45 protein-coding genes and 3 pseudogenes (1 of these 48 cut by a window edge) are annotated in these 57,671 nt (G+C 67.2%); 21 read left to right on the top strand and 27 right to left on the bottom strand.

The annotated features are described in order from the left end of the window. Positions 1-640: the end of a TonB-dependent siderophore receptor gene (locus F624_RS32065; protein WP_245573535.1), read on the top strand. Its footprint begins 1,382 nt before the window's first position; 640 of the gene's 2,022 nt are visible here — the last part of the coding sequence; the start codon falls outside the window, past its left edge; the stop codon is at positions 638-640. 22 nt (positions 641-662) lie between these two features. After that, positions 663-1,901, top strand: coding sequence for a PepSY-associated TM helix domain-containing protein (locus F624_RS0102155; RefSeq protein WP_019572611.1), 1,239 nt, complete (start codon positions 663-665; stop codon positions 1,899-1,901). 12 nt (positions 1,902-1,913) lie between these two features. Here F624_RS0102155 and F624_RS0102150 read toward each other — a convergent pair whose 3' ends face one another. From F624_RS0102150 to F624_RS0102115, 7 genes are all read right to left on the bottom strand, one after another. Further along, positions 1,914-3,203: a DUF2325 domain-containing protein gene (locus F624_RS0102150; RefSeq protein WP_084679374.1), complete on the bottom strand. Its 1,290-nt coding sequence runs from the start codon at positions 3,201-3,203 to the stop codon at positions 1,914-1,916. Between the two features lie 143 nt (positions 3,204-3,346). Then, on the bottom strand, positions 3,347-3,730 hold the full coding sequence (locus tag F624_RS0102140; RefSeq protein WP_019572608.1) for a VOC family protein: 384 nt from the start codon (positions 3,728-3,730) through the stop codon (positions 3,347-3,349). A gap of 404 nt (positions 3,731-4,134) precedes the next feature. After that, positions 4,135-4,995: an isocitrate lyase/PEP mutase family protein gene (locus tag F624_RS0102135; protein WP_031253868.1), complete on the bottom strand. Its 861-nt coding sequence runs from the start codon at positions 4,993-4,995 to the stop codon at positions 4,135-4,137. A gap of 39 nt (positions 4,996-5,034) precedes the next feature. After that, on the bottom strand, positions 5,035-6,231 hold the full coding sequence (gene prpF, locus F624_RS0102130; protein ID WP_019572606.1) for a 2-methylaconitate cis-trans isomerase PrpF: 1,197 nt from the start codon (positions 6,229-6,231) through the stop codon (positions 5,035-5,037). Then, positions 6,228-8,861 carry a Fe/S-dependent 2-methylisocitrate dehydratase AcnD gene (gene acnD, locus F624_RS0102125; protein WP_019572605.1) on the bottom strand — a complete coding sequence of 878 codons (2,634 nt, stop codon included), beginning with the start codon at positions 8,859-8,861 and terminating at the stop codon, positions 6,228-6,230. The genes prpF and acnD overlap by 4 nt, the downstream gene beginning before the upstream one ends. Positions 8,862-8,926: 65 nt before the next feature. Further along, positions 8,927-10,096 carry a bifunctional 2-methylcitrate synthase/citrate synthase gene (gene prpC / locus F624_RS0102120; RefSeq protein ID WP_019572604.1) on the bottom strand — a complete coding sequence of 390 codons (1,170 nt, stop codon included), beginning with the start codon at positions 10,094-10,096 and terminating at the stop codon, positions 8,927-8,929. Further along, positions 10,093-10,491, bottom strand: a complete 399-nt coding sequence (locus tag F624_RS0102115) for an acyl-CoA thioesterase (protein WP_031253867.1) — start codon at positions 10,489-10,491, stop codon at positions 10,093-10,095. Before F624_RS0102115 ends, prpC begins: the two co-directional genes overlap by 4 nt. Before the next feature lie 126 nt (positions 10,492-10,617). Here F624_RS0102115 and F624_RS0102110 point away from each other — a divergent pair, with 126 nt between their 5' ends. Beyond that, positions 10,618-12,093: a short-chain fatty acyl-CoA regulator family protein gene (locus F624_RS0102110; protein ID WP_019572602.1), complete on the top strand. Its 1,476-nt coding sequence runs from the start codon at positions 10,618-10,620 to the stop codon at positions 12,091-12,093. A gap of 45 nt (positions 12,094-12,138) precedes the next feature. Here the strand turns inward: F624_RS0102110 and F624_RS0102105 are convergent, their stop codons facing one another. After that, positions 12,139-14,652 (bottom strand): cation-translocating P-type ATPase, encoded by a 2,514-nt coding sequence (locus tag F624_RS0102105; RefSeq protein WP_019572601.1) that lies wholly within the window; start codon positions 14,650-14,652, stop codon positions 12,139-12,141. 275 nt (positions 14,653-14,927) lie between these two features. Here F624_RS0102105 and F624_RS0102095 point away from each other — a divergent pair, with 275 nt between their 5' ends. From F624_RS0102095 to F624_RS0102085, 3 genes are all read left to right on the top strand, one after another. Then, positions 14,928-15,512 carry a TetR/AcrR family transcriptional regulator gene (locus tag F624_RS0102095; RefSeq protein ID WP_019572600.1) on the top strand — a complete coding sequence of 195 codons (585 nt, stop codon included), beginning with the start codon at positions 14,928-14,930 and terminating at the stop codon, positions 15,510-15,512. Positions 15,513-15,745: 233 nt separating this feature from the next. After that, complete coding sequence (locus F624_RS0102090; protein ID WP_019572599.1) at positions 15,746-16,843, top strand: alkene reductase; 1,098 nt, start codon at positions 15,746-15,748, stop codon at positions 16,841-16,843. A 114-nt stretch (positions 16,844-16,957) separates the two neighbouring features. Continuing rightward, complete coding sequence (locus tag F624_RS0102085; protein ID WP_019572598.1) at positions 16,958-18,163, top strand: DUF4172 domain-containing protein; 1,206 nt, start codon at positions 16,958-16,960, stop codon at positions 18,161-18,163. A 24-nt stretch (positions 18,164-18,187) separates the two neighbouring features. Here F624_RS0102085 and ctlX read toward each other — a convergent pair whose 3' ends face one another. After that, positions 18,188-19,123, bottom strand: a complete 936-nt coding sequence (gene ctlX / locus F624_RS0102080) for a citrulline utilization hydrolase CtlX (RefSeq protein WP_019572597.1) — start codon at positions 19,121-19,123, stop codon at positions 18,188-18,190. Between the two features lie 51 nt (positions 19,124-19,174). Continuing rightward, positions 19,175-20,224, bottom strand: coding sequence for an ornithine cyclodeaminase (locus F624_RS0102075; RefSeq protein ID WP_019572596.1), 1,050 nt, complete (start codon positions 20,222-20,224; stop codon positions 19,175-19,177). A 148-nt stretch (positions 20,225-20,372) separates the two neighbouring features. Here F624_RS0102075 and F624_RS0102070 point away from each other — a divergent pair, with 148 nt between their 5' ends. The 3 genes and pseudogenes from F624_RS0102070 (at position 20,373) to F624_RS36360 (ending at position 22,757) form a co-directional block, all read left to right on the top strand. Next, positions 20,373-20,798, top strand: coding sequence for an Lrp/AsnC family transcriptional regulator (locus tag F624_RS0102070; protein ID WP_019572595.1), 426 nt, complete (start codon positions 20,373-20,375; stop codon positions 20,796-20,798). A gap of 74 nt (positions 20,799-20,872) precedes the next feature. Continuing rightward, positions 20,873-21,865: pseudogene (locus tag F624_RS36365) on the top strand (AMP-binding protein); the annotation flags it as partial. A 175-nt stretch (positions 21,866-22,040) separates the two neighbouring features. Further along, a complete protein-coding gene (locus F624_RS36360; RefSeq protein ID WP_342663569.1) occupies positions 22,041-22,757 on the top strand; it encodes an AMP-binding protein in 717 nt (238 codons plus the stop codon). 34 nt (positions 22,758-22,791) lie between these two features. Here the strand turns inward: F624_RS36360 and F624_RS35615 are convergent. Both F624_RS35615 and F624_RS0102055 read right to left on the bottom strand, forming a co-directional pair. Then, a pseudogene (locus F624_RS35615) lies at positions 22,792-23,143 on the bottom strand (nitrilotriacetate monooxygenase); the annotation flags it as partial. Between the two features lie 255 nt (positions 23,144-23,398). Next, a pseudogene (locus F624_RS0102055) lies at positions 23,399-24,379 on the bottom strand (NtaA/DmoA family FMN-dependent monooxygenase); the annotation flags it as partial. A 211-nt stretch (positions 24,380-24,590) separates the two neighbouring features. On the opposite strand from F624_RS0102055, the gene F624_RS0102050 reads away from it, so the two are divergent. Next, on the top strand, positions 24,591-25,751 hold the full coding sequence (locus tag F624_RS0102050) for a GGDEF domain-containing protein (RefSeq protein WP_019572592.1): 1,161 nt from the start codon (positions 24,591-24,593) through the stop codon (positions 25,749-25,751). Positions 25,752-25,790: 39 nt separating this feature from the next. Here F624_RS0102050 and F624_RS0102045 read toward each other — a convergent pair whose 3' ends face one another. Beyond that, positions 25,791-26,813, bottom strand: a complete 1,023-nt coding sequence (locus F624_RS0102045) for an aldo/keto reductase (protein ID WP_019572591.1) — start codon at positions 26,811-26,813, stop codon at positions 25,791-25,793. A gap of 242 nt (positions 26,814-27,055) precedes the next feature. Between F624_RS0102045 and F624_RS0102040 the strand changes: the two genes are divergently transcribed. The 6 genes from F624_RS0102040 to F624_RS0102015 all read left to right on the top strand — a co-directional run bounded on the left by F624_RS0102040 (position 27,056) and on the right by F624_RS0102015 (position 35,204). After that, entirely contained in the window at positions 27,056-28,243 is a 1,188-nt protein-coding gene (locus F624_RS0102040; protein WP_019572590.1) for an LLM class flavin-dependent oxidoreductase, read from the top strand. 61 nt (positions 28,244-28,304) lie between these two features. Beyond that, positions 28,305-29,918 (top strand): ABC transporter substrate-binding protein, encoded by a 1,614-nt coding sequence (locus F624_RS0102035; RefSeq protein ID WP_019572589.1) that lies wholly within the window; start codon positions 28,305-28,307, stop codon positions 29,916-29,918. A gap of 55 nt (positions 29,919-29,973) precedes the next feature. Next, positions 29,974-31,509 carry an amidase gene (locus F624_RS0102030; protein ID WP_019572588.1) on the top strand — a complete coding sequence of 512 codons (1,536 nt, stop codon included), beginning with the start codon at positions 29,974-29,976 and terminating at the stop codon, positions 31,507-31,509. A gap of 11 nt (positions 31,510-31,520) precedes the next feature. Continuing rightward, positions 31,521-33,215, top strand: coding sequence for an ABC transporter substrate-binding protein (locus F624_RS0102025; protein ID WP_019572587.1), 1,695 nt, complete (start codon positions 31,521-31,523; stop codon positions 33,213-33,215). Positions 33,216-33,234: 19 nt separating this feature from the next. Continuing rightward, on the top strand, positions 33,235-34,323 hold the full coding sequence (locus F624_RS0102020) for an ABC transporter substrate-binding protein (protein WP_019572586.1): 1,089 nt from the start codon (positions 33,235-33,237) through the stop codon (positions 34,321-34,323). Then, positions 34,320-35,204, top strand: a complete 885-nt coding sequence (locus tag F624_RS0102015) for an NmrA family NAD(P)-binding protein (protein WP_019572585.1) — start codon at positions 34,320-34,322, stop codon at positions 35,202-35,204. Before F624_RS0102020 ends, F624_RS0102015 begins: the two co-directional genes overlap by 4 nt. Before the next feature lie 190 nt (positions 35,205-35,394). On the opposite strand, the gene F624_RS0102010 is transcribed toward F624_RS0102015, so the two are convergent. Beyond that, on the bottom strand, positions 35,395-36,021 hold the full coding sequence (locus F624_RS0102010; protein ID WP_019572584.1) for a TetR/AcrR family transcriptional regulator: 627 nt from the start codon (positions 36,019-36,021) through the stop codon (positions 35,395-35,397). A gap of 89 nt (positions 36,022-36,110) precedes the next feature. Here F624_RS0102010 and F624_RS0102005 point away from each other — a divergent pair, with 89 nt between their 5' ends. Next, positions 36,111-36,566, top strand: coding sequence for a DUF6130 family protein (locus tag F624_RS0102005; protein WP_031253864.1), 456 nt, complete (start codon positions 36,111-36,113; stop codon positions 36,564-36,566). Between the two features lie 143 nt (positions 36,567-36,709). Here F624_RS0102005 and F624_RS0102000 read toward each other — a convergent pair whose 3' ends face one another. After that, positions 36,710-37,597: a LysR family transcriptional regulator gene (locus F624_RS0102000; RefSeq protein ID WP_019572582.1), complete on the bottom strand. Its 888-nt coding sequence runs from the start codon at positions 37,595-37,597 to the stop codon at positions 36,710-36,712. A gap of 97 nt (positions 37,598-37,694) precedes the next feature. Here F624_RS0102000 and F624_RS0101995 point away from each other — a divergent pair, with 97 nt between their 5' ends. After that, entirely contained in the window at positions 37,695-38,891 is a 1,197-nt protein-coding gene (locus F624_RS0101995) for an MFS transporter (protein ID WP_019572581.1), read from the top strand. A gap of 65 nt (positions 38,892-38,956) precedes the next feature. Here the strand turns inward: F624_RS0101995 and F624_RS0101990 are convergent, their stop codons facing one another. From F624_RS0101990 to F624_RS0101955, 8 genes are all read right to left on the bottom strand, one after another. Beyond that, entirely contained in the window at positions 38,957-40,003 is a 1,047-nt protein-coding gene (locus F624_RS0101990; protein ID WP_051107274.1) for an ABC transporter permease, read from the bottom strand. Then, positions 40,000-41,517 (bottom strand): sugar ABC transporter ATP-binding protein, encoded by a 1,518-nt coding sequence (locus tag F624_RS0101985; RefSeq protein ID WP_019572579.1) that lies wholly within the window; start codon positions 41,515-41,517, stop codon positions 40,000-40,002. Before F624_RS0101985 ends, F624_RS0101990 begins: the two co-directional genes overlap by 4 nt. A gap of 18 nt (positions 41,518-41,535) precedes the next feature. Beyond that, positions 41,536-42,615, bottom strand: coding sequence for a TMAO reductase system periplasmic protein TorT (torT, locus tag F624_RS0101980; protein WP_084679404.1), 1,080 nt, complete (start codon positions 42,613-42,615; stop codon positions 41,536-41,538). Between the two features lie 66 nt (positions 42,616-42,681). Next, complete coding sequence (locus F624_RS0101975; RefSeq protein WP_019572577.1) at positions 42,682-43,659, bottom strand: 5-oxoprolinase subunit C family protein; 978 nt, start codon at positions 43,657-43,659, stop codon at positions 42,682-42,684. Next, positions 43,649-44,545 (bottom strand): 5-oxoprolinase subunit B family protein, encoded by an 897-nt coding sequence (locus F624_RS0101970; protein WP_019572576.1) that lies wholly within the window; start codon positions 44,543-44,545, stop codon positions 43,649-43,651. Before F624_RS0101970 ends, F624_RS0101975 begins: the two co-directional genes overlap by 11 nt. Further along, entirely contained in the window at positions 44,542-45,930 is a 1,389-nt protein-coding gene (locus F624_RS0101965; RefSeq protein WP_019572575.1) for an acetyl-CoA carboxylase biotin carboxylase subunit, read from the bottom strand. Before F624_RS0101965 ends, F624_RS0101970 begins: the two co-directional genes overlap by 4 nt. A gap of 18 nt (positions 45,931-45,948) precedes the next feature. Beyond that, positions 45,949-46,197, bottom strand: coding sequence for an acetyl-CoA carboxylase (locus F624_RS0101960; protein WP_031253861.1), 249 nt, complete (start codon positions 46,195-46,197; stop codon positions 45,949-45,951). Between the two features lie 45 nt (positions 46,198-46,242). Next, on the bottom strand, positions 46,243-47,028 hold the full coding sequence (locus tag F624_RS0101955; RefSeq protein ID WP_019572573.1) for a 5-oxoprolinase subunit PxpA: 786 nt from the start codon (positions 47,026-47,028) through the stop codon (positions 46,243-46,245). A gap of 228 nt (positions 47,029-47,256) precedes the next feature. Here F624_RS0101955 and F624_RS0101950 point away from each other — a divergent pair, with 228 nt between their 5' ends. Together F624_RS0101950 and F624_RS0101945 are read left to right on the top strand one after the other, a co-directional pair. Beyond that, on the top strand, positions 47,257-48,180 hold the full coding sequence (locus F624_RS0101950) for a LysR family transcriptional regulator (protein WP_019572572.1): 924 nt from the start codon (positions 47,257-47,259) through the stop codon (positions 48,178-48,180). A 495-nt stretch (positions 48,181-48,675) separates the two neighbouring features. Continuing rightward, on the top strand, positions 48,676-49,878 hold the full coding sequence (locus F624_RS0101945; protein WP_019572571.1) for a porin: 1,203 nt from the start codon (positions 48,676-48,678) through the stop codon (positions 49,876-49,878). Between the two features lie 355 nt (positions 49,879-50,233). Here F624_RS0101945 and F624_RS0101940 read toward each other — a convergent pair whose 3' ends face one another. Then, positions 50,234-51,076: an NADPH-dependent oxidoreductase gene (locus F624_RS0101940; protein ID WP_019572570.1), complete on the bottom strand. Its 843-nt coding sequence runs from the start codon at positions 51,074-51,076 to the stop codon at positions 50,234-50,236. Between the two features lie 29 nt (positions 51,077-51,105). Next, complete coding sequence (locus F624_RS0101935; RefSeq protein WP_019572569.1) at positions 51,106-53,319, bottom strand: rhodanese-like domain-containing protein; 2,214 nt, start codon at positions 53,317-53,319, stop codon at positions 51,106-51,108. 179 nt (positions 53,320-53,498) lie between these two features. On the opposite strand from F624_RS0101935, the gene F624_RS0101930 reads away from it, so the two are divergent. After that, the gene (locus tag F624_RS0101930; RefSeq protein ID WP_031253860.1) at positions 53,499-54,500 is read left to right on the top strand and encodes a tripartite tricarboxylate transporter substrate binding protein; all 1,002 of its coding nucleotides are present in this window, start codon (positions 53,499-53,501) and stop codon (positions 54,498-54,500) included. Between the two features lie 16 nt (positions 54,501-54,516). On the opposite strand, the gene F624_RS0101925 is transcribed toward F624_RS0101930, so the two are convergent. Next, complete coding sequence (locus tag F624_RS0101925) at positions 54,517-56,559, bottom strand: acetoacetate--CoA ligase (RefSeq protein WP_031253859.1); 2,043 nt, start codon at positions 56,557-56,559, stop codon at positions 54,517-54,519. A gap of 8 nt (positions 56,560-56,567) precedes the next feature. Beyond that, entirely contained in the window at positions 56,568-57,554 is a 987-nt protein-coding gene (locus tag F624_RS0101920) for a Bug family tripartite tricarboxylate transporter substrate binding protein (RefSeq protein WP_019572566.1), read from the bottom strand. Between the last annotated feature and the right edge of the window lie 117 nt (positions 57,555-57,671).

Genomic DNA, 57,671 nt, shown 5'->3' with positions numbered 1-57,671 from the left:
GGAGTCATTCACGCCTCAAATGGGCACGGATTACAGCGGCAGGCATTTCGATCCAAGCCGAGGCAAGCAATACGAGGTCGGTGTCAAGTACCACCCGGAGGGGCGCAAAATCCTGCTGACCGCAGCGCTGTTCAGCCTCGACAAGACCAACGTCCAGACCACCGACCCCGTCCACCAGGACTACTACGTGCTGACGGGTGCGATTCGCTCCCGTGGCGTGGAGTTGGAGGCCAAGACTGAGCTGGCTCGCGGGCTTGACTTGATCGCCGCCTACAGCCTTGCCAACGTCAAGGTGACGGCCAGCAACGACGGCGATGTGGGCCGCATGCCCATTCAGATCCCGCGCCAGACCGCCTCGGCCTGGCTCGACTACGCCTTCAGCGGGCAATCACACCAAGGCTGGAGTCTGGGCGGCGGCGTGCGCCATGTCGGCCAGCGCTACAACGACAGCGCCAACACGCAGGCCGAGCCTGCCTACACGCTGCTGGACCTCGCGCTCCGCCACGAGCATGGCCCATGGCGCTTCGCCATCAACATCAACAACGTCACCAACAAAAAGTACTACGCATCGCGCGCCTATGGCAATTTTTACAGCGGTGCCGAGCGCTTGGTGGTGGCCAGCCTGAAGTACCGTTTTTAGGCCGCCATCACAGGTCTGACCCATGCGAAGCACACTGGCCATTCTTCACCGCTGGTTCGGCCTGTCCATCGCGCTGTTTCTGTTTGTGGCAGGTGCCACCGGCGCAGTGATCGCCTGGCACCACGAACTCGACGCATGGCTGACCCCCCAGTTGTTCGTCGCGCGCAGCGGCCCTGCGGCGGCACAACTCGCGCCTCTGACGTTGGCGCAGCGGATCGAGGAGTCGACCCCCAGCCTGCGGATCAGCGACATGCCGCTGTCCATCGAGCCGGGCCAGGCCTTGACGGTCTCGGTCACTGCGCGCATCGATGGGGCCACGGGCAAGCCCTTCGATCTGGGCTTCAACCAGATGGCGCTGGACCCGGTCACGGGAGCCGTGCAGGGCAGCCGCACATGGGGTGCCATGTCCTTCTCGCGCGAAAACCTGGTGCCCTTCCTCTACAAGCTGCACTACAGCCTGCACCTGCCAGACGTGGGCCAGCTGGAACTGGGCATGGCGGTGATGGGCATCGTCTCGGTGGTCTGGATCTTCGACTGCTTCATCGCGCTGTGGATTTCGTTTCCGAACGCACGAAGTTGGCGCAAGTCATTGGTCTTGCGCATCGGCCAGGGCTGGCCCAAGCTCAATTTTGACCTGCATCGCTCCGGCGGCGTCTGGGCCTGGGGCCTGCTGTTGACGCTGGCCATCACCTCGGTGTCCATGAACCTGGGGCGCCAGGTGATGAAGCCCGTGGTGTCGCTGTTCTCACCGGTGGCGGCCACACCCTTCGAGAAACGCGAACCGGCGCCCGTCGAAGCACCGATCGAGCCACGGCTGTCGAGGGAGCAGGCCATCACGCTGGCCCAGGCCGAAGCCCTCAAACGCGGCTGGGACGATCCACCCGGAGCCCTCTTGTACGCGGACCGCTACGGCCTGTATGGCATCGCCTTTTTTGCGCCCGGCCTGGAACACGGCGATGGCGGCCTGGGCCATCCCTGGCTGTATGTGGATGGCATGACGGGCGCCATGGCCGGGTCCTATGTGCCTGGCACCGGCAGTGCCGGTGACCTGTTCATGCAGGCCCAGTTCCCCCTGCACTCCGGACGCATCCTGGGTTTGCCAGGCCGCCTGCTCATTTCGCTGATGGGGGTGCTGGTCGCGGTGCTCAGCGTCACGGGGCTTGTGCTCTGGGTGCGCAAGCGGCGGGCGCGGATGCAGGCTGCCGCGCGAAAGAAATCAGCCGCCATTCACGGCAAACCGATGGATCGAGCTCGCATCTGAGCCGCAGCGTCATCAGCCCTGCGGGCGCGCCTCGCCCCATCCGGCAGGTGCGGGCGACGGGTTCTCCGAATCCATGTCGGCGATCTGGGTCAGGCCCCGCGCCAGGGACGAGGCACTGGGGTTCTCCACAAACACACAGCGTTTGCCCGTGCGCTTGCAGAAGTCCTTGACCTTCCAGTAAGCGTTGTGGCTGATGCAGCCCGTCTGGCAGATCACCAGGTCGGCCGCGGCGAGGCTGGCATCGAGTACGCACTGACTGTCTTCCACGCCCCCATCATGGTGGGCAAAGCGCCCCCCGACCCGTTCCACCAGGTCGCGGTAATTGGCAACATTGCCACTGCGCCCACCGACACAAAGAACGGTCTTCTGCTTGAGGTACAAGGTGATCGGGGAAACCGATGGCGTGTTGGCCGCCAAGTCAATCGCCTTGGCGGGGGTATCGGGGCTGGAATTGAGCGCTTGCAGCGACTTTTCAGCCGCAGCCAATCGCTGGCGCAGAGAAGCGTTTTGCCCCTCCAACTCATGCTGCCTGGCGGTCATCAGGTCAAGCCGCTTGCGCAATCGCTGTGTTGCTTCATGATCCGGCAGCGAGGCCTTCAAGGCCTCCAGATCCTCGGACACAAAGGCCAGGCGGCTGTCCTTGGTCAGGTTGTCGGCGCGCAGCTGCATCAACCGGGCTTGAAGCCGCTCCAGCTCTGACGTCTTTTCGGCCAGGGCTCGGGTGCTGCGCTCCTGCGCCTTGGCCAACTCTCTTGCCAGCACCCCGTTCTCCTCCATCAGCGCGCTGAACCGGGCGAGGTCCACCCGCACCGTGGCCCCGGCCTGGTGCTGCAGCATGTGCATGTCCCGGCACAGCACCTCGTGCAGGATCGCGTCGCAATGAGGGTGGGTGAGGGCAGCCCAGAAGGCGCCCGCCACATCGCCTTGCCGCACGGCCAGCACCCAGGCGTCGGCAAGCGCCTTCGTCGTCTTGGCAGCCCGGTAGGCCTTGACCTCAGGCGCATAGCGCCGCTCCAACTCTTCCTGCAGCAACTCGGAAAGCCGATTGCGGCGCGCGCACTCTGCCACCGCCGCCACATGCACCTCGTAGTCATCGGCCATCACCTGACCGCCAGACGCCTTGCTGACCAGGCGACGCAAAGTCTCCAGGGGAAGACAGACACCCACCACAGGACAATGGCACGAGTGCGGCAGGTCCCACAGTCGTCGACGCCTGGAGCCGATCTCAGGCAGGGGTGTCAAAGTCGGCACGTTCTGGCGAAACTGCACAGCCAGGGCTTGCTGGATTTCACGGTTGCACATGGCAATGCCTCCATCAGGAAACGGGTTGAACTTGCTCAGCCGGGCCGGTCATTTGCTGGCGCAGGTGCTGGGCGTCGGGGTGCACATGCAGCTCGCGGCCGGCACTCTGGCCTTGCAAGCCGAGGTGTGGCGCTGCAGCCGCCTCAAACATGCAGCCCCCCGGGGATGTTTTCACCGATGACCCAACACACACCGCTGGGATCAGACACCGTGAAGTCACGCATCTGGTAAGGCTGGACGGTGATCGGCGTGACTCTCACACCGTAGGTTTCGGCCAAGCGGCGGGCCACCACCCGGTCATGCCACGCCTGAACATCCCGAACCAGGAGGTGCATCTGGCACAGGTGCGCGTGCGGGGCCTCATCGAACGCCTGCAGCAGAAAGCTGCAAGCCCCGGCGCTGAGGTAGGCAATGCCGCCCCCCGAGGAGCGCAACTCGAAACCCAAGTCGGCGTAGAAGGCCAATGACAGCGAGAAATCCCGTGCGGGAACAAACGCCTTGATTTCCAAAATATCAGCGGGGTGCATGCCTGGTTCAGTCCGTACAAGTCGGGTTGGAACAGCGCTGGCCCTCAACCCCTCTTTCGAGCGGGCCCAGCGGCTTGTCTGGTCGGCATCTTAGCATCTCAGTTGAGAATTGTTCTCATCTAATGCGGTATCAGATGACAACCCACCTGTGGATGCGGGCATTGATTTGGCTCGAATGGACACTGCGGCTGCCCAGGAAAAGAGGCTGGCGTGTGCATGTTCTGCAACTCACACCACCATCGCGGTCAATGGGTTCCGCCGATCCAGCGCCAGCCTCCGAACAGGGCAGAATCCCTTGGCCCTTCAAAGCGCTTGAACCTGGGGTCAGGCGGTTCGGTTCCCTGCGGCGAGCCCTGGTGCGAGAACCACCGGGCCAGGCTGCTCACCCGGCATTCAGGTGTATTTCAGGTGTATTGCCTCTCAAGTGCATCCCAGTCCGGCTTGCCGACCAGCCTTTGGCGTTCGGCAAACGGGGTGACCAGGCCGCTGGATTCCTGCACCTCTTTCTGGTCGCGTAGCACGGTCAAGGCCTTTTGCATGCCGGCCACGGCGCCTTGCAGGGCCGCGTTGGCATACAGCACGATGCCATACCCCAACTCAGCGAGTTGCTCGGCATTGAAGATGGGAGTGCGCCCACCGATCACCATGTTCATGAGCTGGGGCTTGGCCAGGCGCTGCGGCAGCGCGCGCACCTCGTCGGCCTGGGTCACGGCCTCGACAAAGAGGATGTCGGCACCGGCCTCTGCAAAGCGCTGGGCGCGCTCCACGGCGGCTTCAAAGCCATGGGTGGCGGCAGCGTCGGTGCGTGCCATGATGAGCAGATCGGGGTCGCGGCGCGCGTCCACGGCGGCCTTGATCTTGTTGACGGCCTCTTCGGTGGAGATGACCTCCTTGCCCGAGAAGTGGCCGCAGCGCTTGGGCGCCACCTGGTCTTCAAGCTGGATGCAGTCGGCGCCGGCCCGCTCCAGCGTGCGCACCGTGTGGTACACGTTGAGCGCATTGCCAAACCCGGTGTCGGCATCGACCAGCAAGGGCACGTTCACCGCGTCGCGGATGCGGGCGGTGTGATCGGCGATCTCGGCCAGCCCCATGAAGCCCTGATCGGGCATGCCGAACCACATGTTGGTGACACCGGCACCGGTCACGTAGATGGCCTTGAACCCCAGGTCTTCAATGACCTTGGCGGACAGCGCGTTGAAGGCACCGGGCACAAGCAGGCCGCGGCGGGCTTCGACCAGTTGTTTGAGTTGCTGACGGGTGGACATGGATGACATTTCAGAAGCAGGTTGAACGACAGAACAGGGTCAAAGCACATCGGCCGGCACACGCACCCAGCCCTCCATGAGGACTCGGGCGCTGCGGCTCATCAAGGCCTTGGTGACCACCCATTGCCCTTCACGCAGCGCGGCCTGGGCGCCGACGCGCAGCGTGCCCGAAGGGTGGCCGAAGCGCACGGCCTCGCGCTGGCCGCCGCCCGCGGCCAGGTTGACCAGCGTGCCCGGCACGGCGGCGGCCGTGCCGATGGCGACCGCCGCCGTGCCCATCATGGCGTGGTGCAATTTGCCCATGGACAGGGCACGCACCAGCAGGTCGATCTCGCCCGCGTTGACGGGCTTGCCGCTGCTGGCGGTGTAGCTGGCCGGGGGCGCCACAAAGGCGATCTTGGGCGTGTGCTGGCGTCTGGCGGCTTCGCCCAGGTCCTTGATCAGGCCCATGCGCAAAGCCCCGTGGGCGCGGATCGTTTCGAAGCGGGCCAGCGCATGCGCGTCGCCATTGATGGCCTCCTGCAACTCGGTGCCGGTGTAGCCCAGCTCAGAGGCGTTCAGGAAGATGGTGGGAATGCCTGCATTGATGAAGGTGGCCTGGAAGCGGCCCACACCGGGCACGTCCAGCGTGTCCACCACCTGGCCGGTGGGGAACAACGCGCTGCCCTCTTCCCCCTCTTCTCCCTCTTCGGCGGGGTCCAGAAACTCGATGGGCACCTCGGCGGCCGCAAAGGTCACACCGTCGAGCTCGAAGTCGCCCGTTTCCTGCACCTGTCCACCGCTGATGGGCACATGGGCCACGATGGTCTTGCGGATGTTGGCCTGCCAGATGCGCACGGTGCACATCCCGTCTTGCGCCAGGCGCTCGGGCGGGATGAACCCCTGGGCAATGGCAAATGGCCCGACGGCCGCCGACAGGTTGCCACAGTTGCCCGACCAGTCCACAAAGTCGCTGTCGATGGCGACCTGACCGAACAAATAGTCCACATCGTGCCCGGGCACGGTGGCGGGCCCGATGATCACCGCCTTGGAGGTGGACGATGTGGCGCCGCCCATGCCGTCGATCTGCTTGGCATAGGGGTCGGGGCTGCCGATCACGCGCTGCAGCAAGCGGTCACGGGCCGGCCCGGGCACCTGGGCAGCCTCGGGCAGGTCCTGCAGGCGGAAGAACACACCCTTGCTGGTGCCGCCGCGCAGGTAGGTGGCAGGGATCTTGATCTGGGGGGCGTGGCTCATGCCGGGGCTCCTTGTTTCCGGGCCAGGAAGTCCTGGGCAAATCGTTGCAACACACCGCCGGCCTGGTAGACCGATACCTCTTCGGCGGTATCGAGCCGACACAGCACCGGTACGGTCAGCGCCGCGCCGCTGCAACCTGTGACCACCAGAGTCAGTTCGGCCCGGGGAGCCAGCTCACCAGCCACCTCGTAGGTTTCCGTGCCGTCCAGGCCCAGCGTCAGACGCGTCGTGCCGGCCTGGAACTCCAGCGGCAGCACCCCCATGCCGATCAGGTTGGTGCGGTGGATGCGCTCAAAACCTTCGGCCACCACCGTCTCCACGCCGGCCAGACGCACGCCCTTGGCGGCCCAATCGCGGCTGGAGCCTTGGCCGTAGTCGGCACCAGCAATGATGATCAGCGGCTGGCGGCGCTGCAGATAGGTTTCGATGGCCTCCCACATGCGCACCACCCGGCCCTCGGGCTCGATGCGGGCCAACGACCCCTTCTGCACCCGGCCCTCCAGCACCGCCATCTCGTTGACAAGTTGAGGGTTGGCCAATGTGGCGCGCATGGCGGTCAGGTGGTCACCCCGGTGGGTGGCGTAGGAGTTGAAGTCTTCTTCGGGCAGGCCCATCTTGTGCAGGTACTCACCGGCAGCCGAGTTGCGCAAAATCGCGTTCGACGGCGACAGGTGATCGGTGGTGATGTTGTCAGGCAGCAGCGCCAGGGGGCGCATGCCCTTGAGGGTGCGCGGGCTGGCCGCCAGGGCACCCATGCCCTCGGTGTCCCAATACGGCGGGCGGCGGATGTAGGTGGATTGCGGGCGCCAGTCGTACTGCGGCGAGACCTTGGGACCGTGGTCGGCCTGGAGGGCAAACATGGGCTCGTACACGGCCCGGTAGTGCTCGGGCTTCACGGCGGCCTGGACGACCGCATCGATCTCCTCATCGCTGGGCCAGAGGTCTTGCAGTCGAACCTCCCGGCCCTGCACCACGGCCAGCACGTCGCGCTCGATGTCAAAGCGAATGGTGCCCGCGATCGCATAGGCCACCACCAGCGGTGGCGAAGCCAGGAAGGCCTGCTTGGCATAGGGGTGGATGCGGCCGTCGAAATTGCGGTTGCCTGAGAGCACCGCCGTGGCGTACAGATCGCGTTCGATGATTTCCTGCTGGATCTTGGGCTCCAGGGCACCGCTCATGCCATTGCAGGTGGTGCAGGCAAAGGCCACGATGCCAAAGCCCAGGGCCTCCAGATCAGCCAGCAGGCCGGCCTCCTTCAGGTAAAGCGCCACGGCCTTGGAGCCTGGGGCCAGCGAGGTCTTGACCCAGGGCTTGCGCACCAGGCCCAAGCGACGTGCATTGCGCGCCAACAGGGCCGCCGCGATGACGTTGCGCGGGTTGCTGGTGTTGGTGCAGCTGGTGATGGCGGCAATGATCACCGCGCCATCGGGCAACAGGCCCTGGGCTTCATCGGCCCTGGCGGCCGCCAACTTCTGCGCCCCGGCGATGCCCCGCTCCACCAGCGCCGTGGTCGGCAGGCGGCGGTGCGGGTTCGACGGGCCGGCCATGTTGCGCACCACGCCCGACAGATCAAATGCCAGCACGCGTTCATAGTGCGCCGTCTGCAGTTCGGTGCGCCACAAGCCCGCCACCTTCGCATAGGTCTCCACCAACTGAAGCTGCTGCGGGCTGCGGTCGGTGAGCCGCAGGTAGTCCAGCGTCTGCTGGTCGATGTAGAACAGGGCCGCCGTGGCCCCGTACTCGGGGCACATGTTGGAGATGGTGGAGCGGTCGCCGATGGACAGGCTGTCAGCCCCCTCGCCGAAGAACTCCACATAAGCCCCGACGACTTTCTGTGCACGCAGAAACTCCGTCAGGGCCAGCGCGATGTCGGTGGCCGTGATGCCCGGCTGGCGTTGGCCGGACAGGCACACGCCCACGATGTCGGGCAGGCGCATCCACGAAGCCCGGCCCAGCATCACGTTTTCGGCCTCCAGCCCGCCCACGCCCACCGCGATCACACCCAGGGCATCCACGTGGGGGGTGTGGCTGTCGGTGCCGACACAGGTGTCGGGAAAGGCCACACCGTTTTGCACGGCCACCACGGGGGACATTCTTTCCAGATTGATCTGGTGCATGATGCCGTTGCCCGCGGGGATCACGTCCACGTTGGCAAAGGCCTTCTTCGTCCATTCGATGAAATGGAAGCGGTCTTCATTGCGGCGGTCTTCAATCGCACGATTCCTGGCAAAGGCCTGGGGGTCGAAGCCACCGCACTCCACGGCCAGAGAATGGTCGACGATGAGCTGCACCGGTACCACCGGGTTCACGGCCGCAGGGTCACCCCCCTGCTGGGCGATGGCGTCACGCAGCCCCGCCAGGTCCACCAGGGCGGTCTGGCCCAGGATGTCGTGGCACACCACCCGACCGGGGTACCAGGGAAAGTCGATGTCGCGCCTGCGGTCGATGATCTGCAGCAGGCAGGCGTCCACCATGGCCGGATCGGCGCGCCGCACGATGTTCTCGGCGTGCACGCGCGCGGTATAGGGCAGACCGGCCCAGGCGCCAGGCCTCAGCAGGTCGACGGCAGCTCGGGCGTCGATGTAGTCCAGCGCGGTGCCGGGCAGGGGTTTTCTGAACAATGGATTCATGAGCGGGGATTCGAGAGAGTCATTTTGATGGCAAGGCGGCGTGCCCTGGGCCGGCTCAGGGGCGCTCACACGCGTTGCGACAGCGGCACGAACACCCGCTCTTCGGGGCCGGTGTACCGGGCACTCGGCCGGATGATCTTGCCGTCGATGCGCTGCTCGATCACATGGGCCGACCAGCCCGAGGTGCGGGCAATCACGAACAGGGGTGTGAACATGTCGGTGGGCACCCCCATCATGTGGTAGCTGACCGCGCTGAACCAATCGAGGTTGGGGAACATGTTCTTGGCCTCCCACATCACCGACTCCAGGCGCTCGGCAATGTCGTACATGCGGGTATTGCGCTGCTCCAGCGAGAGTTCACGGGCCACCTGCTTGATCACCCCGTTGCGCGGGTCGCTCACGGTATAGACCGGGTGACCAAAGCCGATCACCACCTCCTTGCGTTCGACGCGGGCGCGGATGTCGGCCTCGGCTTCGTCAGGGTTGTCGTAGCGCTTCTGGATCTCGAAAGCCACCTCGTTGGCGCCGCCGTGCTTGGGGCCGCGCAGCGCACCGATGCCGCCGCAGATGGCCGAATACAGGTCGGAGCCGGTGCCGGCCACCACGCGCGAGGTGAACGTGGAGGCGTTGAACTCGTGCTCGGCATACAGGATCAGCGAGGTGTGCATGGCGCGCACCCAGCTGTCGCGCGGCTTCTCACCATGCAGCAGGTGCAGGAAGTGGCCACCGATGGAGTCATCATCGGTCTCGACCTCGATGCGCTTGCCGTTGCAGGCAAAGTGATACCAGTACAGCAGCATCGAGCCCAGCGAGGCCATCAGCTTGTCGGCAATGTCGCGGGCGCCGGGGTGGTTGTGGTCGTCCTTCTCGGGCTTCACGCAGCCCAGCACCGAGACCCCGGTGCGCATCACATCCATGGGATGGGTCGAGGGCGGCAACTGCTCCAGCGCGGCCTTCACGGCGCTCGGCAGCCCCCGCATGGCCTGCAATCTGGTCTTGTAGGCCGCCAGTTCGGCCGTGTTGGGCAGCTTGCCATGCACCAGCAGGTGCGCCACCTCCTCGAACTCACAGGTGCAGGCCACGTCCAGGATGTCATAGCCCCGGTAATGCAGATCATTGCCGCTGCGCCCCACGGAGCACAAGGCGGTGTTGCCGGCGTCGGTGCCCGACAGGGCGACCGATTTCTTGGGCTTGAAGGTCGGCACGACCGGGGTCGCTGCGACGTTGGCGTTCATGGTTGAGTCTCCTGTTGGATATAAGAACAATCAATGGAAACGGGGCGGCCGGACGGATCCACCGCCACCATCTCAAACACCCCTTGGATGACCTCCTCAAGAGGCAGGGCGGGTGCATCGGCCAAGGCCGTCACGCACACCGTCATGGAGCTGCGGCCCACCCGGCTGACCCAGGCCCGCAACACCAGTTGATGGCCGACGGGCACCGGCGCCAAAAAGTCCACGCCGCTCACGCTGGCCATCACGACCTCGCGCTGCGCAAGACGGCGGGCCGTCAGAAAAGCGGCCTTGGCCAGAAGCTGCAAACCCTGGCCTGCAAACAGGGTGCCGTGGTGGTTGGCCAAGGCGGGCAACACCAGTTCGTGCAATTCAAGGGTTCCGGGTGGGCTTGTCATGCTTCGCAATTTACGCAAAATGGATGCCCGCCAAAACCCCTGAATTGGCGAATTTTTGCGAACCTATTTCGCAAATCAGCAAATTTTGCGAATTACCCAGATGACGACACCGAGCGAACAAGAGCAATGAAAAAGACCTTCATGGGCGTGAAGTTGCGCAAGCTGCGCGCCGAACGTGGCCTGTCGCAGATCGCGCTGGCCCAGGCCCTGGGCCTGTCCCCCAGCTACCTCAATCAGCTGGAGCAGAACCAGCGCCCCTTCACCGTGGCGGTCCTGTTGCGGCTCAACAAGGCCATGGGGGTGGACATCCAGGACTTCTCGGAAGACGAGGAAGCCCGCTTGATGGCCGGACTGAGGGAGGCGCTGGCAGACGCAGCCGAACCGATCTCATTGCCCGAGTTCCAGGAGGTGGCCTCCCAGATGCCCGGGCTGGCCCGCGCGGTGATCGACCTGCATCGGCGCCAGCATGCGTTGCAGGGGCACCTGGAGACACTGTCGGTGCAATTCGGAGACAACCGCAGCAGCGAGCAAGGCCTGATCAGTCAGCCCTTCGAATGGGTGCGCGATTTCTTCTTTTCGCATCAGAACCATTTCGACGCCCTGGATCGCGCGGCCGAAGCCTTGGCGGCCCAGGCCAACGCGTCATCACAGCCATTGTCGACCTGGCTGGAACAACGCCTGACCCGCCACGGCATCCGCGTGCACAGAGACGGCTCAGGCCAACGCAGCAAACGCCGCTTCGACCCGGACACCGCCACCCTGACGCTTTCGGCCCATCTTGAGGCTGCCCAGCAGTCCTTCCAGATGGCCACCCAGCTGGCCCTGGCCGAGTTCTCTGCCGACATCGATGCCTTGATCCAGGTCCCCCCCTTCACCCAGAACGAGCCGGCCCGCAAACTGGTGAGGGTGGGCCTGGCCAACTATTTCGCCGGCGCGCTGCTGCTGCCCTACAGCGACTTTCTGCAGGTCGCCGAGGCCCTTCGCTACGACATCGAATTGCTGGGAAGGCGCTATGGCGTCGGGCTGGAGACGATCTGCCATCGGCTCAGCACGCTGCAACGGCTGGGGGCACCCGGCGTGCCCTTCTTCTTTGTGCGGGTCGATCGGGCCGGCAACATCTCCAAAAGACAATCCGCCACCCACTTCCACTTCAGCCGGATCGGCGGCACCTGCCCGCTGTGGAACGTCTATGAAGCCTTCTCGCGACCGGGCCAGATCCTGACCCAGTTGTCCAGCATGCCGGACGGCCGCCGGTATTTGTGGGTGGCGCACACCGTCACCCATGGCCAGGCCGGCTATGGCTCCGCTCGACGAACCTTCTCGATCGGCCTGGGCTGCGATGTGCGCCATGCCCATCGCCTGGTCTATGCCAAGGGGCTGGATCTGCAGGCCCCGGAGGCCGCCACACCGATCGGCATGGGCTGCAAGGTGTGCGAACGCGATGACTGCCCGCAGCGCGCCTTTCCGTTTGTGGGCCGCGCCCTGGCCGTCGACGAAAACCAAAGCCCGTCGGCGCCGTATGGATCGCTCCTGAGCACAGGCACGGGCTCCCATCCCTCAGGGCACACGACGGCGCTCCCTCATCAGCCAGGCAAGCGATGAGGCGGCCGGCCAGGCGCCGGTCTGAGCCACAACCCTGGCCCGCTGTCAGGCCGCCCTGCGCCCCAGCAGGCGCTGGTTGCCCACAAAAACCAGCAGCAAGCTGAAGCCGGCGGCCAGCGTGGCCAGCCAAAGCCCAGGCGCCAACGCCACAAAGTGGAACGGCGCCGCCAGCCAGGGCACGGTGGTGATGGCGCACAGCGCCAGCAGCGTGCCGCCCAGCACCCACAGGCTGACCGGCGTGAGGCCCTTGAACAGGCTTTGCCAACCCACACGCCCGCTGCGGCTGGGCAGGATCAGTGCGGCATTGGCAGCCACCAGCAGCACAAAGGCCACCGTACTGGCCAGGCCGGCCGGCTGCCCCCGGCTCAGCAGCCAGGCATAGAGGCCCACCACCGTCACACTCACCGCGCCCCCTTGCAACAGGCTCAGCAACACATGGCGCCTGTTCAGCAGGGGTTCATCGCTGCGCCGCGGCGGGCGTGCCATGAGGCCGGCCGTAGCGGGCTCGGCCTCGAACACGATCGAGCAGGCCGGATCGATCACCAGCTCCAGAAACGCGATGTGCAAGGGGGCGAGCACCAGTGGCAGGCCGAACAGCACCGGCAACAGCGCCAGCGCAATGATGGGCACGTGCACCGCCAGCGTGTAGACCATGGCCTGACGAAGGTTGGCAAAGGTCAGTCGCCCGCGGGCAATGGCCTGCACGATGGCCGAAAAATCGTCCTGCAGCAGCACGAGGGCCGCAGCCTCGCGGGCCACGTCGGTGCCGCGCTGGCCCATGGCAATGCCGATGTGCGCGGCCTTGAGCGCCGGCGCATCGTTGACGCCGTCGCCCGTCATGGCGACCACCTCGCCGCGGGCCTTGAGCGCCTCGACCAGGGCCAGCTTCTGCTGTGGCCTGATGCGCGCAAACACATCGACCTCGGCCAGCCGGCTGGCCAACTCGGGGGGCGTCAGGCCGGCCAGCTCATCGCCGGTGATGACCTGATCGCGCGCAATGCCCGCCTGGGCCGCCACCGCACTGGCGGTGCGCGGGTGGTCGCCGGTGATCATCACCACCCGGATACCGGCCTGGCGGCATTGCGCGATGGCCGCCGGCACCTCGGGGCGCAGCGGATCGGCCAGACCGACCAGGCCCAGCCAGACAAATTCGAAATCGTGCTGGCCGGTGGGCCAGTCCTGGGCGCTGCGGTGGCGTGCCTTGGCCACCCCCAGCACCCGCAGGCCCTGATCGGCCAGTTGCGCGGCCTGGGCGCTGACGGCGGCGCGCTTGGCCTCGGGCAGGTGGCACAGGTCGGCCACGGCTTCGGGTGCCCCTTTGGAGGCCACCCGGTCCACCTGACCGCTCTTGTCGCGCCACAGGTGCGACATGGCCAGCAGGCCCGGCGACAGCTCGTACTCGCGCACCAGGCGCCATTCGGGGTGCAGGTGCTCGGTGCCCACCAGGTGCGCGCCGGCAAAGCGGTGGAAGGCCTGCTCCATCGGGTCGTGCGGGTCGATCTCGCTGGCCAGCACGGCGTACTCCAGCAGCTCGTGGAAGGCCTCGGGCAGCGCATCGGGGCCCTCTGGCATCGGGCCCAGGGTGCTCAGGGTCTGGTCGCCGGCACACAAGGCGGCCACGGCCATGCGGTTCTGCGTCAGGGTGCCGGTCTTGTCGACGCACAGCACCGTGGTCTGGCCCAGGGTCTCGATGGCGTTCAGGCGCCGGGTCAGCACCTGCTGGGCCGCCAGGCGCCGCGCGGCCAGGGCCAGGAACACGATCATGATCACCGGCAGCTCCTGCGGCAGCACGCCCATGGCCAGGGTGATGCCCGACAGCACGGCCTGCAGCCAATCGCCCCGCAGCACGCCCAGCAGGCCCACCAGCAGGGCGCACAGCGCGAGGCCAATGAACACCAGCCGGCGCGTCAGCCGGGCCATCTCTTCGCGCAAGGGCGAAGCCTGCAGCGCAATCGTGTCCAGCGACTGGCCGATCTGGCCCAGCTCGGTGCGCCGGCCCACCGCCGTGACCTGCACCAGGCCCTGGCCGCTGACCACCAGGGTGCCGGCAAACACGGGCTGCCCGACCTGCTTGGCCACAGGCTCGGATTCGCCGCTGAGCATGGCCTCGTCGGTGGCCAGCTCATGCGCTTGCAACAAGGTGCCATCGGCCGGCACGCGGTCGCCCTCGGCAATCATCAACAGGTCTTCGCGCACCACCTCGCGCCCGGCCACCCGCTGCGCCACACCGCCCCGCAACACCAGCGCGCGCGGACTGGACAGGTCGCGCAAGGCGTTCAGGGTCTGATCGGTGCGCCGCTCCTGCAGCACCGTGAGGGTCATGATGATGAGCACAAAGCCCAGCAGGATCAGCGCCTCATGGGCGTTGCCCATGGTCAGATAGATGGCCCCGGCGCCCAGCAGCAGCAGGAACATGGGCTCGCGCACCACGTCCCAGGCCATGTCGCGCAAGGTGCGGCGCTGGCTGATGCCCAGTTCATTGGGGCCTTCGTCGCGCAGGCGCTGCGCGGCCACGGCCGGGTCCAGACCTGTGGGTGGGGTGGGATTGGGATCGGACATGTCAGGTGCTGTGGGGCGAGGCAGCGCCCACCGGGGTGGTGACCATGAGCTTGTTATACGCCCGATCCGTGACCCGGTCTCTGCGCTGGCGCACGGGTGCCGGCACGCACGGGCTCTGGGGTACAGCAAGCTGTCGGTCCGCCATCGCCTGCGCATCGTTACCCAACCGGGCCCAGCCCCGTCGGTGCAGCTGCATCGGGATACCCCCCTGCTTTCAACGGTCATTTTCAGCAGCCTAGACGACTGGTCTAATAAAAAGCCTAACATCCGTTCCCATGAAGCCCGCCCACGCAGACACCCGCCAACACATCCTGGACACGGGCAACCGCATCATCGCGAGCAAGGGCTTTTCGGCGGTGGGGCTGAACGAGATCCTGCAGGCGGCCGAGGTGCCCAAGGGCTCGTTCTACCATTACTTCAAATCCAAGGAACAGTTCGGCCAGGCCCTGCTCGAGTCCTTCTTTGAAGCCTATCTGGCCCGCATCGACAGCCTGTTTGCGCGCACCGACCTGAACGCCCGCGAACGCCTGCTGGCCTATTGGCAGCAATGGCAGGCCACCCAGTGCCCCGGCTGCGACGACCAACCCTGCCAGGTGGTGAAGCTGAGCGCCGAGGTGTCCGACCTGTCAGAGCCCATGCGCATGGCCCTGCAGGACGGCACCAACCGCATCACCGCGCGCTTGGCCGAGGTCATCCGGGCGGGGCAGGCCGATGGCTCGATGCCCGTGCTTGACCCCGAGGCCAGCGCCAGCCTGCTGTACCAGCTGTGGCTGGGCGCCAGCCTGCTGGGCAAGGTGCACCGGCAGACCCAGTCGCTGCAGCAGGCCATGGCCTTCACGCAGCAATTGATCACCCCCTGAGGCCGCTTTGCGTTTTGCATGCTTTTTTGAAACCCAACTAGACGACCGGTCTATTAAATACAGAGAGGCACCCCATGTTCAAAACCACCCTGCCCTGTTGATCTTCGACATTCGAGCGGTGGCAACAGGCCCACGAACACGCCAACCTACCCGCCCACCAACACCTGTTTCAACCCCCTGCCAGCCTCAACCCGGGCCCCAGTGGCCCTTTCAACCTGAAAGACCTTGACCCCATGACCACCTTGTTCGACCCCATCCAAGCCGGCGACATCGCCCTGTCCAACCGCATCGCCATGGCCCCGCTGACGCGCAACCGCGCCCCCGGCGGTGTGCCCACCGCGGCCATGGCCGAGTACTACGGCCAGCGCGCCAGCGCCGGCCTGATCATTGCCGAGGCCAGCCAGATCAGCCCCATGGCGCAAGGCTACCTCGACACCCCGGGCATCCACTCGCCCGAGCAGGTGGCGGCCTGGCGCCAAGTGACGGCCGCCGTACACGCCAAGGGCGGGCGCATCGTGCTTCAGCTGTGGCATGTGGGTCGCATCTCGCACAGCTCGCTGCTGCCCGGTGGCGCCGCGCCCGTGTCGCCCACCGCCGTGGCGGCCAAGGCGCACACCTTCACCGCCGAAGGCTTTGTGCCGGTCTCCACGCCACGCGCCCTGGGCGACGACGAAATCCCGGCCCTGCTGGAGGACTACCGCCGCGCCGCACGCAACGCCATCGAAGCCGGCTTTGACGGCGTGGAAGTGCACGGCGCCAACACCTACCTGCTGGAGCAGTTCCTGCGCGACAGCGTGAACGACCGCAGCGGCCCCTACGGCGGCCCGATCGAAAACCGGGCCCGCCTGCTGCTGGAGGTGGTGCGCACGGTGGCCGCCGAGATCGGTGCCGGCCGCACCGGCCTGCGCCTGAGCCCCACCACCACCTTTGGCGGCAGCGCCCCGGTGGACAGCCAGGCCCAAGCCCTGTACGGCTACGTGGTGCAGCAGGTGGCCTCGCTGGGCCTGGCCTACCTGCACGTGATCGAGGGTGAAACCGGTGGCGCCCGCCAACCCGAAGGCGCCCCGGCCTTCGACTACGCTGCGCTGCGCCGCGCCTTCCCCGGCACCTGGATCGTGAACAACGGCTTCAGCCGCAGCGAGGCGCTGGAGGCCGTGGCCAGCGGCGCCACCGACGTGGTGGCCTTCGGCCGCCCCTTCATCGCCAACCCCGACCTGGTGCGCCGCCTGCGTGAAGACGCCCCGCTCAACCCCTTGCGCGCCGACAAGCTGTACGGCGGCGGCGCCGAAGGCTATACCGACTACCCCACGCTGGACGCTGTGGCGGCCTGAGCGTGGGCTGAGCGCGGGACGGAGGGGCGCCTGAGGCGTAAGCAACCCTGGTTTTGAGCCGCATTTCACAAATTACGGCTCACCAAATGAGCCGTATCAGGCAAAATGCGGCTCATGTCCTCTCGCTCCCCCTGGATCTGGGCCCACCCCGAATGGCCCCATCTCCGCTATGACCCTGCGGCCCTGGCCCCCGCTTTGGCCCGGGCCCATTCGCTGCACGGGCAGATGGTGGGCAGGGCCCAAGCCATCGGCCTGAATGAGACACACCCGGTCGCCCTGGCCGCTCTGTCTGACGAGATGATGGCCACGGCGGCCATCGAGGGAGAGCGGCTGGCGCTGGAGGTGGTGCGATCCTCGGTCATGCGTCGGCTGGGCCTGCCAGGGCCTCCACCCACCGACCGCCATGTGGAAGGCCTGCTCGACGTGATCAGCGATGCCTGGTCAGGGTTTGACCAGGTGCTGGATACGGATCGACTGTGCCGGTGGCAAGCGGCGCTGTTTCCAGGCGGCACCTCCGGCCTGCGTCGCATCGCGGTGGGCCGCTACCGGGAACACCTGGATCCGATGCAGATCGTCAGTGGGCCTCCAGGGCGCGAGCAGGTTCACTTCGAGGCCCCACCGTCGGCTGACGTGCCCGGGCAGATGCAGCAATTCCTTCAATGGTTCAACAAGACCGCGCCCCAGCCAAGGCACGACCTTGGCGAATGGCCCTTGGGCGACGGGCTGGCCCGCGCCGCTATGGCGCACCTTTGGTTTGAGAGCATCCACCCGTTCGAGGACGGCAATGGCCGCATCGGCCGCGCCATTGTCGACCTGGCACTGGCCCAGCACGGGCCGCGGGAGGTGCGCTTGCACAGCCTGTCGCGGCAACTGCTGAAGTCTCGCGCCGCCTATTACGACGCGCTGAACCGCGCCCAGCGCGGCTCCTGTGACGTCACGGATTGGGTGCATTGGTTTGTGACCCAGTGTGCAGACGCCTACCTGAGCACGGTGCGGATCATCGACCAGGCCCTTGAGAAACGCCGGTTCTGGGAGCAGCATCCCAGCCACACCTTGCCGGATCGCCAACGCAAAGTGCTGCAACGCTTGCTCGACGACGGCGATGGCGGCTTTCTGGGTGGCCTGAACGCCGACAAGTACATGAAGATGACAGGCGTCTCCAAGGCCACGGCCACCCGAGACCTTTCACAGATGGTGCTCGCCGGCCAGCTCCGGAGCCACGGACAAGGCAAGGCCATCCGCTACTACATCCAGGTACCCGGCTGGACTCACGGTCTGGCCTCGGACCCAGCAGCCCCGCTGACGCCAGATGCCCTCTAGCGACCGCCACCGCCCGATGAGCCCTTAGCGCCGGGGCGCCAGGTGAATCCCCGCCAGCATGCAGCGCACCGAGCCGCCCGCCATCTCGACCGTGGGCACGGCCAGCGGCAGCAGGCGCGCGCTCTGGCCAATGGTGGCCCGCTGGGCGGGGGTGAGGCTGTCGTGGGCGCGCTGCGACAGGGCCAGCAGGCGCCCATCCCGGCCCGACAGCTCAAGCGCATTGCCGGCAAAGTCGGCAATCTGGGCCGCGCTCAGGGCGATCACCTCGCGGCCTGATTCTTCCAGGCGGGCCCGCAGCTCGGCGGCGCGCCGCGCATCCGGGATCAGCTCCAAGCCCACCAGCGCAAACTGGGTGGCAATGCACATCAGCACATTGGTGTGGTAGATGGGCTGGCCCTGGGCATCGGCAGTGTCGAACACCAGGGGCTCAAAGCCGAAATGGGTGCAGAAGCGCTCCAGGGCCACCGCGTCGGCCCGGTTGGAGCGGGCCGTGTAGGCCACGCGGGCCAGGTGGTCGAGCACCATGGCGCCGGTACCCTCCAGAAACAGGCCGTCGGGCTCCAGGCCTGAATAGTCGATCACGTCCTGCACGCGGTAACAGGTCTTGAGCATCTCGATCACATCGCTGCGCCGCTCGCGCCGCCGGCTGGGCGAGTGCATGGGGTACAGCGCCACATGCCCGCCCGGGTGGGTGGAAAACCAGTTGTTCGGAAACACCGAATCGGGCGTGTCGCGCTCGCCAGGGTCCTCAAACAAGTGCACGCGCACGCCCTCGGCCTCCAGCCGGGCCGCGGCGGCCGTCACCTCGTCGCGCGCCGCCTCGGCGATGCGCTGGGCGGCCTCGCGTTCGGCCGGCTGCTGGAAGGCGTTGTCGGCCGCGGTTTCGGGGTTGGGGGTGAAGCGGTGCGGACGCACCATCACGACGGCCGCAGGGGCCTGGATCGAAGGCAGAGGGGGCATGGGCGGAAGGTGCAGATGAAGAGGTCGGGGGTGCGAAGCAAGGCCGGGCACTCAGGCCACGCGGCGCAGAGCGGCCCGAACGCTGCCAGAGCGCGTGTGGCTGAACAAATCCTTGGGGTCGTCGGCCTCGGGCACCAACTCCACCTCCACGCCCAGCTGCCGGCGGCTGGCCTGGTCCAGCACATAGCGCAGGGTGGCATAGTCCTCCAGCGCAAAACCCACCGAATCGAACACTGTGACCTGCTCGGCGCTCTGGCGCCCGACCTCGGTGCCGGCCAGCACGCGCCACAGGTCGACCACCGCAAAGTCGGTCGGCAGTTGCTGGATGTCGCCCTCCACCCGGGTCTGGGGCTCGTACTCGACAAACACGCGGGCGGCACGCAGCACATCGGCATGCAGCTCGGTCTTGCCCGGGCAGTCGCCCCCCACGGCGTTCAGGTGCATGCCGGGCTCGATCATCTCGGGGGTGATGATGGTGGCGTAGGCCTTGTCAGCGGTGAGGGTGGTCACCACATCGGCCCCGCGCACCGCGTCGGCGGTCGAGCTGGCGCGCCGGATGCGGAGCCCGTGGCAGTGCGCCAGGTTGCGCACCAGCTTGTCGGTGGCCCGGGGGTCGAGGTCGAACACCGCGATCTCCTCGATGCCCAGGTGGTGGTGAAAGGCCAGGGCCTGGAACTCGCTCTGGGCGCCGTTGCCGATCAGGGCCATGCGGCGCGCGTCGGGCCGCGCCAGGGCGCGGGCGGCCATCAGCGAGGTGGCGCAGGTGCGCAGCGCGGTGGCCAGCGTCAGCTCCGACAGCAGCACCGGGTAGCCCGTGGCCACCTCGGCCAGCACCCCGAAGGCCATCACGGTGTACAGGCCCCGGCCCGTGTTGCCCGGGTGGCCGTTGACGTATTTGAAGGCGTAGTGCTGCGCATCGGACACGGGCATCAGCTCGATCACGCCGATGTCGGAGTGGCTGGCCACGCGGGCCGATTTGTCAAAGTCGGCCCAGCGCACGAAATCGTCGCGGATGGCGTCGGCCAGTTCGCCCACAAAGCGGGCCACGCCGATCTCCTGCACGAGGCGGGACATGGTGGGAACATCGATGAAACGGGTCATGGCGGGGTCTTTCGGGCTGTTTTCAGCCAGCGGGGAATCACTCGGAATGGAAGAATTCTTCCCTTAGGACGCGCCAAAATGAACCCTTCAATCTGCCAATTTTTACGATCCATTGGCCAACATGCGCTGAACAAGTGACAATTTGTTCATGGATGACATCGACCGCGAACTGATCGCCCTGCTGCGTGACAACGCCCGCCTGCCCGTGGTGGCCCTGGCCGCCAAGCTGCGCGTGGCCCGCGCCACGGTGCAGAACCGCATCGCCCGGCTGGAGGCCGAGGGCACCATCGTGGGCTACACCGTGCGCCTGCGACCGGCCGCCGAGGCCCACCGCATCCGCGCCATGACCAGCATCGCGGTAGAGGGCCCGCACGGTGCCGAGGTGCTGCGCATCCTGCGCGGCCACCCCAACATCGTGGCCCTGCACAGCACCAATGGCCGCTGGGATCTGCTGGCCGAGATCCGCACCGACAGCCTGGAAGCCTTCGACAAGGTCTTGAGCACGCTGCGCTCCATCCACGGCATCTCGAACACCGAGACCAGCCTGCTGCTGTCCACCCACAAGCTGGCCTGAACTTGGGCCTGGTCCGTGGCCATGGCGCCCCCGGTCGATCTGGCGCAAAGCCCCATCCAGTTTGCCGCGCCACAATGGGGCCGCCACCGCTGCGGTGGTGCCGACCCACCCCCCGACCTCGAACCGTCATGACCCCCTCCCTGGCCGACCTGCACACCCTCTCTGAGCTGTTTGACTGGCGCGTGGCCCAAAGCCCGCAGACTGAGGCCTACCAGGCGTACAACCCAGGCACCGAGCAATGGGACCGCCTCAGCTGGCAGGCCGTGGACGCCCAGGTGGCCCGCCATGCGGCCGCCCTGGCCAGCCTGGGCCTGCGCCGGGGTGAGCGCATCGGGCTGCTGCTGCCCAATGGCCTGAACGCGGTGTGCCTGGACCAGGCCGCCCTGCGCCGTGCCTGTGTGCCCGTGCCCATGCATGCGCTGGACAACCCCAACAGCATCGCCTACATCCTGGCCGACAGCGATGCCAGCCTGCTGGTGTTGCAGACCGAGGCCCAGTGGGCTTCCATCGCCAGCGTGGGCCTGGCCCTGCCCGCCCTGCGCCAGGTGGTGGTGGTGCAGCCCGGCAGCACGCCGCTGGCCGCCCCACCCGGCACGGTGCCGCTGTGCTCGCTGGCCGACTGGCTGGCACGGGGCGATGCCTTGAACGGTGCTGTGCCCAGCCAGCCGCCCCAGGCCGAAGACCTGGCCGCGCTGGTCTACACCTCGGGCACCACCGGCAAGCCCAAGGGCGTGATGCTGACGCACCGCAACGTGCTGTCGAATGTTCAGGCCTGCGTGCAGCGCGTGCAGGCGCGTGACAGCGATGTATTCCTGTCGTTTCTGCCGCTGTCGCACACCTTCGAGCGCACCGCAGGCTATTACCTGCCCGTGGCGGTGGGGGCCAGCGTGGCCTTTGCGCGCTCCACCCAGCAGTTGATGCAGGATTTTCAAAGCGTGCGCCCCACGGTGCTGGTGTCGGTGCCGCGCATCTTCGAGCGGGTGCATGCCGGCTTCGAGACCCGTCTGGCCGGCCATCCCCTGACCACCCGCCTGGCCCGCGCCGCGCAGGACATCGGCTGGCAGCGCTTTGCCGCAGCCCAGGGCATGACTGACGCGCTGGGCCAGCCCACCCCACCACCGGGCCCGCTGGCGCGGCTGGCCTGGCCGCTGCTGGAGCACCTGGTGGCGCGCCGCCTGCAGGCCGGCTTCGGCGGCCGCCTGCGCCTGGCCGTCAGCGGGGGGCGCCCCGCTCTCGCCTGCCGTGGCGCGCTGCTTCAACAGCCTGGGCGTGCCCATTGCCCAGGGCTATGGCATGACCGAATCGTCGCCCGTGATCGCCGTCAACACGCTGGAGGACAACCACCCCGCCACCGTCGGCCGGCCGCTGCAGGGCCTGGAAGTGCGCATTGCCGACAACCGTGAGCTGCAGGTGCGCGGCCCCAGCGTGATGCGCGGCTACTGGAAGCGCGAAGACGACACCCGCGCCGCCCTGCTCGAGGGCGGCTGGCTGCGCACCGGCGACCAGGCCGCGCTGGAGGACGGCCGCATCCGCATCCTGGGCCGGGTCAAGGAGATCATCGTCACCTCCACCGGCGAGAAGATCGCCCCGGCCGACCTGGAGCTGGCCATCACCCAGGACACCTTGTTCGACCAGGCCTACGCCTTTGGCGACAACCACCCCTTCATCGGCTGCATCGTGGTGCTCAACCCAGCCCAGTGGCAGGCCCTGGCCCACACGCTGGATCTGAACCCGGATGACCCGGCCGCCCTCACCGCCAGTGCGGCCAGCAAGGCGGTGCTGGAGCGCATCAAGGCCCTCACCGCCAGCTTTCCGTACTACGCCCAGCCCCGGGCCGTGCGCCTCACGCTCGAGCCCTGGACCATCGAGAACACCTTGATGACGCCCACCCTCAAGCTCAAGCGCAACAACCTGGCCCAGCACTTCAAAAGCGACATCGAGGCCCTGTACCGGCGCTGAAGGCTGGCGGGCGCACAACAGCGCTGACAGCGCTTCAGGCCTGAAGGCCCAGATTGGCACGCAGCGTGGCGCCGTCGTACTCGGTGCGTGCCAGCCCGCGCCGGCGCAGCTCGGGCAGCACCCGCTCGGCAAAGTCGCGCAGGCCGTTGGGCAGCACCGGGGCCATCACGTTGAAGCCGTCGGCACCGTAGTTCACAAAGCGCTCTTCGAGTTGGTCGGCGATCTGCTCGGGCGTGCCCACCAGTTGCCAGTGGCCCCGGGCACCCGCCACGCGCAGGTAGAGCTGGCGGATGCTCAGGTTCTCGCTGCGGGCCAGCTTCAGTGTCAGGTCCTGCCGGCTCTTGCTGGCGTTGGTTTCGGGCAGTTCGGGGATGGGGCCGCATAGGGCCTGTTAACCCTGATTTCGCCGGTGCGAAGCCTGCTGGCCAAGCGCCAATCAAGGCGCGTGTCGCAGCCCAGACCGGGCGTCTGGGCAAGACACGCAACGCCGAGTGGCGCTTGGCCAGCCGGCTTCCCTTCGGGTTGGAGCCCAAAAGGCCGATCGCGGCGTTGCCAATCCTCGCTGGGTCACCGACCCAGCTGCGGTTGGCGCCTTGCGCTAGGCCTTTTGGACCTCCAACGCATCCGGCGAAATCAGGGTTAACAGGCCCTTGGTCGTAGCCCGACAGGTCCACCCCCCCGGTCAGCCCCGAGATCAGCGACAGGCCCAGCACCGGGTCGATCAGCGACTGCAGTTGCTCGAACTTCTCGCGGGCCTCGCTCTCGCTGCTGCCCACCACCGGGAACACGCCCGGCATCACCAACAGGCTGGCCGGGTCGCGCCCGTGGGCGGCCAGGCGGCCCTTCAGGTCGGCATAGAAATCCACCGCGTCCTGCAGGGTCTGCTGGGCGGTGAAGACCACCTCGGCCGTGCGCGCGGCCAGGGCCTTACCGGCCTCGGACGAGCCGGCCTGCACCAGCACCGGCCGGCCCTGTGGAGAGCGGGCCACGTTCAAGGGGCCTTGCACCGAAAAGTGCTTGCCCTTGTGGTTCAGCACATGGCGGTGTGCCGGGTCGAACACCCGACCACCGGCCTTGTCCCACACAAAGGCGTCGGCGTCCCAGCTGTTCCACAGGCCCTGCACCACATCGGCAAACTCGCTGGCACGTTCGTAGCGGTCGGCATGGGCCAGGTGGTGCTCCAGGTTGAAATTGCGCGCCTCGAACTCGCTGGACGAGGTGACCAGGTTCCAGCCCGATCGCCCGCCGCTCAGGTGGTCCAGCGAGGCAAACTTGCGCGCAATGTGAAAGGGCTCATTGAAGCTGGTCGAGGCCGTGCCCACCAGGCCGATGCGCTCGGTCACGGCCGAGAGAGACGCCAGCAGCGTGAGAGGCTCGAACTGCGACACATAGCTGTGCGCGGTGCGGCTCAGTACCTCAGGCCGGTCGCCCCGGGTGCCCACACCGTCGGCCAGAAACAGCAGGTCAAAGCGCGCCGCCTCGGCGATCTGGGCCAGCTCACGGTAGTGACGGATGTTGAGCCCCGCACCGGGCACCGTGTCCGGGTGGCGCCAGGCCGCGATGTGGTGGCCGGTGGGGTACAGAAAGGCGCCAAAGCGCAAAAAGCCAGATCGTTTGGCCATGGGTCAGTCTCCGGGAAGGGCGCTCAGGGCGCCAGGTACAGCTCGGCAAAGGAATCGTTGAAGGCGGCTGGCTGGCGCAAATCCTATCGGCGCATGCTGCGTCGACTTAGACGGATTTCAGAGAAGGAACGTTGAAAAAGAGAGGGGAAGCACCTGGCCAGGTGCTGGCGGCTAAACTGCCACGAATCATGAACCACCGGCCACCTGCCCGATGACGTCTCTGGACCTGCGCAGTTTCAATTTTCTGGCCGCTCTTCAATGCGCCGTGATGGGCGCCGTGATGGGCGCCGTGCTGCTGGGCATCCGGCACAACTTCCCGAGCAACATCAAGGGCCTTCGGTATTGGGGTTTGGCCCCGCTGCTGGCGCTTGGTGCCACCGGCTTCTATGCGTTGCTGGGGCATGCACCCGCGGTGCTGGTGGGCCTGGGAGGCAACGGCCTGCTGATGGCCTGCACCGTGGCCCTGCTGGCCGGCACGCGTGAGTTTCTGGGCCAACCCTGGCGCTGGTGGCCCTGGGTGGCCCTGGTGCTGGGGTGCCTGGCGGGCTTGACTGTGTTCTTTGTGGTCTGGCCCGACTACCGACCGCGCATGCTGATCTTCGGCCTGGGCATGGCCGCCATCTGCGCCGCCCACACCCAGGTGCTGGCCCGCCATGGCCGTGGCTTTGCCGCCCGGCTGATGCTGCTGGCCATGGCCTGGCAGACCCTGGTGCTGGTGACCCGGGCCCTGAGCACCTACTGGATCGACGCCCCCGACACACAGCGCTTTGACGCCGGCTCGGTCATCCACATGGTGTTTGTAGCCACTTTCAGTTTCTCCATTTTGTTGGTGCTGGTAAGCGCCCAGTTGATGGCCAGCGAGCGGGTGCGGCAGGAGTTTGAACACCTGGCCAGCCACGACGAGCTGACCGGCGCCCTCAACCGCCGGGCCATCCTGCGCCTGGCCGAGCAGGCGCATGCCCGCTGGCAGCACGAAGGTCAGGCCTATGCCCTGCTGCTGCTCGACCTGGACCACTTCAAGCACATCAACGACAGCCGCGGCCACCAGGCCGGCGACCGCACCCTGGTGAAGGTGGCCGCCACCCTGCAACAAGGCCTGCGCCCGCTCGACCGGGTGGGTCGCTACGGCGGCGAAGAGTTCGTCGCCCTGCTGCCGATCAGCGATCTGGCGTCGGCGCAGCGGATGGCCGAGCGGCTGCGGGCGCGGGTGGAAGGCCTGCCAGCGGACACCGACACGCCCGCCTGCACGGTATCCATCGGGGTGGCACGGGTTCAGGCGGGTGATGCCTCCTGCGACGCGGTGGTGGGCCGGGCCGACCGGGCGCTGTACCAGGCCAAGGCGGCAGGCCGCAATCAGGTGAGCCTGGGCTGACCGTTACCCGAGCACAGCCCTGCGCGTAGGGCTCAGGGCTCAGGCGGCTGTCGGCAGCACAAAGGGCACGCGCCCCTCCACCGGGTGACCTGGGTCGGTGTAGCCCGGGGTGGAGCTGTGGCCTGCGGGCACCAGGCGATTCACCAGCGCCTCGTCCTCAGGCGTCAGCTCGACATCCTGCGCCTTCACGTAGGCCTGCCATTGTTCCTCGGTGCGTGGACCGGCGATGAAGGAGGTGACCAGGCGGTTGTTCAGCACCCAGGCCACGGCCAGCTCGGCCGGGGTGATGCCGCGCGCCTCGGCATGCTCTCGCAGTTGGCGCGCAATGCGAAGTGACTCGGGGCGCCATTCGGTTTCCAGCAGGCGCTTGTCGCTGCGCGCTGCACGCGAGCCGGCGGGGGGCGGGGCATCGGGGTCGTACTTGGCCGTCAGCACACCGCGGGCCAGCGCGCTGTACGAGACCACGCCCAGCCCGTAGTGGGCGGCCGCGGGCAGCTGCTCCACCTCGGCACTGCGGTCCACCAGGTTGTACAGGGGCTGGCTGGCCACCGGACGGTCAATGCCTTCGGCATCGGCCAGGTGGGCCACCTCGGCAATGCGCCAACCCCGGAAGTTGGCCAGGCCAAAGTAGCGCAGCTTGCCGGCCCGCACCAGATCGCCCAGGGCGCGCACAGCCTCCCCCAAGGGGGCCTCGAAGTCGGCCCGGTGCAGGTACAGCAGGTCGATGTAGTCGGTGCCCAGGCGCTTCAGGCTGCCTTCCACCGCCTGCACGATCCACTTGCGCGAAGTGCCGCGCTCATTGGGCCCCGGCCCCATGGGGTTGGACAGCTTGGTGGCCAGCACCCAATGGTCGCGGTCGCCCTGCAGGGCGCGGCCCACCACCTCTTCGGTGCGGCCCTTCTGGTAGGCGTCGGCCGTGTCGATGAAGTTGACGCCCTGCTCGCGGGCACTGGCAATGATGCGGTGCGAGGTGGGCTCGTCGGTGGCACCGCCGAACATCATGGTGCCCAGGCTCAGGCGGGACACGCGCAGGCCGCTGCGGCCCAGGTAACGGTAGGTCATGGGATGGGTTTCCGGGTTTGAAAAGAAGCGCGGCGGTCACGCACCGCAAGCCCGTCGTGGTGGGGCTCTTTTTCATTCTAGAAACCAGACGCCCCTTTGGAAGCCGCGCCCAGCAACGATTTCCAAGGATCGACATCCGAAATCGGCATAGCGCATTTGAAATGCTGCGACCCAGAATGCGCTCTCTCATGCCACCTGAATGCACCTGAATTCTTCACCTGCGAGCGCACGCTTCAAACACCATGTCACTGCCATCTCATGCCGGGGCCCTGGTCGGCCTGGACCGCTTTGCCGCCCCCACCGATTTCCCGGACAGCCCCTTGTCGCAAGCCCTGAAGCAACCCGTTCTGCTGGGCCTGTTCCTGCCCATCCAGGCCGGAGGCTGGAGCGCCTCGACCCTGCCGCGCAGCACCGACTGGCGCTTCGACTACAACCGCGACCTGGTGCTGAAAGCCGAGTCACTGGGCTTTGACCTGGTGTTCGCGCTGTCGCAGTGGCTGCCCAAGGGCGGCTATGGCGGCGTGTTCGACGGCAATGCGCTGGACTCGTTCATGACCACCGCGGCGCTGACCTCGGTGACGCAGCGCATCATCCTGATCTCGACCCTGCATGTGCTGTACGGCCCGCTGCACCCGCTGCACCTGGCCAAGTGGGGTGCCACCCTGGACCACATCTCGGGCGGACGCTGGGGCATCAACGTGGTCACCGGTCACCGCGAGGTGGAGCACCGCATGTTCGGCTGGGAGCGCATCGAGCACGACCATCGCTATGACCTGACGGCCGAGTTCATCGAGGTGGTGCAGCGCCTGTGGAGCGACCCCGAGAACTTCAGCTACGAAGGCCGCGAATCGAGCTGGAAGCTGCAAGGCGCCTTTGCCAGCCCCAAGCCCCGCTACGGGCGCCCGGTGCTGGTCAATGCCACGGGCTCGGTCGCGGGCTTTGAGTACGCAGCGCGCTACTCCGACATCGTCTTCATCACCAGCCCGGCGGGCTCGGACTTTGCGAGCGCCGTGCAGGCCCTGCCCGCCCACATCGCCGACCTGAAGGCACGCGCGCGCCAGCAGGGCCGCGAAGTGCGCACCCTGCTGAACCCGCTGGTGATCAGCCGCGACACCGAGGCCGAGACACGCGCCTACTACGACGCCATCGTGGCCCACCAGGACCCGACCACGCCCCAGGGCTTCAACAGCCTGGCCAGCGATGCCCACGCCTGGAAGGGCCGGGTCGGCATCGACCCACCGAGCCGCCGCGCCATCGGCGGCAACATCGAAGTGGTGGGCACGCCCGAGCAGGTGGTGGAGCAGTTTGTGCAGCTGCACCGCGCCGGCGTGGATGGGCTGCAACTGAGCTTCTACGACTTCAAGCCCGATCTTGAGTACTTCGGCGACCGCATCCTGCCCCTGCTCAAGCAGGCTGGCCTGCGCCTGTGAACGTGCAGCCCCACCAAAAACACCCCACCCACACCACGTGAAACCGACCTTGGAACCCACCATGACCCAGCGCCTGCCCCAACTCAACCGCCGCCTGCTCGCCCTGCTGCTGGCCGCCCTGCCCCTGGCGGGCGCCAGCCTGAGCGCCAGCGCCCAAGGCAGCACGGCCAAACCCCAAAGCGGCGGCACCCTGACCCTGGCCACCGACCTGGAGCCGCCGTCGCTGGTGTCGTTTCTCGACACCAACACCCGCATCCGCAACATCAGCGCCAAGATCGTCGAGGGCCTGCTGCGCTACGACAGCCAGTTCAAGCCCCAGCCCCTGCTGGCCACCAGTTGGAGCGTGAGCCCCGATGGCCTGCGCTACACCTTCAAGCTGCGCCCCGGCGTGAAGTGGCATGACGGCAAGGATTTCACCGCGGCCGATGTGCGCTTCTCGCTGCTGGCGCAAAAAAAGCAGGGCCCGCGCGGGCGCATCACCCTGGCCAACCTGGAGCGCGTGGACACGCCCGACCCGCTGACCGCCGTGCTGGTGCTGAGCAAGCCCACACCGTTCCTGCTGAAATCGCTGTCGTCGGCCGAGCTGCCGATCGTGCCGGCCCACCGCTACACCGAGGCCGACCCTCTGACCAGCCCGAACCAGAGCGCGCCCATCGGCACCGGGCCTTTTGTGTTTGCAGAGTGGGTGCGCGGCAGCCACTTGCTGCTCAAGAAGAACCCCCATTACTGGCAAGCGGGCAAGCCCCATCTGGACCGCGCCGTGATCAAGTTCATCGGCGACCGCGCCGGCATCGTGGCCGCGCTGGAGGCGGGCGAGATCGACGTGGCGACCAACATCAACCTGGCTGACCTGGACCGCCTGGCCCAGAACCCCAAGGTGCAGGTGGACGACAGCTATGACGGCTTTCTGAACAACGCCGCCTTCCTCGAGTTCAACGTCGAGCACCCGATCCTGGCCAAGCCCGAGGTGCGCCAGGCGATTGCGCACGCCATCGACCGCAATGCGCTGCGCACCACGGTGTATTACAAGCGTGCCGAGGTGGTCAACTCGCCCGTGCCCAGCGTGTTGTCGAGCTATTACGACGACAGCACCTTCCAGTACGGCTACGACGTGGCCCGCGCCAACCAGTTGCTGGACCAGGCCGGCTACCCGCGCCAGGCCAATGGCCAGCGCTTTGCGCTGCGCATCACCAACATCCCGGGCGCCGACTTCAAGCGCAGCTCGGAGTTTCTGCGCAATGCGCTGGGGCGTGTGGGCATCAAGGCCGAGCTGCAGGACGGCGACATGGCCAGCTTCTTCAAGCGCGTCTACACCGCCCGCGACTTCGACCTGAACATCAACGGCCTGGGCCGCCTGTTCGACCCCATCGTCGGCGTGCAGCGCATCTATTGGTCCGACGGCATCAAGAACCCGCTGATCTGGATCAACGCCGCCCACTACAACAACCCCCAGGTGGATGAGCTGTTCCGCCAGGCTGCGGTGGAAGTGGACGAGGGCAAGCGCGCCGGCCAGTTCAAGCAGATCCAGCAGATCGTGGGTCGCGAGCTGCCGGTGTACCCGCTGGTCACCGTGCCCGGCCCCTCGGCCCTGAACAAGCGCGTGCACAACTTCTTCAACAGCATCGACCTGCACGCGGGCGACTGGTCCGACGCCTGGGTGGAAGGCGGCAAGTAAGCCGCCCCTGCCCGCAACGCCATCCCACCCGAGATTCACCGAAAGCGAGCCGCCCATGAACGCACCCGCCGACACCCAACACCTCAAGACCGCCTTGCTGAAGCGCCTGAGCCATGCCTCGGCCACCGAGCAGGCGCGCGCCCTGGCCGAAGGCCAGGTCAGCGCCAGCGAGCTGCTGGAGCACAGCATCGACCGCATCGAGCGCCTGAACCCCGCCATCAACGCCCTGGTGGTGCTGGACCTGGAGCGCGCCCGGGCCGACGCCCGGGCCGCCGATGCTGCACTGGCCCGCGGCGAGCGCCGCCCCTTGCTGGGCGTGCCGGTCAGCGTGAAGGAGAACTTTGATGTCGCCGGCCTGCCCACCACGGTGGGCAGCCCAGCCCAGACCGGCAACCTGGCCGCGCAAGACAGTGCCGCCGTGGCCGGCCTGCGCGAGGCGGGCGCCATCGTGCTGGGCAAGAGCAATGTGCCCCTGGCACTGGCCGATCTGCAAAGCTACAACGCGGTCTATGGCCTGAGCCGCAACCCCTGGGACCCGGCGCGCACGCCGGGCGGTTCGTCCGGCGGCTCGGCGGCGGCGCTGGCGGCCGGCTTTGTGGCGTTGGAGCTGGGCACCGACATCGGCGGATCGATCCGCATCCCGGCCCATTTCACGGGGGTCTACGGGCACAAGACCAGCCAGGGCCTGATCAGCCTGCTGGGCACCGGCCTGCCCGCAGGCCGCCAAGGCGAGCGCGATCTGGCCGTGGCCGGCCCGCTGGCGCGCAGCGCCGCCGACCTGGCCCTGGCCCTGCCCCTGCTGCTCAACCGCGACCCGCGGCAGAACAAGACCTGGCGCGCCACCCTGCCCGCCCCACGGCACAACCGCCTGAGCGATTTCCGCCTGCTGCTGATCGACCATTGGCCGGGCACCAGCCAAAGCCTGTCCGAACAACTGGTGAGCCAGCGCCTGGCGCAGGCCGTGCAGGCCGGTGGCGGCCAGGTCACCCGCGTGAGCGAGCTGGCACCGGGCCTGCTGCCCGATCTGGTGGCCTCGCACACGCTGTACCGCAGCCTGCTGGGCTCGTCACTGGCTGACCCACCCACCCTCAGCGCTGGGGCCCAGCAACGCCTGGCGGCCTTGCAACCCGACGACCACAGCGCCAACACCGACGCGGACACAGCCTGGCTGCGCTCCTTCTCGCTGAGCCACCGCGACTGGCTGCGCCTGAACGAAGCGCGCCTGCAATTGCGCGCCCAATGGGAGGCCTTGTTTGAACAGTTTGACCTGGTGCTGAGCCCGGTCGCCCCCCTGCCCGCCTTCGAGCACAACCAGCAAGAGCCCAAGGACGAGCGCCACTACCCTGTGGCCTTTGCCGAGGGTGTGCGCCCGGTGCGCTTTCTGGACCTGTTCACCTGGGCTGGTCTGCCGGTGCTGCCCGGTCTGCCGGCCACCAGCTTTCCGCTGGGACTGGACGAGAGTGGCCTGCCGATTGGCGGCCAGGCCGTGGGGCCCTTCCTGGAAGACCTCACGCCGATCCGCTTTGCCGAGTTGCTGGAGGCCCAACAGCCTGGCTTCATCGTGCCCCCAGGCTGGCAGAGCACCGACTGAGGGAGCGCACCATGAACCCTTTCCACGCCCCCTGGACCGCCTCCGGCGGCAGCGCCGCGCCTGAGCCCCACGCCGCCGACGCCGGCTTGTCGCGCCGCCGGCTGCTGGCCCAGACCAGCGCCGCCGGTCTCGGCGCCCTGCTGCCCTGGGCCCCGGCCCGCGCAGCGACCACCCCCCACACCGCCACGCCCAACACCGCCACGCCCCAACGCGGCGGCACCCTGGTACTCGCCATCTACCCCGAGCCACCGGTGCTGACCACCATCGCCCACACCGCCAACAACAGCTACTTCGTGAGCGCCAAGCTCACCGAAGGGCTGCTGGACTACGACTTTGATCTGAACCCCCAGCCGCAACTCGCGCTGTCGTGGCAGGTGTCGCCCGATGGCCTGCGCTATGTGTTCAAGCTGCGGCCCAAGGTGCTGTGGCACGACGGCCAGCCCTTCACCTCGGCCGATGTGGCGCATTCGCTGAACCTGCTCAAAGAGGTGCACCCGCGTGGTCGCGCCACCTTTGCCAACCTCAGCGAGGTGCGCACGCCCGACCCGCTGACGGTGGAGCTGCGCCTGTCGGCGCCCGTGCCCTACCTGCTGAATGCGCTGGCGGCCTCCGAATCACCCATCGTGCCCAAGCACCTGTACAGCAGCGGGCGCGCCGAATCCAACCCGGTGAACAACGCCCCCATCGGCACAGGCCCCTACCGCTTCAAGGAATGGGTGCGCGGCAGCCACCTGGTGCTGGAACGCAACCCCGACTATTGGGACAAGCCCCGCCCCTACCTGGACCGGCTGGTGATCCGCTTCATCCCGGATGCCGCCGCGCGCAGCGCCGCACTGGAGGCCGGCGAGGTGCACCTGGCGCCCAACACGCCGGTGTCGCTGGCCGATGTGGGCCGCCTGCGCGCTGCGGGCAAACTGAGCTTCAGCAGCGAGGGCTACCAGTACGTGAACTCGGTGTTCCGGCTCGAGTTCAACCTGGAGCGCCCCTTCTTCAAGGATGTGCGGGTGCGCCAGGCCTTTGCCCACGCGCTGAACCGCCAGACCATCGTGAAGACAGCCTGGTACGGCCTGGCCAGCTCGCCCCCGGGGCCGGTGGCGCCGGGCCTGAAGCGCTTCTTCCACGCCGACCTGGCTGTGCCGGTGTACGACCCCGAACGCGCGGGCCGCCTGCTGGACCAGGCGGGCTACCCGCGCGGGGCCGATGGCGCGCGGGTGCGCCTCACCCACGACCCCATGCCGCACGAGGGCGGCCTGCGCACCAGCGAGTACATCAAGCAGGCGCTGGGCAAGGTGGGGGTGGAGGTGAGCCTGCGCAGCAGCGACTTCAGCACCTACATCAAGCGCATCTACACCGACCGCGACTTCGACTTCAACTTTGGCGGCATGAGCAACACCTTCGACCCCACGGTGGGCATCCAGCGCCTGTACTGGTCGAAGAACTTCAAGCGCGGCCTGCCCTTCTCCAACGGCTCGGGCTACGCCAACCCCGAGGTCGACCAGTGGCTGGAGGCCGCCGCCGTCGAAACCAACCTGGCCAAACGCCAGGCCTTGTGGATAGCCATCCAGAAAGCCATCGTGCGTGACCTGCCCGACATCACCCTGGTGGCGCCCGACAACCTGACCGTGGCCAGCCCGCGCGTGCACCAGCACACCGTGGGTGCGCTGGGTGTGGCCGGCAACCTGGCCCACGTTTGGCTGGCCGCCTGAGACCCCGAAGGAAGACCCCATGAGTGAACCCCTGGCCGCACCGGCCACCCCCCGTGCCGGCGACCCCACGGACGCCCCCGGCACCGTGCTCTGGTACACCCGCTGCCCCGTGCCCTCGCCCCTGGGTATCGCGGCCCGCCTGGGCTGGCTGGAGGCCGAGTTCCAGCCCCTGGGCCTGCAGGTCAAGTCGATCATCGACAGCCCGGTCAAGGCCATCCGCGAGAGCCACTTCAGCCACCACCTGGCCTGGTCGTTCCGCCAGGGCGGCAACATCCCGCCACTGTGGGCGCGTGCCCAGGGGGCTGCCACCCGGCTGGTGGCCCTGACCTGGACCGATGAGTTCCAGGCCGTGATCGCCCGCCGCGACAGTCCGCTGCGCAGTGCCGCCGACCTGGCCGGGCGCCGCCTGGGCGTGCCGCTGCGCGTGGGCGAGCAGATCGACTTTCACCGCGCCACCGCACTCAAGGGCCTGCACTCCGCCCTGGGCACGGCCGGCCTGGGCTGGGCCGACATCGTGCCGGTGGATCTGACTATCACCGAGCCCGTGCTGCTGGGCCCCGGTCACGCCAGCCTGCATGGGCTGCGCCGGCGCCACCCCTACTCGGCCGAGATCAGCGCACTGGAGCGCGGCGAGGTGGATGCCGTGTTTGTGAAAGGGGCCGAGGGCATCGTGGTGGCCAACCTGATCGGCGCCCAGACCGTGGTCGAAACCGGGCACCACCCGGACCCGCGCGTGCGCATCAACAACGGCACGCCCCGCCTGCTGACGGTGGACGAGGCCCTGGCCCGCGACCGGCCCGACCTGGTGCAGCGCCTGCTGGCCGTGGTGAGCCGCGGCGCCGAATGGGCCGAGGCCCATCCCGATGAGACCCTGCGCTTTGTGGCGCGCGAGATCGGCAGCACCGAAGAAGCCGTGCTGGCCAGCAACGGCCCCGAGGTGCACCGGCACCTGGGCCTGAGCCTGGCCCCTGAGCTGCTGGACGCGGTGGACCATTTCAAGGGCTTTTTGCTGCAGCAGGGCTTTTTGAGCGCCGACTTCAGCGTGGCCGACTGGGTGGACGCGGGCCACTTGCACCGCCTGGGCGCGCCTGTGCTGGAGGCCGCATGAGCCCGCAGCTGCGCGGCGACGACCCCCGCCCGGTGCTGGTGGGCGGCGGCAGCGGGCGGCTGGGCCGCCTGGTGGTGGCCGGCCTGCTGGCCCAGGGCGTGCGGGTGCGGGTGCTGAGCCGGCAAAGCACCCTGGCTGCCCACCTGGCGCAAGCCGGGGTGGAGTTGAGCCAGGGCGAGCTGGCCGAGCCTGGCACCCTGCAACGCGCCTTGAGCGGGGTGCGGGCGGCCTTTCTGCTGTCGCCCATCAGCCCCGATCTGGCCCAGCACCAGGGCCACTTTGTGCAGGCGGCACGCCAGGCCGGCGTGCCACGGCTGATCAAGCTCTCGGGCTCGGCCTGGACCTTGTCACCGGCAGGTCGCACCTGGAGCGGCGACGCCCACCGGCAGGTCGAGCAGGCGCTGGGCGACAGCGGCCTGCCGCACGCGGTGCTGCGCCCCAACGCCTGGGCCCAGGTGGTGCTGGCCCCGCTGGCCGCCGCGCTGCGCGCCGGCGATGTGCTGGGCGGCGGCTTCGGGCCCGCCCAGGTGTCGTACATCGACATCCGCGACATTGCCGACGTGGCCGTGCACACCTTGCTCAGCCCCGGCCCCCTGCCCGCGATGCCCCTGGAACTGACCGGGCCTGAGGCCCTGAGCCATGCCGAGCTGGCCCAGCGCCTGAGCGCCCTGGCCGGCCGGCCGATCCGCTGGCAGGCCTCGGCCCCGGCCCCAGCGCCGGACCACCCCAGCTACCTGCAACAGGTGCACGCCCAGTTCCACCACTGGATCAGCACCGGCGTGGCCGCCCCGGTGACCGACACCGTGGCCCAGACCCTGGGGCGGCCGGCCCGCCGACTGGACGGGCCGGATGGGTTCTTGCGTGAGTTGCTTGTCAACTGAGGCTTGTTCGGCGGCTTTCACGTCCCACTGGGAGCGATCGTTGGCGCACAACCGCGAATCCGGTGAGCAGGTACCGATGTGCATTTGCCAGCCCATGCCGTCGGCAAGAAGTCTGACGGCCGGCTGCGCTTGAAAGGTGGCTGCCACTTCGCATGCGCCTCAAGGCCTGTGCTGGTCCTTGCCAACGTTGCTAGGGCTGCAGGGCCAACATGAATTGGTCGAGCACAGCCAGGCTGTCTTCCAGGGCGCGTTGCGGCTCGCGGCCCCAACTGGCGAATTGTCCGTCGATGTGCATGCGCGCCAAGCCATACACCAGCGCGCGCAGGCCCAGCACGTAAGCGTCCAGCTCGCCTGGCCGAAGTCGGCCTTGCTCCGCAGCCTGCTGCATCAGGGCGCGCATGCCCGCCCGCAAATGGTCGTTGCGGTCCCGCAGCCCGGGGCTGTCGTAGTCGATCATGGCCCGGGTTGACACCACCTGGAAATGAGCCGGGTTCGCGAAAGCCCAACGCAAAAAGCCTTCGCCAATGGCACGGAATGCTGCCAGGGGATCGTCAGGCGCTGCCTGGCGCTGGGCCTCGTCCACCGCTTGCAACAAGCGATCCTGCGCCTCCTCCGCCACGGCGGTCAGCAAGGCGGTGCGGTTTTCGAAATGCCGGAAAGGCGCCCCGGGCGACACACCCACGCGTCGTGCCACCTCGCGCACGCTGACGGCCTCCAGGCCCTGTTCTTCAACAAGTTGCAAGGCGGCGGCGATCAGTGAGCGCCGCAGATCGCCATGGTGGTAGGCGCGTTCATCGGGGCTGGTGGGTGAAGGCATCGTGGGGTTCTTGGTGGTGTGTGATCAATGATTACATGCTACATTCCCCAAAATGTAATCACCGATTACTTCGACTTCACGGAGCGCCCATGCCAAGTCTTCTCATCACCAGCCGGCTAGCAGTTCAGACCTTGATCGGTCTGGCAGTCATCGCAGCCTGCCAGTCCCCCAGCGCCGCCCACGAGACGGAGGCCCCCCGAGCGGAGCAGCCGGCCGCGCAGGCCCCCGTTGCAGCGCCCCGGCTGCGGGTCGATGCGCCACTGGCGGGCCCGCTCACACGCGGTGTGGTGGTGGTTCCTTTCCAGGCCGAGCACTTGCAGATCGTTCCGGTCTATGGAAGCGATGCCGCCAAAGTGGTGCCACGCATCGGTCACCTGCACCTGACCGTGGACAACGCGGCCTGGCACTGGGTACAGGCAAGCCCCGACCTCATCGTGCTCCAGGGGCTGGATGCGGGGCCGCACACCCTGCGCATCGACCTCGCCGATGCCCAACATCAGGTGCTGCACAGCCAGACCGTGGGCTTCACGGTGCCGCAGCACTGAGACCTTCCCTGCCGGGTGGGTGATGAGGCCCGGCGACGCACAGCCCGGCAGCAACTGAGGCCGCCCTTGAGTCAAGTTCAGGTCTGCGCAGGGTTGGCCGCGACATCAGCGCAGCCTGGCCGATCGCCGCCCGGGCACTTGAATCAGGGGGCCATGCGCTGCGCCAGAAAATCCAGAAAGCACTGGATCCGCGCCGAGAGCTGCGTGTTGCGGTAGTACACCGCATGCACGGCCTGCAGGTGTTCGACCGTGTCCTTCACCAGCAGGGGGACGAGGTCGCCGCGTGCGAGATCGTCGCGGGTCATGAAATCGGCCAGGCAGGCAATGCCTTGCCCTGCCAGCGCAAGCTGGCGCACGGTCTCGCCGCTGGAGGCTTTGATGCTCGGCCGCGTCAGGCAGGTGTCGCCCTGTTCGCTGCGCAAGGGCCAGTGGTTGAGGCTTTCCGGCTGCGTGAAGCCGAGCAGCCGATGGTGGCGCAGGTCGGCGACCTGTTTGGGCCGCCCATGCGCTTCGAGATAGGCCGGTGCCGCAAGCACACGCAGCCGAAAGCTCCCCAGAGCACGGGCATGCAAGGTCGAATCATTCAGCCGGCCGATGCGGATCGCCACGTCCGTGCGTTGCTCGATCAGATCGATGATGTTGTCACTGCTGTGCAGCTCCAGCTCGATGTCGGGATAGCGTTCGCAAAACGCCCCGACCAGGGGCACGACCACATGCAGCATGAACGGCGAAGCCGCGTTCACGCGCAAGCGCCCTGCCGGACGCTGGTGGCGAGAGGCCATCTGATCTTCCGCCGACTCCACCGCATCGAGGATGTTGCGCGCGTGCTGAAGAAAGACTTCGCCTTCTTCGGTCAGCTCCAACTTGCGTGTGGTGCGCCGCATGAGCGTGGTGCCGAGCTTGCGCTCCAGCCGGCCCAGGGCGCGGCTGATGCCGGAGACGGTCTGTTCGAGCTGTTCGGCCGCCGCCGTGATCGAGCCACTGTCGATCACGGCGGTGAAGGCCAGAAGTTCTTCGAGGCTGATTTTCATTCTTGACTCCGAGTCAAGAGAATTCTGCCTGATACCGGCTTTATCGGAATCAATCGGCTCCGGATACTGCGCGCTCCCCATCTTGATAGGAGCCCCCATGCCACTTGCCCTGTTCGCGCTGACCCTCAGCGCTTTCGCCATCGGAACGACCGAGTTCGTCATCGTCGGCCTGATCCCCACCATCGCAACCGATCTGGCCATCGGCCTGCCCTCTGCCGGCCTGCTGGTCAGCCTGTATGCGCTGGGCGTGGCTGTCGGCGCACCAGTGCTCACCGCCCTGACCGGCAAGCTGCCGCGCAAGAAGGTGCTGCTGTCGCTGATGGCGCTTTTCACGCTGGGCAACCTGATGGCCTGGCAGGCGCCCGGCTACGAAACCTTGATCGCGGCCCGCGTGCTGACCGGTCTGGCGCATGGGGTGTTCTTCTCCATCGGCTCGACCATCGCCACCGGCCTGGTGCCCAAGGAAAAGGCCGCCAGCGCAATCGCCATCATGTTCACCGGCTTGACGGTGGCGCTGGTCACCGGCGTGCCGCTGGGAACCTTCATCGGCCAGCATTTCGGTTGGCGCGCCACCTTTCTTGCGGTGTCGGTGCTGGGTGTGATCGCCTTCATCGGCAGCCTGCTGTTCGTGCCCAGCCAGCTTCGCCACACCCCGCCGGCGTCCCTCGCGCAGCAGGCCCGAGTGCTGGCCGAGCCGCGCCTGCTGCTGGTCTACGCCAAGACCGCGATCGGCTACGGGGGCAGTTTCATTCCCTTCACCTTTCTGGCACCGATCCTGCAGGACATCTCGGGCTTCACACCCGGCGCGGTGGTCTGGGTGATGCTGGTCTATGGCGTGTCCGTGGCCGTCGGCAACCTCTGGGGTGGCAGGCTGGCCGACCGCCAGGGGCCGATTCCCGCACTGCAGATCATCTTCGCCCTGCTGGCCGCCGTGCTGCTGGCGCTGACCTTCACCGCGCCACACCCCTGGCTTGCGGTTGCGACGGTGTTGCTGTGGGGCGCGGTGGCCTTCGGCAACGTGCCCGGGCTGCAGGTCTACGTGGTGCAGCAGGCCGAGCGCGTTGCCCCCCACGCCGTGGACGTGGCCTCGGGCCTGAACATCGCCGCCTTCAACCTCGGCATCGCGGGCGCCGCCTGGGCCGGCGGCTTGATCGTCACCCACCTCGGCTTGATGCACACGCCGTGGATCGGTGCGCTGGTGGTTCTGGTGTCACTGGGGCTGACCTGCTGGAGCGGCGCGCTGGATCGGCGCGGCGGCGTGCCGCGGCGGGCCAAGCTCTCGGACCAGGCTTGAACCCGACCGGCCCGCCACAGCGGGCACCCGCCTGAGTCCTTTCTGAGCAAACCGCGGCCCGCTTTTCAAAGCCGGCCGGAGGCCGACAGGCGATGGCGCAGTTGATCGGCCACCACCGCCACGATCAGCAAGGCCCCCAACACCACCATCTGAAGGTAGGAGCCCACGCTGGCCAGGTTCATGCCGTTTTGCACCACCCCGATGAAAATGGCCCCCAACACCACGCTGGGCACGCGGCCCGAGCCACCACGCAGGCTGACACCGGCGATCACGCAGGCCGCGATCGACTCCAGCGCCACGGTGCCGCCCAGGTTGGCCTCACCGGTTTCAACGCGGGCGGTCAACAGCAGGCCGCTGATGGCCGACAGCCCGGAACACAAGAGGTAGGCCAGCATCAGCACCCGCCGGGTCTCGATGCCTGACAAGGCCGCGGCCTTGGCATTGCCGCCCACGGCCAGCAGGTGCGTTCCCAGCGGCAGGCGCGCCATCACGATCAGCACCCCGAGCACACACGCGGCCGTGACGGCAATCGGGATCGGGATGCCCAGCACGGTGCCAAAGCCGAACAGGTCACTGAAGGCGGCCGGCAGGCCCGACACGGGCACGCCGCCGGTGAGGAACAGGGCCAGGCCAAAGCCGATGGATTGCACACCCAGCGTCATGATGAAGGGCGAAACACCGATGAAAGCCACCCCCACACCGTTGATGAGCCCGACCACCAGGCCTGCCGCCACCCCCACCAGGCACCCGCCCAGCACGGCCAGCCAGAGCGCATCCGGCCAGGAGGCTGCCAACGCGTTCATGGCCAGGGCAGAGACCACCGAGGTGATGGCCATGACCGTGCCGACGGAGAGATCGAAGCCCCCCGTGACCAGGGCCAGCATCTGCCCCATGGACACCAGAATCAGGTAGACCGACTGGCGCAGCAGGTTGACCAGGTTCTGCGAGGTCAGAAACTGATCCGAGAGGCAGGTGAACACCAGCAAGGCCCCCAGCAGCATGAAGGGCAGCACCCCGAGTTGCAGGAACAGACGGCGTAACACGGCCGTGGCCGACGCCAGCGCCCCCTTGGGCGAGCGAGAGGTGGATGGGGAAGACAGAGCGGTACTCATGAACGACTTTCGCTGGAACCAAAGAACAGATTGAGAACGGGCTTTTCACCGATGGCCTCGCCCTGCAATTCGCCGGCAATCTCGCCGTGGCGCATCACATAGACACGGTGACTCAGGTGCAACACCTCGGGCAGATCGGACGAGATCACCACCACGGCGGCACCTTGCTCGCACAGCCGCTGCACCAATTGGTACAGGGCGGTTCGGGTCCCGACATCGACCCCGACGGTCGGCTCGTCCAGCACGTACAAGGCGGCCTCACGGGTCATGCCTTTGCCAAACAGCACCTTTTGCTGGTTGCCACCCGACAGAAGACCAACCGGCTTGTCCAGGTTGTGTGGGGCCAGTTCAACCTGGCGGGCCGCCTCCGCGGTCAGGTGCCGACCAAGCCGCCGTCGCAGCCAGCCACCGCGCCCGCGCAGCACCGTGGACAACAGCGGCAAGGCCATGTTGGCCTGCGAGCTGAAGCCCAGCACCAGACCTTCCGCCTTGCGATCGGGCGGCAGGTAGAACAGCCCTTCGCGCAACCATTGGCGTGGCCGGGCGCCGGTCAGCAGGCGGCCCAGAAAGCGCACCTGGCCGGCACTGATCGGGTCCAGCCCGTAGATGGCGCGAAACAACTCCGACTTGCCACAGCCCACCAGGCCAGCCAAGCCGACCACCTCGCCACGCCGCACCACCAGGCTGGCAGCACGCACGCCGTTGGTAGAGCTGAGGCCCTGCACCTCCAGCACGGGCTCACCCGGCTGGTGCGCGATGTGCGGGTAGATCTGCTCGATGGCCCGCCCGCTCATCAACTCGATCAAGGCATCGGCGTCGGTCTGCGCGGCCTGCAGGGTGGTGATCTTGCGACCGTCACGCAGCACGGTGATGCGGTCGGCAATCTGCTCGATCTCCTGCATCCGGTGCGAGATGTAGATGATGCCGACCCCGCTGGCCTTGAGCCGCGCCACCAGCTCGAACAGGCGCTGGGCCTCGCGGTCCGTCAGCGAGGCGGTGGGTTCGTCCAGAATCAGCACGGACACCTCGCCGCGCAAGCCCTTGGCAATCTCCACCATCTGCTGCTGGGCGCGGGTGAGTTCCGACACCAGGGCATCCGGGTCGATGTCAAAGCCCAGGCCGTCCAGCATGCGGCGAGCCCGCTGCCGCACCTCCACCGTCTGCAGCCAGCCGGCGCGGCAGGGCTCGTCGCCCAGGCTGAGGTTCTGCGCCACGCTCAGCGTCGGGACGAGCGAGAACTCCTGAAACACCGCGCTGATGCCGTGGCGGCGCGCCTCGTGCACGCTGCCCAGGCGCAAGGCCTGGCCGTGCAGCCGGATCTCCCCGCTGCTGGGCTGGTTGGCCCCTGCCAGCATCGAGATCAGGGTCGACTTGCCGGCACCGTTCTCACCAAAGAGAACATGCACCTCGCCGGCTCGCAACTCGAAGTCCATGCCGTCAAGCGCCACCACGCCGGGGTAGCGCTTGCACAAGCCGACGGTGGACAACAGCGGCGGCGTCTGTGCGGCACTCATGCCAGAGGTGGCCACGGCTTATTTCACCTCGAAAGCAGGCTTGAACCCATTGGGCGGCAGGATGTCTTCCATGCGGATGCTCTTGAGGTTGCCGCTGTCCACCACGAAGATCTTCGGCCCCACGTGGCGGTGGACCTCCTTGCCCTCCAGCAGCCGCACGGCCTGATCGATCGCGATGCGGCCCTGGATCACCATCGAGTCGGCTGGAGCGGCCACGATCCGGCCCTTCTGGATGCCGTCGTAGACGCCCGGTGTCATGTAGAAGGACAAGACCTGCACCTTCTTGTCAAGGCCGCGCGCGCGCAGGATGCTGGTGGCCGCCTCGGCCGTGACGGCTGTGCCGGCCACATAGGCCAGGTCGGGCTGGCCTTGCAGCACGTCTTCGATCAGCTTGGATTGGGCCTCCTTGCCGGTGTCACCGTACTTGGGCTCCAGCACGTTGACCGCGCTGCCCTTGACGGCGTCCATGAAGCCCTTGTGGGCCGCCTCCACCCAACCGGCCCCGGCTGGGCCAGGGAACCAACCGACCTTCACGGCGGGTGAACCCGCAGGGTGTTTGCTGGCCAGGTACTCACCCGTGGAATGGCCCATGGTGTAGAACGAGACCAACGACTTGGCCGACACGTCGGGCGAGTTGATGCCGTTGACCAGATCGATCACCGGCACCTTCTTGGCCGCCACCGTCTTGAGCACCTGGTTCAGGCCATCGGCCGATATCGCACCGATGACCACGGCCTGGGCCCCCCGTGCCACGCAGTCTTCGATCTGGGAAATCTGCTTGCCCAGGTTGGTGTAGCCCCCGGCATCCAGCACTTGCATCTTCACCCCCAGACGCCGGGATTCCTCGACCACGCCGTAGTCCACGCCCAGCCAATAGGCATCCTTCATGTGCGGAAACGAGACACAGATGTCCCACTTCTTGGCGGCCTTGGGCAGCGGGCTGTAGGCCAGCGGAGTCTTCTTGCCATCGGCCGCAAAGGCCGGCTCGGTGGCTTCGGCCTGGTAGGGAAACCATTGCGCCGAAGCGCCGACATGCCAGCCCAGGGCCGTGCTCAAGGTAGCGGTCACAAAGAAAGCGCGCAGGGTCGATCCGTTCATGATGAACTCCATGGTTGAAAGAAATTGGAAAACCAGATCAGGAGGCGCCGCAGCGCGCTCCTGCACTCAAGCTGTCAGCGCGTGCCGAAGGCGCTCCAGTTGCAGGCGTCTTTCAGCGCGCGCCTGCAGGGCCTGCGTCATGTCGACGGCGACGAAGCGGGCCTTGTGGTTGGGCTGCATCTGGGCAATCAGGTCCATGTCGGCACTGATCACCGTGCCCACCATCGCGTAGCCACCGCCCGAGACCGCGTCGCAGTGCAGGATGATGGGCTCGCGCCCGCCAGGCACCTGGATGGAGCCATAGGGGTAACCGGCGTCCACGATGTTGGAGGGGTCGTGCCCAGCGCCAAAAGGCGGGGTGCGCTCACGAAAGGCCAGTGGCGATCCGTTCTTGTAGCGGTAGCCGATGCGATCGGCTTCCGCAGCCACCGACCAGGTGTCCGCAAAGAAGCTCTGCGCCGAGCTGTCTTCAAGGCGGTGGAAATACAGCCCCGGCAAGACGCGAAGCTCGACCTCCTTGCGCAGAACCGGCAGCAAGGGCGTGGGCACCCGGTAGCCCGGCCGCGCCGCAGGTGACGCCTGGCCCACGGGCAATCGGTCACCCGCCTGCAATTTGCGCCCGTTCAGCCCGCCGAAGGCGCCCAAGCCATAGGTGGAGCGGCTGCCCAGCACCGGTGGCACATCGATACCGCCGGCCACCGCCACATAGGCCCGGGCCCCCAGCTTCATGACGCCAAAGCTCAGCACGTCGCCCGCCTTGACCGCAAAGGAAGCATGGCGCTCCACCGCCTGCCCGTTGAGGCGCACGGCCACCTCGGCGCCGGTGACGGCCAGCACGGCCGGCGCATCGAAGCTCAGCTCGGGCCCCATCAGCGTGCACTCGAGCACCGCGGCACCGTCTTCGTTGCCGACCAGCCAATTGGCCAATTGGTAGCTTTGCTGGTCGAGTGCGCCGGACAGCGGAATGCCCAGGTGGTAGAAGCCCGGGCGGCCCTTGTCCTGGACGCTGGTGGCCAGACCCGGCTTGATCACATCAATGCTCATTCAGCGCCTCCAGGAGTTGCTGGTTGTAGGTTTGAGGGTCGGCCAGGAAGTCGTTCAAGGAGAACGACACGGGCACACAACGTGGTTCGTAACTGCCGGCCTCGACTTCCAGCAGCAGGCGGTCGTACTCGGCCCGGTCGATGGGCTTCCACTTGACGATGTCGCCAGGCTTGAAGAAGACCATGAGGTCCTTGAAATACGGCAGGCGCTGGGCCGGATCGAAGATGGGTGCCGGCGTGACGCCGAACATCTGGTAGCCGCCCGCACCGCGCACCGAGTAGATGCAGCTGAAGCAGCCGCCGTGGCCCAGCGTGAGGCGGGGCGTGTCGGTGCGTGGGCTGAGGTACTTGGGCACCTGGATCTGCTGGGCCCGCTCCACCATCTGGAACAGAAACGGCAGACCGGCCACAAAGCCCACCATTGACACAAACCAGGGCGAGCCGGAATGGGCGGCAATGAAGGCCTCCACCGAGGCATGGCCATTGACGCGCGCCGCGTACTCGATGTCGGTGCTGGTGGGGTCCTGGTGCCGCTCGCGAAAGCGCATCAGGGTCTCATGGGTCCAGGGGTCGTTGTACAGCACCGGGATCTCGATCAGGCGGGTCTGCAGCTGCAGCTCACCCTGCCCCAGACCGGCCTCGATGTCCTTCAAGGCGGCGAGCAGCGCGTCTGGCGCGATCAGATCGGGATCAAAGCGGACCAGGTAGGCCGCATTGGCCGGGCAGATCTCGGTGACACCGGGCAACTGCCGGCGTTGCAACTCGGTGCAGATGGCCATGCCCTTGAAAAACGCGGGCAATGACATGGCCTCGCTGATCTCGACAAACAGGTGCTCGTCGCCACCAAAGGTGTAGCGGGCCTGGGAAGGCAGCGTGTCTTCACTCATGCAACAGACTCCGTCGAAGGGGTTTGAAGGGGGTTGTCGGTCAGCCAGCTTTCCAGAAAGCCGGTGTGGAACCGGGCGGCCACCACATCGGGGTCGCAGCTCAGCGCCTGGTGCAGAGGCAGGGTGGTCTGCACCCCCTCGACCTGCAGCTCGCGCAAAGCGCGCCGCAGGCGGCGCAGTGCAGACGGCCGGTCGACGTCATGCACGATCAATTTGCCCAACAGCGAGTCGTAATAGGCAGGCACCGTGTAGCCCGCGTACAGCATGCTGTCGAAGCGCACGCCCGGGCCCCCCGGCACGCGCAGGCCCGACACCCGACCGGGGCTGGGCGCAAAGCCCTTGGCGGGATTCTCGGCATTGATGCGCACCTCGATGGCCGCCCCCTGCAGGCGGATGTCCTCCTGGCGCAGCGACAACGGGTGCCCCAGAGCCACGCGCAGCATTTCGCGCACCAGATCGATGCCGGTCACCATTTCGGTGATCGGATGCTCCACCTGGATGCGGGTGTTCATCTCGATGAAGAAGTACTCGCCGGTGTCCTCGTCGTACAGGTACTCCAAGGTGCCCGCCCCGCGGTAGGACACGGCGCGCGCCAGGCGCAGCGCCGATTCGCACAGGGCGGCCCGGGTGGCGGCATCGATGGCTGCTGAAGGGGCCTCCTCCCAGACTTTCTGCCGGCGCCGCTGCAGCGAGCATTCACGCTCGAAGCAATGCAGCACCTGCTGCCCATCACCCAAAATTTGCACCTCGATGTGGCGGGCCCGCCGGATGAAGCGCTCCAGATACACCGCACCATGCCCGAACGCGGCCTGGGCCTCGGTGGTGGCCAGCACAAACTGCTGGCGCAGCGCCGCTTCGTCGGCCGCCACCCGGATGCCCCGACCACCGCCCCCGGCCGAAGCCTTGATCATGATGGGGTACCCGATGCCACGCGCCAGCGCCACGGCCTCCTCGGCATCCTCCACCACGCCGACGCTGCCAGGCACCGTCGGCACGCCGGCCGCCATGGCCGCGGCCCGGGCGGCCGCCTTGTCACCCATGGTGCGGATGGCGTGCGGCGTGGGCCCCACGAAGACCAGGCCCGCCTGTTCGACCCGCTCGGCAAACGCGGCGTTCTCGGACAGAAAGCCATACCCCGGATGCACTGCACCGGCACCGGTGTCCAGCGCCGCCTGCAGGACCGCGTCCATGCTCAGGTAGCTCTTGCTGGCATGCGCCGGGCCGATGCGCACCGCCTCATCGGCCATCTGCACGGCCAGACTCTCGGCATCCGCATCGCTGTAGACCGCCACGGTGGTCAGGCCCAATTCGCGGGCCGCCCGGATGATGCGAACCGCAATCTCGCCCCGGTTGGCCACCAGCACCTTGTTGAAAGCAGGAAACATGTGAAAACCCACCCTGGCTCAATCAACTTCAATCAGCAACAAGACCTGGCCGGGCTCGACCGGGTCGGCATTGGCCACCAGAAAGCGCTGCAGGCGCCCGGCCTCCTCGGCCGTGACCTCGCTGAACTGCTTCATCACTTCGATCAGACCGACCACATCGCCGATCTCGACCCGCTCGCCCTCCTGCTTGAAGGGCGGGGCGTCAGGCGCGGCACTGCGGTAAAACGTGCCGGGCAAGGGACTCAAGACTTCATGGGTAACAGACATGGATGCACTCCGGAAAAAATGGATGAACTTGAACTCAACACCGCTTCAACACAGCGCCGCTGCCGCATCGGCGGGCAGCCCCATGACACGGATGCCTCGCTCCTGCAGGGCCTGCCGCGTGGCCTGAACCAGGGCCAGCGCCCCGGGCGTGTCGCTGTGAATGCAGACGGAGTCGAAATCAACGGCAATATCCGGGCCATCCACCGTGCGCACCGTGCCCTCGACGCAGGCCCGCACCACCTTGGCGGCCACCGCCGCCGGGTCCAGCGCAGTTGCGCGGCGCACAAAGACCAGCGCCCCGCTCTGGTCGTAGTCGCGGTCGGCATAGAACTCACGGACCACGGGTTGGCCCATCTCCATCGCCACGCGGCAGGTCACGGACGAGGCCATGCAGAACAGGCGCAGACCCGGCTCGACGCGTTGCAAGGCCGTGACCAAGGCCCGCGACAGCGCCTCGTCGCGGTAGGCCAGCAAGTAAAGGGCGCCGTGAGGCTTGATGTGCTGCAGACTGGCACCTTCCAGCGTTGCCAACTCACGCAAGGCACCCAACTGGTAGATCATGTCGTTCACCAGTTCTTCGGGCGGTGCCGTGATGAAACGACGGCCAAAGCCCACCAGATCCCGAAAGCCCGGGTGAGCCCCGATCCCGACGCCCTGCTCACGCGCCATGCGGACGGTCTGCCGCATGATGTTCGGATCCCCGGCATGAAAGCCGGTTGCGATATTGGCTGAGGTGATCAAGGGCATCAGCGCCTCATCCACCCCATCGCCGATGCGCCAGGGACCAAATCCCTCTCCCATGTCCGAATTCAGATCAATCTGGGCTTTCATAGGCCAACGCCCTTCTTGCAACACATACACATCTCCGTTTGGTGTGACAGTGCCGCAAGGTTAAAGAGAGCCCCCTTCATCGAAAAGCATTGTTTTCAACGATATAGGTATCTGAAAAACAGATGGCAAAACCTCTTCTAACAAGGTGAAAACCCGCAGATACTGGGTCAGTCCATCTGAATTTCTGCGATCTTCAGGCTGCCATCGCAGCTTTACAACGGAGGCACCATGTCATTGACACTCAGGCAGCTGAAATACTTCGCCTCGGTGGCAGAGATGGGGCGTATTTCGCACGCTGCACTCAAATTGAACATCTCGCAGTCGGCCGTGACCACCGCGATCCGCGAGCTGGAAGAGATGGTGGGTCAGCCCCTGCTGGACCGCCATCCCCATGGCGTGGAAATGACGGCTGCCGGGCGCCGGTTTCTGGAGCACACCTATGCCGTGCTCTCGGCCGCTGACGAAGCGTTGCGCGTGCGGGACAACCGCGCTGAGGTCAGCGGGGTGCTCACCATCGCGGCCAGCTACACCGTGCTGGGTTACTTTCTGCCGCACCACCTGCAGCGCTTTGAGCAGTTGCACCCCAATATCCAGCTCAAGGTGCATGAAGTGAGCCGCGATGCCATCGAAGAAGGCCTGATCACGCGCCGCTACGACATGGCCTTGCTGCTGACCTCGAACGTGGTGATGCGAGAGCTCTCGCTGGAGACCTTTTTTGGCTCGCAACGACGCCTTTGGGTGCCTGCCAAGCACCCGCTGCTGAGCAAATCGGAGGTGTCACTGGCCGATGTGGCCCATGAGCCCTACATCATGCTCACGGTGGATGAGGCAGCCCAGAGCACCATGAAGTACTGGACTCAGACACCCCATCAGCCCAGCGTGCGCATGCGCACCAGTTCGGTCGAGGCCGTGCGCAGCAGTGTCGCCAATGGCCTGGGGGTGACCATCCTGTCCGACATGGTGTACCGCCCCTGGTCACTGGAGGGCAAACGCATTGAAACCATCAACCTGAGCGACCCGATCCCCACCATGAACATCGGCCTGGGTTGGAAGCATGGCATCGAGCTGTCGCCCCCCATGGCTGTGCTGCGCGACTATTTCCGTCAGCTGTTTCTCGACCCCCATACCCTGCACTCCCGCCGGGATCGCTGACGCCAGCAGCAGACAGGCTACGCGCCCACCCGCAGGGTACGCTGCCTGCCAGGCCCGCCCACGGCCCTCCAGATCGAAGGTCGGTGGACCTTGTTCAGCGCGTGAGCCCGCCAACACTGTGGTGTACCGGCGACAGGCGATGCGAATATCGATATTCAATAAATACCGGCGAATACATCATTTCATTCGCCCACCTGATACAACACCTTTGAGCATTTTCAAATCAAATGCAAAGGTGTTTCAAAAGGCCATGCGGACGAATATTCGACGCTCACTTCCAAAAACCGATGCGCGCGAAAAATATGCATCCATGCATCTACGAATTCCTGATATAGCCAGAACCGAGCCCTCTCTAGAGTGAGAACCTCAAACCCGAGCAGTGGCACACGACCGAAATCAGTCGGCGCAAACCACCTGACCACCCCCGTTATCGGGGTTCGGGCCTTGAAATCGCTTTTCACCTCGATTCACCTATTAACTCATTCAGGAAAACCCATGCAGATTCGATTTGTCCGCTCAGCCCTTTCCACCGCCGCCGTGCTGACCCTGGCCCTGGGCGCCAGCGCCCACGCCCAGTCGTCGGTCACCCTGTTCGGTGTGGTCGACCTGGCCTTTGAAAGCGTGAAGAGCAATGCCGGCCGCCAGAGCGGCATCGCGCCCTCGGGCAACACCGCCAGCCGCCTGGGCTTTCGCGGCACCGAAGACCTGGGCGGTGGCCTGGCTGCCAGCTTCTGGCTGGAAGCCGCGATCGCGGCCAACAGCGGCATCGGCAGCAGCGGTACCAACACCAACAACGGCGCCACCTCCACAGGCGCCGTGGCCGCCGGTGGCCTGACCTTCAACCGCCGGGCCACCGTGAGCCTGTCGGGCAACTTCGGTGAAGTGCGCCTGGGTCGCGACATCGTGCCCAGCTTCTGGAACTACACCGTCTTCGATCCCTTCGGGGCCGGCAGCGTGGGCGCCATCATCACCAACTACACCGGTGCGGCCACCACCTTTGTGCGTGCCTCCAACGGCGTGAGCTACCTGCTGCCCAGCAATCTGGGGGGCTTCTATGGCCAGGGCACCGTCGCCTTCGGCAACCAGGCCAGCACCGCCACCCAGACCAACAGCGCCGGCACCACGGTGGACTCGTCGGAGAACGGCCGGTATTACGGCCTGCGTGCCGGTTATGCCAAGGGCCCGATCGACGTGGCCGCTGCCTACGGCCAGACCAAGTACATCAACAATGGCGCACAGTCTTTCGGCAACGCCACCAACAGCCTGGGCGCGTTTGGCAGCTTCGGCAACTACACCGACACCAACTTCGGCGGCTCGTACGACTTTGGCGTGGCCAAGCTGCTGGCCACGGTGTCGCAGCAGAAGTACAACGACTTCATCAGCCTGGGCAACACCAAGGCCGTCAAGGGTTGGTCGCTGGGCGTGAACGCACCGGTGGGTGCGGGCAACGTGCTGGCCCAGCTGAGCAGCGCCAAGCTCGACAGCGCCGGCAAGGCCAACAAGTTTGCCGTGGGTTATGTCTACAACTTCTCGAAGAGCACCGCGGTGTACGGCACCGTGGCACGCGTGAGCAATTCGGGTGGTGCCAGCCTGAATGCGGCCTCGTTCAGCTCGGCCGGCTTTGGCGGTGTGAACGGTGCGGCCAACGTGAACGGCTCGTCCACCGGTATTGACGCCGGTATCCGCGTGCGCTTCTGATCTTCGTCGAGAGCGCCGTCTCGCCAAAGCCGCCACCTTCGGGTGGCGGCTTTTTTTCGAGCGGCCAAAAAAATCCCCCAGACTGATTTCAGACTGAGGGATTCAACTGACGAAAGTCAGAGCTAGGAGACATCGCAAAAGCGCAGGCGGCTTTTTGGGCCCACCGAAACATTTTCCTCAAAATAATCCGGCCCTGCGCTCAATGGATATTCTGCCCGGAATGGAAAATCAGGTGATTATCATTTTGCATATCCATTGTTGGAGATAATCATCCAGCACTCAACCATGCGAATGCCAGACATCAAAAAACCCGGCACCTGGCCGGGTCCAAAGGGCAGCCATCGAGCACCCGGCTTCAGGTCAGCTCAAACCCCTGCCAGGTGATGAAGCGGCGCAGATGATCCCGCCCCGACAGGCTTTGCGGCCCGGCCACGCGCTGGCTGGCCTGCTGCGACCAGGGCACCGGGGGCAGGCCCTGATCGCGCTGAAAGGCCTGGATGGCCTGGTCGTAGCGTGGCACCTCGCCGGCTTCGGCCTCGGCGCTGTAGTGCTCGTGGTGCAGCACCACAGACTGGGCCAGGCGCGGCTTGACGGCGGCAGGCTGGGCCGGATCGGGGTGACCCACACACAGGCCGAACAACGGAAACACGTGCGCCGGCAGCTTGAGCTCGGCCGCTACTTCGGGGGCCCGGTTGCGCAAGGCACCGATGTAGACGGTGCCCAGGCCCAGGGCCTCGGCCGCCACAACAGCGTTCTGGGCGGCCAGCGAGGCATCGATGCTGGCGACCAGAAACTGCTCCAGGTACTGGTTCGCATCCGAGGGCAGGCCCAGGCCCTGGGCCACGCGGTCCAGGCGCGACAGATCGGCCAGCCAGACCAGGAACAGCGGCGCCTGGCGGATGTGAGCCTGATCACGCGACCATTCCGACAGGCGCGCCTTGCGCTCGGGGTCGGTGACGGCCAGCACACTCCAGGCCTGCAGGTTGGACGAGGTGGGAGCCGACTGGGCGGCCGCCACCAGGTGGGCCAGCGTGCCATCTGGCAGGGCATCGGGCAGGTAGGCCCGCACCGAGCGGTGGGCCAGCAGGTGTTGCAGCACTGCGGTGTTGGCCCCTCCCGGTGGCGTGGGCAGTGCGGCCTGGGCGTTGGCATAGCGGGCGGCCAGCGCCGGGTTCAGGTCAAAGAGGTTCTGACTCATGGGTTCTCCGGTGGGTGGTGTGAAGTGGGTCAGGCCGCAATCAACTGGATGCCGATGTCGCCTTCGCGCTCCAGCTGGGCCACCAGGCCCAGCTCCCAGTCCAGGTAGGACTTGAAGCCCGCATCGCGCTGGGCCAGGTCGGCATGGGCATAGGGGCTGTACCAGTGGTCGTCGTCCCCCGTCAGCACGCCATCGGCACCACTTTGCAGAGGCAGGCCGGCAGTGGCCCAGGCCTCGGTGCCCCCGGCGAGGCTGCGCACCGTGCGGGTGGGCAGGCGCCGCGCCAGTTCTGCCGCCACGGTGGCGGCCAGCACGCCGTCGGGCGAGGTGATGACGATGGGGCGGGTGTCGTCGGTGGTGCCCACAAACTCGTGCAGGCGGTCGGGCACGGCAAAGCGGGCGCCGGGCAGGTGGCGGCGCTCGTGGTCGGCACGGCGGTCCACATCGAACACCAGCACCTCGCCCTGTTGTTGCCAGGCCTGAAGTTGCAGGGGCGACAGGCGCGCCGCAGCGGGCTGCGAGGCCAGCACACGCACCGGCTCGGGGCCGGTCACCGTGGTGGTCTGGGCGGCCGGGCTGTACACGTACACCTCATGCCCACCCAGCTGGGCCAGCCAGGCGGCGGTGGTGAGGGCGCGCACGCCGTCCCAGTCGGCCAGCACGATGCGGCTGCGTCGTGTGCCCACGTACTCGTCGGTGGCCTGCACCAGCTGGCCCCCGGGGGCCCAGCGCCAGCCTTCGAGGTGGCCGGCCTGGTATTCCTCGCGGGTGCGCACGTCAAACAGGTACAGCGAGCGCTCGTGGCGCTGGCCCTGCAGGCGTGCCAGGCCCGCTGCCTCCAGCCGCTGTACACCGGCGCGCTCGGCCACGCGGGCGGCCTGCTCACGCGCCTGGGCCAGGCCCTGGGGCGAGGGCTCGGGCAGGGCCGTGCTGCGGCCCTGGGCCAGGCTTTGCCCGGCCAGCAGCCAGGCCATGGTGCCGTCCTTGAGCGACACCACGCGGTTCGGGATGCCGGCGTCGATCAGGGTCTGGGCGCCCACGATGCTGCGCGTGCGCCCGGCGCAGTTGACCACCACCAGGGTGTCGGGGTCGGGCGCCAGCTCATGGATGCGGTAGACCAGCTCGGCACCGGGCAGGCTGTGCGCAAAGGGCAGGCTGAACTGCTTGAACTCTTCAGGGGTGCGGCTGTCCACCACCACCAGGTTCTGCCCCTGATCCAGCGCCTGGCGCAGGCCGGCCACGTCGATCCAGGGGGTGTGCTTGTCGTGCTCGATGACCTCGCCAAAGGCCTTGCTGGGCACGTTGGTACCGCTGAAGATCTCAAAGCCGGCGGCGGCCCAGGCCTCAGTGCCGCCCTCCAGCACCGACACCTGGGCATAGCCCAGGCGCACCAGCTTGCGCGCCGCCTCATGGGCCAGCGATTCGTTGCCATCGACCAGCACGATGCGGGTGCCGCGGCGCGGCACCAGGCGGTCGATCAGCAGCTCCAGCCGCCACAGCGGCGCCGAGGCCGCCAGCAGCAGGTGGCCGTGGGTGTAGACGCCGGTTTCACGCACATCGAGCACGGCGATCTCTTCGCCGTCGCGCAGGGCCTCGCGCAGGGCGGCCGGGCTGATCAGGGGATGGCGGATCAGGGCCGGGGGCGCAAAGGTGCGGTAGCTGCCGCCGCTGCGGCTTTCAAACACCACGCGCCCGGGCAGGCGGTCCAGGCCCAGGCCGTAGAAGTGCAGGTGCAGGCCGGTCTCGGCCCCCACCAGCTCGATGGTGTGCACATCCGTGGGTTGCAGGGTGATGTAGCTGCCAGGGGCCACGTCCACCGTGCGGATGGGGCTCAGGCTGTCACGCGCCGGGTCGGCCGTGGGGCTGCGCTGGTAGAGCACGTTTTCTTCGTGGCCCTGGATGCCGGCGATGATGGCCCAGGTGGTGTGGTCGTGCGGCGGCTGGGCCTTGCCAGGCTGGCCGGCCGACACGTACAGGGCATAGTGGCCATCCAGGTCTTCGTACAGGCGGTAGACCCGGGCCGGGGCCTCTTCGCTGAGTGGAAAGTGCGCCTCGGGGAACAGCTCGCGGCGCAGGCCCAGCTGCGCCAGGGCCTGCGCCACCTCGGCCAATTGGGCGTCGCTGGCCTGCCCAGGGTCGGGCACGGTGCGGCGCGCATGGGCAATGAAATCAAGCACCGCACGGGTGCGGAGGCTGGCGAGGTCAGTGCCGCTGAAGTCGAGGCTGAGGTCGGTCTGGCTCATGCGATGGGTCTTTCGGATGCTGGGGTCAAAGGCAGTGTTGCGGTTGCTTGAGGCTAAAAGCGCCCGACGCCCTGCCCAAGGAATGATTTCGGCTAACCATATGTACGCCTTGCACGCATATGGTTAGCCGAAGAACTTCGTTCACGGTTCGACCCGGCCTGCCTAGAGTGGCGCCCACCATGCACGCCACCCCCACCCTGCCCCGCCGCAGCCTGCTGCACACCCCTTTGATCCTGCTGGCCACCCTGGGCCTGTGTGCTGCAGCGGCAGCGGCCGAGCCACCGGCCTTCCCGAACCGGCCCGTGCACATCGTGGTACCCGTGGCCGCAGGCGGCAGTGCCGACAAGCTGACACGCGCCCTGGCCGAGAAGCTGAGCGCACTGTGGGGCCAGCCCGTGGTGGTGGACAACGTGCCGGGTGCCAGCGGCAACATCGGTGCCGCCAAGGTGGCCCGGGCCGCCCCTGACGGTTACACCCTGCTGCAGCAGGGTGAGGGCCTGACACTGAACAACATCCTGTTTACCGAACTGCCCTACGACGCCAACAAGGCCTTTGCCCCGGTGATCAAGGCGGTGGTGAACCCGCAGATCCTGGTGGTGAACCCGAACAGCGGCCTGAACACCTTCGCCGACTACCTGGCACGCGCCAAGGCCCAACCCGACACCCTCACCCTGGGCCTGCCCGGCAACGGGGGCATCGCCCATGTGGCGCACGAGATCCTGAGCCAGGAGACCGGCGCAAAGGTGCGCTATATCCCCTATTCGGGTGGTGCCCCAGCCGCCCTGGATGTGCTGGCCGGCCACACCCAGGCCACCCTGATCACGCTGGCTGCCGTGACCGAGCATGTGCGCAGCGGCAAGCTGCGCGCCCTGGCGGTGACCACCAGCTACCGCTCACCCGCCCTGCCCCAGGTGCCCACCATGGCCGAGGCCGGCGTGCCGGGCTTCTCGGTGGAGAGCTGGCAAGGCTATTTTGTGCCCGCCGGCACGCCCGCCGCCGTGGTGGCACGCCTGAACCACGATATCGACGCCGTGCTGCACTCGCCCGAGCTGCGCAGCAAACTTGAGGACATGGGCTTCAAAGTGGCCGGCGGCAGCGCCGCCGACCTGGCCGCCAGCCTGCAACAAGAGCGCCCGCGCTACAGCCGGGCGATTCGCACGGCGGGGATTTCGCTGCGCTGAGGGGCGCCCCCAAACCTCAGGCCAAGGCGCTGCGTTGGCTCAGGTGGCGGGCGGCAAACTCAATGAACCAGTCCAGGCTCTCGGGCTGTGCCAATGCGTCACGCCGCACCACCTTGTCGGGCGCATGGCCGAGCATCAGTTTTTTGACGGGCAACTCGAGCTTCTTGCCGGTGATGGTGCGCGGAATGGCTGCCACCTGCACGATGTCGTCGGGCACATGCCGCACCGACAGGCCTGTGCGCAAGGCCTGGCGGATGCGCTGGCGCAGCGGCTCGTCCAGCGTGAGGCCGGGGCGCAACTGCACGAACAAGGCCATCCAGGACGGCTGGCCCAGGTACTCCAGGTCGACCACCAGGCTGTCGGCCACCTCTTCGAGCTGCTCGACCACGCGGTACAGCTCGGCCGTGCCCATGCGCACGCCCTGGCGGTTGATGGTGGCGTCGGAGCGGCCATAGATCACGCCGCCGATGGCCTCGGGCCGAGGCACCAGGCGCAGCCAGTCGCCATGCCGCCACACCGGTTGGCCGGCCTCATTCTCGAAGGTTTCGAAATAGCTTTCACGCAGGCGGCTGCCATCGTCGTCGCCCCAGAAGTACAGCGGCATCGAAGGCAGCGGGTTCACACAGACCAGCTCGCCGACCTCGTCGATCACGGGCCGGGCCTCGTCGCTCCAGGCCTCGACCCGGGCGCCCAGCGTCCGGCATTGCATCTCGCCCAGGTACACCGGCAAGGTGGGCAGGCCGACCAGAAAGCCCCCGGCCAGGTCGGTGCCGCCAGAGACGACGTTCAGCCAGAGCTCGGGCTTGACGGCGCTGTACAGCCAGGCGCAAGCCTCGGGTGACAGCGGCGAGCCGGTGGAGCCCACGGTCTTCAGGGCCGACAGATCGGCAATGCGGGCGGGCATGACATCGGCCTTCATGCACTGCTGGTGGATGGCTGCGCCCGCGCCAAAGAACTGCACCCGGGTGCGCCCGGCCAGGCGCCACAGGTGGCCCCAGTCGGGCTCGGGCCCGGCGCCCGTCACGCTGCCGTCGTACAGCACCACGGTGGCACCGCCCAGCAGGCTCATGATGTGGGCGTTCCAGACCATCCAGGAGGTGTTCACCGCCCACAAAACGCGGTCGCCCGGGTGCAGGTCGTTGTGCAACACCATGTTGACCATGCCGTTGGCCAGCACGCCGCCATGCCCATGCACGATGGGCTTGGGCAGGCCGGTGGTGCCGGAGGAATAGAGGATCCACAGCGGGTGCTCGGGCGGCAGCGCCTGCGGCCGCAGTTCGTGCTCGCCGGCCACGGCCTGCGCCCAGGGCAGCCAGTGCAGAGGGGCCGCAGTGGGCGGGGGCTCGGCCTGGGCATCCAGGTGCGTCACCCAAAGCACAGCCCGCACGCTGGGCAGGCCGGCCAGGATCTCAACCAGGGCGGCGCGCCGGTCGAAAGGTTTGCCGGCAAAGCGATAGCCATCCACCGCCACCAGCACCTTGGGCGCGATCTGGCGGAAACGGTCGCCCACGCTCAAGGGCCCCATGTCGGGTGCGCACAGCGTCCAGACGGCGCCCAGGCTGGCAGCGGCCAGAAAGGCCACCAGCGTCTGCGGGATGTTGGGCAGGTAGCCCGCCACGCGGTCGCCCTCACCCACCCCCAGCCCGCGCAGGGTGGCCGCCACCGAGGCCACCTGGCGCCGCAGCTCCGGCCAGCTCAGTTCCCCCGCGCCCATGGCTTCGCTCTCGTAGACCACGGCCGGTGTGGCCAGCGCCGTGTGCCGCAGCATCTGCTCGACAAAATTGAGCCGCGCCCCCGGGAACCAAGAGGCGTTCGGCATCTGCGAGCGCCCCAGCATGCGCTGCGGCGGCGGGTCGAAGCGCAGATCGAAAAACTGCAGGATGGCAGACCAGAAGCCCTCCGCATCGTCGACCGACCACCGCCAAAGTTCTTCGTAATGGTCGAAACGCAGGCCGCGCTCACGCGCCAGCCAGGCTTCGAAGGCGGTGATCAAGGCCTGTGATCGACGTGCTTCGTCAGGCACCCACAAAGGGACGGCAACAGGCAAGTGGTCTGTCATGGTGATTTTCAGGATTCCGAAGTGAAACCGATTTTCTTGATGTTGCCGCGCCACATCTCTGTCTCGGCACGCAACTGGGCCGCCAGCTCGCGCGGGCCCAGGTAGCGCGGGGTCATGCCAAAGTCGGCCAGGCCACGGGCAAAGTCGGCCTGCCCGACCACGGCACGGGCTGCGTCGGCCAGGCGCTGCACCACCGGTGCGGGGGTCTTGCCCGGCAGGAACAGGCCGAACCATTCGGTCATGTCGAGCTCGTAGCCCTGTTCACGGTAGGTGGGCAGGGCGGGCATGAAGCTGCTGCGCTCGTTGCCCGACACGGCCAGCAGACGGATCCGGCCCGATTTGAGCTGGGGCAAGAAGCTGCCCAGCACCGAGGAGTAGGCCGCCAACTGCCCGCCCATCAGGTCCTGCAGGCCCGGGGCATCGCCGCGGTAGGCCACGTGGGTCAGCTCCACGCCAGCCATCAAGCCCAGCAGGCTGCCCACCAGGTGGGGTGTGGAGCCGGCGGCCGGCGAGCCAAAACTGGCCTTGCCCGGGTTGGCCTTGGCCCAGGCGATGAAATCGGGGATGCTGCGCACGCTCTCCGGCACCGCCGGCCCCACCGCAAAGGCAAAGGGAAACGAACAGACCATGGCCACTGGCACCTGGTCTTCGGGCCCATAGGGCAGCTTGCGGTAGGTGAAGGGGTAGATGCTGAAAGGGGCTGGCGGCGACAACAGCATCGTCAAGCCGTCGGCCGGGGACTCCTTGAGTGCCGCCACCGCGATCTGGGTTCCTGCACCAGGCTTGTTGTCCACCAGCACCTGGCCGGCGTAGGTGCCACGCAATCGGTCGGCCACCCGGCGCGCCACGTTGTCGGTGCTGCCCCCGGGCGGAAAGCCCACCAGCAGGCGGGCCAGTTCGGGCTGCTGGGCCCAGGCGGCATGGGGCAGGCCGCCCAGCAGGCCAGAGGCGCCCAAAAGGCCCAGGCGGGCGGTGAATTGACGGCGGGTGCTCATGGTGTTGTCTCCTTCGGCAGGGGTCTGGTGGGGTGCCCGGGGTGCATGGCTTCTCGAAGCGGAGGCCTGGCCCCGGCCACTGCGAATGTGCCCCAGGGCCCCATGGCCCACTGTCGA

This window comes from Curvibacter lanceolatus ATCC 14669 (assembly GCF_000381265.1).
Classification (GTDB): Bacteria; Pseudomonadota; Gammaproteobacteria; order Burkholderiales; family Burkholderiaceae_C; genus Curvibacter; species Curvibacter lanceolatus.
Note: the sequence above shows the minus strand (reverse complement) of the source record. Positions and strands in the feature narration are given on the sequence as shown.

Coding starts and splice junctions, on each gene's coding strand:
- F624_RS0102155 (WP_019572611.1), top strand. CDS start 663: ATGCGAAGCACACTGGCCATTCTTCACCGCTGGTTCGGCCTGTCCATC.
- F624_RS0102150 (WP_084679374.1), bottom strand. CDS start 3,203: ATGTGCAACCGTGAAATCCAGCAAGCCCTGGCTGTGCAGTTTCGCCAG.
- F624_RS0102140 (WP_019572608.1), bottom strand. CDS start 3,730: ATGCACCCCGCTGATATTTTGGAAATCAAGGCGTTTGTTCCCGCACGG.
- F624_RS0102135 (WP_031253868.1), bottom strand. CDS start 4,995: ATGTCCACCCGTCAGCAACTCAAACAACTGGTCGAAGCCCGCCGCGGC.
- prpF (WP_019572606.1), bottom strand. CDS start 6,231: ATGAGCCACGCCCCCCAGATCAAGATCCCTGCCACCTACCTGCGCGGC.
- acnD (WP_019572605.1), bottom strand. CDS start 8,861: ATGAATCCATTGTTCAGAAAACCCCTGCCCGGCACCGCGCTGGACTAC.
- prpC (WP_019572604.1), bottom strand. CDS start 10,096: ATGAACGCCAACGTCGCAGCGACCCCGGTCGTGCCGACCTTCAAGCCC.
- F624_RS0102115 (WP_031253867.1), bottom strand. CDS start 10,491: ATGACAAGCCCACCCGGAACCCTTGAATTGCACGAACTGGTGTTGCCC.
- F624_RS0102110 (WP_019572602.1), top strand. CDS start 10,618: ATGAAAAAGACCTTCATGGGCGTGAAGTTGCGCAAGCTGCGCGCCGAA.
- F624_RS0102105 (WP_019572601.1), bottom strand. CDS start 14,652: ATGTCCGATCCCAATCCCACCCCACCCACAGGTCTGGACCCGGCCGTG.
- F624_RS0102095 (WP_019572600.1), top strand. CDS start 14,928: ATGAAGCCCGCCCACGCAGACACCCGCCAACACATCCTGGACACGGGC.
- F624_RS0102090 (WP_019572599.1), top strand. CDS start 15,746: ATGACCACCTTGTTCGACCCCATCCAAGCCGGCGACATCGCCCTGTCC.
- F624_RS0102085 (WP_019572598.1), top strand. CDS start 16,958: ATGTCCTCTCGCTCCCCCTGGATCTGGGCCCACCCCGAATGGCCCCAT.
- ctlX (WP_019572597.1), bottom strand. CDS start 19,123: ATGCCCCCTCTGCCTTCGATCCAGGCCCCTGCGGCCGTCGTGATGGTG.
- F624_RS0102075 (WP_019572596.1), bottom strand. CDS start 20,224: ATGACCCGTTTCATCGATGTTCCCACCATGTCCCGCCTCGTGCAGGAG.
- F624_RS0102070 (WP_019572595.1), top strand. CDS start 20,373: ATGGATGACATCGACCGCGAACTGATCGCCCTGCTGCGTGACAACGCC.
- F624_RS0102050 (WP_019572592.1), top strand. CDS start 24,591: ATGACGTCTCTGGACCTGCGCAGTTTCAATTTTCTGGCCGCTCTTCAA.
- F624_RS0102045 (WP_019572591.1), bottom strand. CDS start 26,813: ATGACCTACCGTTACCTGGGCCGCAGCGGCCTGCGCGTGTCCCGCCTG.
- F624_RS0102040 (WP_019572590.1), top strand. CDS start 27,056: ATGTCACTGCCATCTCATGCCGGGGCCCTGGTCGGCCTGGACCGCTTT.
- F624_RS0102035 (WP_019572589.1), top strand. CDS start 28,305: ATGACCCAGCGCCTGCCCCAACTCAACCGCCGCCTGCTCGCCCTGCTG.
- F624_RS0102030 (WP_019572588.1), top strand. CDS start 29,974: ATGAACGCACCCGCCGACACCCAACACCTCAAGACCGCCTTGCTGAAG.
- F624_RS0102025 (WP_019572587.1), top strand. CDS start 31,521: ATGAACCCTTTCCACGCCCCCTGGACCGCCTCCGGCGGCAGCGCCGCG.
- F624_RS0102020 (WP_019572586.1), top strand. CDS start 33,235: ATGAGTGAACCCCTGGCCGCACCGGCCACCCCCCGTGCCGGCGACCCC.
- F624_RS0102015 (WP_019572585.1), top strand. CDS start 34,320: ATGAGCCCGCAGCTGCGCGGCGACGACCCCCGCCCGGTGCTGGTGGGC.
- F624_RS0102010 (WP_019572584.1), bottom strand. CDS start 36,021: ATGCCTTCACCCACCAGCCCCGATGAACGCGCCTACCACCATGGCGAT.
- F624_RS0102005 (WP_031253864.1), top strand. CDS start 36,111: ATGCCAAGTCTTCTCATCACCAGCCGGCTAGCAGTTCAGACCTTGATC.
- F624_RS0102000 (WP_019572582.1), bottom strand. CDS start 37,597: ATGAAAATCAGCCTCGAAGAACTTCTGGCCTTCACCGCCGTGATCGAC.
- F624_RS0101995 (WP_019572581.1), top strand. CDS start 37,695: ATGCCACTTGCCCTGTTCGCGCTGACCCTCAGCGCTTTCGCCATCGGA.
- F624_RS0101990 (WP_051107274.1), bottom strand. CDS start 40,003: ATGAGTACCGCTCTGTCTTCCCCATCCACCTCTCGCTCGCCCAAGGGG.
- F624_RS0101985 (WP_019572579.1), bottom strand. CDS start 41,517: ATGAGTGCCGCACAGACGCCGCCGCTGTTGTCCACCGTCGGCTTGTGC.
- torT (WP_084679404.1), bottom strand. CDS start 42,615: ATGAACGGATCGACCCTGCGCGCTTTCTTTGTGACCGCTACCTTGAGC.
- F624_RS0101975 (WP_019572577.1), bottom strand. CDS start 43,659: ATGAGCATTGATGTGATCAAGCCGGGTCTGGCCACCAGCGTCCAGGAC.
- F624_RS0101970 (WP_019572576.1), bottom strand. CDS start 44,545: ATGAGTGAAGACACGCTGCCTTCCCAGGCCCGCTACACCTTTGGTGGC.
- F624_RS0101965 (WP_019572575.1), bottom strand. CDS start 45,930: ATGTTTCCTGCTTTCAACAAGGTGCTGGTGGCCAACCGGGGCGAGATT.
- F624_RS0101960 (WP_031253861.1), bottom strand. CDS start 46,197: ATGTCTGTTACCCATGAAGTCTTGAGTCCCTTGCCCGGCACGTTTTAC.
- F624_RS0101955 (WP_019572573.1), bottom strand. CDS start 47,028: ATGAAAGCCCAGATTGATCTGAATTCGGACATGGGAGAGGGATTTGGT.
- F624_RS0101950 (WP_019572572.1), top strand. CDS start 47,257: ATGTCATTGACACTCAGGCAGCTGAAATACTTCGCCTCGGTGGCAGAG.
- F624_RS0101945 (WP_019572571.1), top strand. CDS start 48,676: ATGCAGATTCGATTTGTCCGCTCAGCCCTTTCCACCGCCGCCGTGCTG.
- F624_RS0101940 (WP_019572570.1), bottom strand. CDS start 51,076: ATGAGTCAGAACCTCTTTGACCTGAACCCGGCGCTGGCCGCCCGCTAT.
- F624_RS0101935 (WP_019572569.1), bottom strand. CDS start 53,319: ATGAGCCAGACCGACCTCAGCCTCGACTTCAGCGGCACTGACCTCGCC.
- F624_RS0101930 (WP_031253860.1), top strand. CDS start 53,499: ATGCACGCCACCCCCACCCTGCCCCGCCGCAGCCTGCTGCACACCCCT.
- F624_RS0101925 (WP_031253859.1), bottom strand. CDS start 56,559: ATGACAGACCACTTGCCTGTTGCCGTCCCTTTGTGGGTGCCTGACGAA.
- F624_RS0101920 (WP_019572566.1), bottom strand. CDS start 57,554: ATGAGCACCCGCCGTCAATTCACCGCCCGCCTGGGCCTTTTGGGCGCC.